The organism is Danxiaibacter flavus (assembly GCF_041060425.1).
In the GTDB taxonomy this organism is placed as follows: domain Bacteria; phylum Bacteroidota; class Bacteroidia; order Chitinophagales; family Chitinophagaceae; genus Danxiaibacter; species Danxiaibacter flavus.
Genome location: NZ_JAULBC010000002.1, coordinates 624,373 through 682,043, shown reverse-complemented (window position 1 = coordinate 682,043; position 57,671 = coordinate 624,373). Strand labels below are relative to the sequence as shown.

Below are 57,671 nucleotides of genomic sequence, written 5' to 3'. Positions count from 1 at the left end.
ACAGTGAAGCAATGGCCGTAACGTTTACGGGAATATTAACCATAGGTATTTCAATTCTCATCGCAATTGCCAGCTTCCGTTTTCTTGAAATGCCATTCTTAAAGTTGAAGAAATATTTTGCCTATAAATAGTGTGGTTGTGCGAATGTGCCCATGTGCAAATATGAAAATGAAGGATGCCGCCCGGGCGTTGCGAATTTGAAAATGTGTACATGGAAAAGACAGATTGCATAGTTACCGGAGAGTCTTCTTCTTGTATTCGTTTTCAATTGTTAACTTTCAATTTTAAACTTATTTAGTCGTTAAGCAATGATGTTATAAGATTATAAAAATCAATGGAAAAATGTCTAGAAATCAATAGATTAAAATTAAACATAAACATCTCCTTTTTTTTGCATAATTTATTTTTTTGTTTATTTTTGTTTTAACAGTTCGTACTAGTAATATTGGGTGTTTCTTTAATAATTTCCTTTATTGTATCGTACTGCAGGTTACCTAGTCCTGTCCTTTTATCCTATCAATCCCATTTCAATTACTATGTAAAAATCGAAGGAAGTAGTGTCAATCATATCTGTAAATTGATATGGTAACAATAGCCGGTTCTAGCGGTTCTAAAGCTAAGTTTCCAATATTCATCAGGTTTGTCCGTGTATGTTTCGAGAGAAATCGTGTATCCCTTCTGAAGGCTTTTGTGATTAATTAAACTGCGTAAAATGAAAGGATTGATTGAAAATTTGAAAACATGGCTATCAAGAGCATTTAATACTTCTGTTTTGGTTAAAAGCAGAATGGAGTGGGTTGACTATCTTAAAGGAATTATTATCATTCTGGTAGTAAACAAACATGTTTATGCCGGACTTGAAGTTTCTGGCATACCGGTTCCTGAAATGATAAAAAAAGCAAACATGGTGTTTTTCAGTTTTAGAATGCCATTGTTTTTTATTCTTTCAGGTTTGTTTGTATCATCAAGCTTTGGAAAAAGAGGGATGAACAAATTTCTGTCCATCAAATTCGAGAACCTTATTTATCCTTACTTAATATGGTCCGTTATTGAAATAACCCTGCAGGTAATGTTTTCGGGCGTTGCGAATGCACACAGATCATACAAAGATTATCTCCACATTTTATACAACCCGCATGTTTTAGATCATTTCTGGTATTTGCCTGCACTATTTAATACAACTATTATTTACATTTTGCTGAAAACCAAACTCCATCTTAAAACCTGGATGCAGTTGGCGCTGGGCTTTGTTCTTTATTTTAGTGCGCAATACGTTGAAGATATTTCAATTTTATCCGATTGGATGACCTATTACCTGTGTTTTGCAATAGGTGATGCCTGTTCAACACTTTTCTTTCAGGAATCAACTCAGCGTTTGCTCAAAAAGCCAGCTGTTTTGTTGGGAATAATTACATTGTTTGTTTTCACCCAGATATATTATCTCAATCATCCGGAGACGTTTCATCTGCTTGGAGCAGTAACCAATCTTGGCAAGTTGCAGTTGGTTGGAATTGCGCTTGTAGGGTCTCTGGGCATGTTCGCGCTTGCTTTTCAATTGCAGGAGCGAAAAATTTTCCGGTTTTTAAGAGTAATCGGATTTCATTCACTTTACATTTATGTAATGCACGTGATGGTTGCTGCTGCAACAAGAATAGCGCTGGCGCGAATATTTGGAATCGAAAATGCTTATCTGCTGCTTGTTGTTGGTACGATAACCGGCGTTACTATACCGATAATCGCCTATAATCTCCTGATTAAAGATAATGTGTTGTCGTTTTTATTCTCGTATAGTAAAAATAAAACTATGCGACTTAAGGCTGAACCAGCTATAAATCCAGAGGTGAGTACTGTAAAAAAGATTTCAATGAACCCAGTGAACGATGTAAAAAATATTTGTGAATAACGCAAAAAGGGCTATCTTGCGGTAGTCTAAGAAATCCAGGTTCCCCCGAAGCCTTTAAACTCATCCTCTGAATATCCGTATTTTTTTTCTCCAATCTCCTTTAGTGCTTTTTAGTCGTGAAGAAATTCACCTGTAAGTTGTTCCTTAATTCCAATGCCTTTGATTAGTTAGTTGCTTGTGCGTGATAAACGGTTATCATAATAAAACTTAACTACTAGCATATATATGGTGCAATTTTACAAACCTTTTAATATGAAAACTAAAAGCAGGAACATACTTGCCTTGCTGCTGCTTGCATTTTCCTATTTTATACCAGGAACTGCATTATCGCAAACAGGTGTACTGGACCCCACTGACCCGATTGTAATTTACGATCCCGGTAACCCTCCTACTATTCCCGCCAATGGTACATTGGTGAAATGGGTTAAGACCAACCGTCTTAAATGGAATACCACTTCTTTTAAATGTTACTTCTATAACGGAGTGGCGTTCAGATTAAAATTCCCCAAGACATATCAGGCAGGGGTAAATGACGGAAAGAAATATCCTGTTTTTGTGTTTTACCATGGTCTTGGCGAAAAAGGTACCATCTATGATAATGAGCTTCAGCTTTATCATGGCGGGCAATTGCATATGAATGCAGTTGATAATGGCCAGTTTGATGGCTTTTTGCTTTATCCGCAAAGCCAGGAAAATAACTGGTACGGCCAGTTGGCAGTAATGAATGATTTCATCAATAAATATCTTGTTCCGCAAGCTAAAGCAGATCCCTGGAGAGTTTATGCAGATGGCTTATCTGCAGGTGGACGTGCAACATGGCTGTTCATGGAACTGTTTCCAAAAACGGTTGCAGCAGGTTTACCAATTAGCGCTACTGTAACCGGTTCTGAAGTAGCCAACTATACTAAGAGCTTTAAATTCATTCCTATCTGGCAATTCCAGGGCGGATTGGATTCAGATCCGCTTCCGGAGGTTTCTCAGGCAATGGGACAACGCATTCTTGACAGCGGTGGCAACTATAAACTAACTATTTATCCAAACGATGGCCATGGCTGTTGGTACGATGCATGGGGCGAGCCGGATTATTTTCCGTTTATGCTCAGGCAGTACAAATCTAATCCGTGGGTGCTGGGCGGCAGAACTGAGTTTTGTCCTACAGACACTATCAGCGCGACTATGGGTGTAACCGCAGGTTTCGACGGTTACCAATGGCGCCTTAACGGAAATCCGATACAAGGTGCAACCAGTAACACGTATACTGCAACAACCTTAGGTACGTATGATTGTAGAATACTTAATGGTAACAACTGGTCCGACTGGTCGCCAACGCCGGTAGTTATTAAGATCAAAACTACTACCATACCTCCGGTTATCATGGCAAGCGCAAACAGCAGCGCAGTACTTCCTGTTCTTGACGGTAGTGCAGGAGTGAGAATTGAAGTTCCTGCCGGTTATGTTTCTTATGCCTGGACGAAAGACTCTTCAACAACTGTGCTAAGCACAACCAGGAATCTTACGGCAACTACTCCCGGGCAATACCGTGTGAAGGTTACTGAGAAATTTGGTTGTTCGAGCAGTTTTTCCGATCCTTTCACAGTTATAGATGGCAATGCAGCTAATGGACCAGATGCACCAACAGGTATTAATGCATCTGCCTTAAGCAAAACCTCAGTTCAACTAACCTGGAACCAGACAGCAGCTCCAGCCTATAATGAAACCGGTTTTGAAATTTACAGGGCGACCAGTGCCGGCGGACCGTATACGCTAGCGCAAATTGCACCAACAGACGCAACCGGCGCGCTTATTAGTCAACTCAATCCGGGAACTAAATATTTCTTTATGTTGAGGGCGATTAATAACAACGCCGCTTCTCAGCCTACTATTGCCGTAAGTACAACCACGTTGCGTGATACAACAGCTCCAACGGTGCCAGGTGATTTTATGGTAACAGCAGCCTCTCAAAATGAGATTGATGTTATCTGGAATTCATCTACCGATGATGTAGGCGTTGTTGCGTATGATATTTATATCAATGGCATAAAATCATATACATCAAAAGATACCTCCTACAAAATCTTCGGCCTTTCTTCATTTAATACATACAATATTTACGTTAAGGCTAGAGATTTTGCAGGAAACGTTTCTATCCCCAGTAACCAGGCGACAGCTTCAACAAGCCTTAGAGGATTGAACTACAAATTCTATATGGGCCAGTGGAGTGCTCTTCCTGATTTTAACGCAATGACTCCGGATGATCGGGGAGTTGTGCACAACGTCGATATTTCAGGAAGTACTGAGGCTATTAACTTTGGTTATTTGTTCCAGGGTTATTTAAAAATCCCGGCAGCAGGTTCTTATACATTCAGACTGAGTTCTGATGACGGTAGCAAATTATTTGTAGATACGCCTTATACACAAACAGGGCCTTCAACAATTAACTACGATGGAATACATAGTGCCGGAACCAAAGATGCAACTAAAACGCTGACGGCTGGCATTCATAACATCGCTATTGCGTATTTCCAGCAGGGTGGGGGTGCAAGCTGCAGTTTGTTATGGAAAGTACCCGGAAGTTCAACATTTGTACCGGTGCCAGATAGCGCCTTCACAGATGGCTATGTACCAGCGGGAACAGCGCCTGCAGGACCGTCAGGGCTAACCGCAACAGGAGTCGCTTATAACCAGATCAATCTGGCGTGGACCGATAACAGCAACAACGAAAATGGCTTTGAGATCTATCGTTCAACTTCCGGTACCGGGCCGTTCTTTAAAGTGGGTGTGGCACCTGCTAACGCAACGTCGTATAAGGATAGTGCAGATCTTGCCCCAACTACTCAATATTTCTACAGAATTAAAGCTGTAGGTCCTTATGGAGAATCTGCATTCAACGATGATGCTACTTTTACCTTAAAATATAATTACTACACAGGTAGCTTTAATGTGATCTCAGATTTTGCAAACAGTACACCGGTAAGTAGCGGCACTATAGAAAACTTTTTACTGAGTGTTAGTCCGCTGCAGACAAACTATGGCATTAGATACGACGGTGTGATTAATATTAAAACAGCTGGTGCTTATACATTCTACACAACAAGTGACGACGGAAGCTCTTTGTATATAGATGGAAACCTCGTTGTGAATAATGATGGTGCGCATGGTGCACAAGAAAAAAGCGGTAACGTTACTTTAACTGCAGGGGTACACAGCATCCGCACTTACTATTTCCAGAAAACAGGCGGAGCATCTCTGACTGTATCCTACAAAGGCCCGAACATTGCTAAGGCTCCAATACCTGATGCAGTATTGCGGGTAGACCCAGTTAATGCTACCACAACAGCATTACCGGGTGCGCCGCAGGCTCCAACCAATCTTGTAGCAACAGCAACGAGCCCTTCGGTTGCTGCGTTAACCTGGGCGCCGGCTGATAATTTGGCAAGCAACTTCGAAGTATATCGTTCAACTAACGATAATACAACTTACGCATTGATTAAGGTAGTAAAAGGCAGTCAGGCTGCCGCATACAACGATTCTTCTGTAACTGCAAATACTACTTATTTCTATAAGGTGCGTGCGATGAATGTAACCGGACCTTCTCCATATAGCAATGAGGCTACAACCACAACGCTTAATAACAAACCGGTTATTTCGCATATCAACAATGTTAACATGAACTGGGGCGTTCAAACTTCTGTTAATATCAATGCAACTGATATCGACGATGAAAACCTCAGCATTACGTTTGGCCAGCTACCTTCATTTGCTGCATACACAGCAACAGGTAACGGGCAGGGACAATTAATCTTGACTCCAGATGCATCAGATGCGGGCACGAGCAATTCTGTAAAAGTATATGTAATGGATGAGCATGGCGGCGAGGACTCTACTACATTCACCATTAATGTAAGCAATACGCAGCCACCATCCCTGGATTCTATTCCTGATGTTACATTAACAGAAGGTACATCTACTACCGTTAATCTGAGTGGGTCACTGCATACCGGCGATGTAGTAACCGGTGTTAATTTGCCATCATTTGCAACGTTGATAGATAATGGCAATAACTCATATTCTATCTTTATTTCACCAGCAGTGTCTCAATCCGGTACTTACAATAATATCGGTATTATGGCAACCAACAGCACCGGTGCTTCGGCTACCAAGTTGTTTAACCTGGTTGTAACTCAGAAAGCGTTGACTGGCATCTACATCAACTTCAACCCTGCCACAGGAGGCCAACCAACGGCGCCATGGAACAATACCAAAGGTGTAATTGCTGCAGGTAGTGTGGTAAGCAATCTGAAAGATGAGAACAACGTATCTACAGGTATCAATATGACACTTGTTGATGCGTGGGATGGCTCAAATACAAACGGTGCGATACCTAATGGTTTAGGTATTTATCCGGACAATGTAATCAGAACACAGTATTATAGCGCAGCAAGCTCAAGGTTGATCACTTTTAGCAATATTCCGGCTGGTAATAAATACAATGTAATATTCTTCTCAAGCCGCGCAGGTAGCCCAACCGCTAGCGATAACAGGATCATGAAATATACTATCGGCGGTCAAACTGTTCAGTTGGCGATTGCACAAAACATTAGTAAAACTGCTCAGATCAATAATGTAGCTGGCGACGCGAATGGACAAATACAAGCAACACTTGCAAAAGACGCTGGTGCGTTATCTACCATTATCGACGCAATGGTTCTGCAATCAATTCCGGCAGATACTACAACAACGGTAGCTCCTCCAACTAATGTAGCTGCTACAGGTGTGGCAAATGATAAAATTACACTTACATGGAACGCAGCTTCCGGAACTGAAACAGGATTTGAAATATGGAGATCTCCTTCAGCTAATGGTGCATATAACAAGAAAGGAACTGTAGCTGGTAATGTACTTACTTATACAGATACTGCATTAGCATCAGGAGTAACTTACTACTACATTGTAAAAGCTGTTGTTAATAATAATTCTTCTGCATTTGGAAATCCTGTTAATGCGACAACGCTTACTGACGCTCCGTTGATTCCTGGTAACATTACAGCAACTGGTATCGGTCTGGATAAAATAAAACTTACCTGGACTGGTAATGGTAAAGAAACCGGATTTGAGATCTGGCGTTCTACAGCATCAAATGGTTCATTCAACAAAGTAGGAACTGTTCCCGGTACTACACTTACATTTACTGACGGTGGATTGGCATCTAACACAACTTATTACTATCAGTTGAGATCTTCAATAGATGCTGCTTATTCAGGCTTCTCTGCTTCAGTAAGTGGCACTACGCTTAACCCATATATTCCGTCAGTATACATCAACTTCGCTGCTCCTACAGGTGCAGGTGCGCCATTGCCATGGAATAATACTGCCGGTAACATAGCCGCGGGTTACACATTACCTCTTGTTGACTCTACAGGCTCAGCAACCGGCATGAGTATGAAGCTGGTTGATTCATGGTTGGTAGCAAATACAGTAGGTGTAACAACCAACAGTAATACAGGTGTTTATCCTGACAATGTAATGAAGACAATCTATTATGACTCATCTGCTAACGGACGTCATATTCAATTGTCTGGTTTACAATCTTCACGTAAGTATGATGTAATATTCTTTACTGGGCGTGCAGGTAACCCAACCACAGGCGACACAAGAATTGTTAACTATTCTATCAACGGTCGTTCAGTTTCATTGGCTGCGTCACCATCTAATACAACCAAGACCGTTCAGTTAAATGGTATTTCTCCTGATGCATCAGGTAACATTAACATAACCATCATCAGAGATGCCGGTGCTGTTTACCAAACAATCAACGCAATGGTAGTTCAACAGCATGTGTTTGATGGTATTCCGTATGCACCTGCTCAGTTAGCAGCAGCAAGCACTGCTTCGGATAAGATCAGGCTTGACTGGCAGCTGCTTTCCCTGGATGCTGATACAACAGAAGTTTGGAGATCAACATCTGCAAACGGTACTTATACGAAAATAGGCATCGCTGCGCCATATGCAACAACGTATACGGATGCTGGTCTTGCTACAAACACTGTGTACTACTATAAGGTTAGAGCAAAGGATCCTGTTAATGGTTTCTCTCCCTACAGCAACATTGCGGCAGCTGGAACCAGGGCATTCAATCTGAACATCAACTTTAACGACGGATCAACAGGCGGGCCCGCACAAGCTGGATGGAACAACACAAATACGCCTCCTGAGCCTGACCTGACACTTGAAAATTTGGTTAACGATAAAGGATTAAGCACCGGAATAACCATGACCATTATAGATAACTTCAGCGGTTCTAACCTGCTAGGTGCTACAACCGGTAATAACTCAGGTATTTATCCTGATAATGTACTGAAGAGTTTCTATTACTTAGACTATAAGGATACAGCCATTATGCAGTTCTCAGGATTGAACCAGAGCATGGTGTACACCTTTGTATTCGTGCCAAGCACAACTTATAACTCAAATACAAATACGGTTTATAAGATTGGTAATCAACTGGTGCAGCTAAGCGGCTGGAAAAACACTGCAAATTCAGTACAGATAAGCAATGTGGCACCGGATGCTTCAGGCAACATTAATGTGACTGTTTATTCAACAACCGGCTATGGTTATCTGAATGGAATGTCTATACAAGGTGCTCCGGCTCCGGCAGGACTTAATAACAGAATAGCAAATACCACAGGCAGATCTGCAGGTGACATTAAACCAGTAATACCTGCTGATAATGATGAAGTTAAAGTGAAAGCCTATCCGAATCCGTTTACAGATGACGTTACAATCAAGATGAATTTAGGCAAAAACGCAAGTAAAGTGGCTATTTCTGTAACAGATGTTAGCGGAAATATCATCTATCTGCGTGAAGTAGGAAGCGTTTCTAAAGGATTATGGCAACAAAATCTCGGATTAAATGGAAGATTGTTAAAGAGCGGCGTGTATTTTGTAAGGGTAATGGGACTTCCTGGAAATACCACCAGGGTGATTAAGATTGTTAAGTAGTTTTATATACAGGAAACCGGCTGGTTTCTACCTGCCAGTTTCTTTTTGAACATAAAAACATAAAAGCAAAACCATGGAACTAATCTATTTACTTAATGCACTTCTGCGAAAGAAGTGGATTATCATCGGCTGTTTCCTGGTCGCGGTCGTCACGGCATTTTTGTTTACAATGAACTTAAAAACGCTGTACAAATCCTCGGCCCAGATAGCAACCGGCTTTACCGCCAGCGAGCAGATCAAGCTCGAAAATGAAAACTTCAACACGGCACAAATTGATGTTAAGTTTAATAACATCATTGAGAACCTTACATCTCCCAAGGTAGTTCAGTTATTGTCTTATGATCTTATTCTGCATGATCTGAGCAGCAAGTCACCCTTCATTTATTTGTCGGAGAAACAAAAAAGCCAGGATGATTACAAGGCTGTAAATATTCCTACAGCAATCAAAGTTTTTACCCAGAAGCTGGATGACATGGAAGTGTTGGATGCAGACGTGCCTGAGGACATGAAACTGATCAACTTTCTTACTTTGTATGGCTATGATGTAGAAACCCTAACGGGGAATATAAGCGTAAGCCGTATAAACAGAACAGACTACATTGGGATTGATGTACTATCTGAAAGCCCTGATCTGTCTGCGTTTGCTGTTAATACACTTGTTCAGGAATTAAACAGGTATTACAGCCAGACAAAGAAAAGCAGCACCGATGTTTCTATTGCATCATTAGATTCTGCTGTTCAGGCAAAGAAGACAATACTGGATGAAAAACTTACTGCAAAAAGCGCCTATCTATCTTCACATGGAATTGTAGATGTGAATATGGAAAGCGGCAATAAATTATCGCAGGTTAGTTCATATCAATCACAGCTGGCCGACGAAAAAAGTAAACTGCAGAACCTGAATTACAGGATAGGTGAATATAACAGGTTAATTGAGACGGCCAAAACAACAGGTCAGAAAACAGTTTCCGGTTCTACAGTCATTAATGCCAATAATGATGAATATATAAGACTGAGAAAACAGTATAATGAGCTGAATGCACAATACATCCAGAAAGGGTCAACAGATATTGACATGAAAAGAAAGCTGGACGATCTTTCTGCGCAGATGAAGGCACTTAATTTTACTAGTGAATCCAAGCAGTCAATTGAAGGTGCTACAGTTTCCGTTGACGAATTAGTACAAAAGAAACTGGATGCGGAAGGTGACCTGAAAGCTACAAGAGAAAAGATTGGTATTCTTGAATCGAACCTGAGCAACTTAAACGGCGGATTGAATGGTATGGCAGCCTCAGGCGCGGAAATTGAAAAATTAACAACTGAAATAACTATCGCTCAAACTGAATACAGCAACGCAAAAGACAAGCTGAATTCTGTAGCTAATTATAAAGACACCTACGCAGGTTTTAAGCAAACCATTTACGGTCAGCCCGCTCTTATACCCGAACCTTCAAAGCGTTGGTTAATCGTGGCACTGGCCGGTGCGGCAGCTTTGTTCTTTAGTGTTATAGTTATTATATTAATAGAATATTTTGATCAGTCCATCAAATCTCCGGCTCAATTTAACAGGCTTACACAACTTCCATTGATCGGGTCTATTAACTACATAGACAAGTTTGATGGTGACATATTTGCCAAAGTAAATAATTTAAGCAAAGACGAAGGACGAAACAATGTATTTAAAGAGTTGTTGAGAAAGCTCCGTTATGAAATTGAAAGCAGTGGAAAACGGATCTTTTTATTTACCAGTACTGAACCTCAGCAAGGTAAAACAACACTTATCCAGGCCTTGTCTTACAGCCTTAGCCTTGGCAAAAAGAAAGTGCTGATCATCGATACCAATTTTTGTAACAATGATCTAACGAATGTTCTTCATGCAAGGCCTTCACTGGAAAAGTTCTATGTAAACGGCAAGCCGTTCAATATAGAAGATGTGAAAGCATTGGTAACACCTACTTCTGTTGAAGGCGTTGAAACCATTGGTTGTGGTGCAGGTGATTACACTCCTTCGGAGATACTGCCCAAGAACCACTTGTTAAACTATTTACATGAACTATTAACGGTATATGACTATATATTCCTGGAAGGTGCGCCGTTAAACAGTTTCACAGATACCAAGGAGTTGATTAATTATAGTGATGGAATGATCGCGGTATTTGCTTCTGATAAATCCCTTTCTGAAACAGATAAAGAATCTATTGAGTATCTGCGCCAGCACAGCGAAAAGTTTATTGGCGCCATTTTAAACAAAGTTCAAGTTGAAAATTTAGACATGTAAATTATTACGGTATAAGGATTGCTTTCCATTATGCTATGTAGATGAGGCTTTTTGTTTTATGTTCAGGATCGAGGTTATACCTGGGGTTCTATGCAGATAGAACCCTGGTTGACCTCACCGAAAAAGACAAAAGCAACGTGCTAAATTTAAATTTTAAAGCTATGTCAAAAGTGAGCGAACAAAATAAACAAACATCCAACGATTTATTTAGCAAACCTGTGCATGAGTTTCTTGTACTGCTTGCTGTTGGACTTATCCTTGTGTTTCTGTGTACGAAAATTTTATTTTTCTAACCAAAAAATAATTTTGTGAAAGGGATACTATTATACAGAAATAAGCCGGGGCGATCCATATTGGTATTGACACTTCTTTTACTGACTGTGGTAGGGCTTTCTTATGTAATTGCTTCACAGGGTGTAATCGGGGGAGGGCTTATTACCGCCGGCTTAATTGGTGCAGCATTTGTTGTCTGTGCTTTCAATAATCCTTATTTCGGTTTCTACATTACGACCATTGTATCTTTCTTTCTGTTTTTTATTCAACGTATGTTGTTCATTGACGGTAACGCGTTTCTTGTTGATGGACTAATATATATAACGTTTGTAGGCGTACTTTTTCAAAAGTATTTTAAGAAAGATGCTCTGTGGGAAACCAGGACTCACAAAATCTCCATTCTGTTACTATTGTATTTTGTTTTCATTTTGTTGGAATTTCTTAATCCGAATGCCCATTCGTTGGCTGGAAATATGGTCTACACAAGAGATTTCATGAGACAGTTGCTTACATACTTCATTACGTTCAATTTGTTTAGCAGCTATAAGAGTATAAGAAACTACTTCATCTTATGGATGGTATTAATGGCTATATGCGGCGCTTACGGTTGTTTTCAACAATGGCATGGATTGTCTGCCAATGAATTGAGATCAATCTTAATTGACGATATGACTGCGCAGTTGTATCGCCTTGCAGACGGAGGATGGAGAAAATTCTCAACCTTTGCGGATCCTACTACATTTGGGATTTCCAGCGCTGTAACAGCTTTGTTTATCCTGGTAAAAATGTTGAAGCAGAAAGATATCCGGCTGAAAGCACTTTACTTTGTAACGGTAGTAATATTACTGCTGGCAATGACTTATACAGGGACCAGAACGGCAACATTTTTGTTTATTGCCGGTGTTTGTCTGTACGTTCTTATGACGATGAATGACAAACGGACGCTGTTGTTCTTTTGTATAGCTGCAATGATATTCGCAGTTTTGATATTTGGTCCTTTTTATGGTAGCACTTCACTCAACCGCCTGCGTTCAGCTTTCAACAAAGAAGATGTTTCTTTAAACGTAAGAGATGTAAACCGGGCAAGAATCCAGCCTTACATATATAGTCATCCATTTGGAGGAGGATTAACGGTAACAAACGCAATTGGTGCAAAGTACAATCCCGGGCATCCACTTGCTAATTTTCCTCCGGATAGCGGTTTGCTGAAGTATGCTTTGGAAACCGGGCCAATAGGATTACTATTCATCGTTATAATTTACTTTGTTGTATTGCAAACGGGTATAAGTACTTATTTCCGAACCAATGATCAAACGGCAAAAAGAATGTTGCTGCCGCTTATAGTTGCAGTATTCGGCTTTATGGTTGCGCAGTATTCTCAGGTTGCCATCAACCAGATTCCTGGTGTGTTCTTTTTCTGTGGCGCTTTTGCTGCCATAGCAAGAATTGCCCAAAGGGCAAACGATTATGATAACAGTTTAAAAACCTAACAACGTAAAACAATATGAAAAAAGCGATTCTGAACATATTAGCTTTGTTTCTTTTTCTCACTGGCTTTAGTCAAACTACTTCCGAGATACTTAAATATAAAACTCCGAAACTGGCTGTAGATAGCATTGCTGATGCTTTAGCTGAACTAGCCGCAGATAACCCTCAAATAAAGGGGGCCGCCTACGAAGCAAAAAGTGCCGAATATACCTGGAAAGCTTCCCGTTATGCATGGAGTAATGCAATATTTGCTGCAGGTAACGTAAATGAGTATACACTGAACAAGAAAAAATCACAGGAGCAGGGAATTACAACGTTGTATCCCAGGTATAACTTCGGAGTAAGAATTACCTTATCAGATTTCCTTGTAAATCCGAAGACCGCTAAAGCAAATTACTACAGGCTGCAAAGTGAGAATCAAAAACTAAAACAAACGGCCGCCGAAATAAAAAAGCAGGTGATCATTGCTTACCAGGAATACGCATTAGCGCAAAAACTGCAGGCATTACAACAGGAAGTGATGCAGGATGAGCTTGTATCATTCACAAAGAGTGAAGAACGTTTTAAGAACGGTGAAATTTCTTTGGAAGCGTATACTGCCGCTATTAAGATGTATAACGAAGATGAAGTAAAGAACGAAACGCTTAAGAAAGATTTGAGAGTGAAACAAGCTACGCTTGAGTCATACTTAGGAATGAATATAGAAGATGCCTTTATACACATAGGCGCCCTTATGGCTCAAAGGGCGCCCGTTACACAATCTCAGAATAGTGGAGCTACTATTACCAAATAGTTATTTGAACATGTTGCATTAATGTGAAGGTTTTACATAAACCTCAATTGTTCCCAAAGCAGGAGGGAGGCGTGGTGCATCAAAAGAATCAATCAACTGATAATTGGCGCGCAACGCATCCCTTACAGCAAACGGATAAAAATTGTTCAGGTTGGGAATGTATTCGTACAACACCACGTCGTAGTAGTGCTGAGCGATCTTGTTACAATACATATCCTTCTGTTTATTGTACATACCAACACCAAGATGATACCAGAGTGGGTATTCCGATCCTCTTTCAGTTCCAAATCCCATTGCATAGGAAAGAGGAGTCAACTCGGTCATATTTAAAATGCGGTTGTTAGGTATTTTAGATAAGATTTCAGGGTTGTGCATCAGGCGGTCAATTCCCTCGACAGTACTTGCAGGCATAGAAATTTTCCTGAAAACAGGTACTGAAGAAAATGTCCAGCCAGATTGGTACTTCTTATAATTGAACGTATCTGCATTTAATCTGTAGGTATGCTCATTGATAATGTTTTCTCCGGTTGGGCTTATAGTAGCCGTTGAAGGAGGAAATGCTCTTTGAATTTTCGGATCAATATATTTCCAGAATGCGGCTGACCACCAGAGTAACACAGCCGCAAGTGCCAGGACAAACTGTTTACCGTTATTGATAAGCAGTATATCCTTTTCATTCAGCAGCATAAGAATAAATGCGAATGCAAAAGCGTGAAAAAAGATGTTGTTGTTAGCTGGCACGTAACTGGTAAATTGAAAAATAGCGGCTTCAGTAAGAATGCCGAATGTTAACAATGCAAAAAGCATTAATCTCTCGTTCCTTAAGAAACTCACACCGCTTTTGAAATAAGGTATTAATAATAATACGCACAAAAGCACATAAAATTTTATATCCTCTGATTTTGCAAACACTCTGTTGAAAAGATCATACAGTGAAAGCCGGGTTGAATGGGGCGGCTGTCCGTGATTGAACCAATATCCGAAACCATATTTTAATAGTGGTATAATTATAATACCGGCAAATACAGCGTACGATGCAATGAAAATGAGCAATGGCTTTACTTTCTTGTGCAATATGCAATGATAGATAAGTAATGCGATGCATAGCATCAGGGCCAGACCTCCGCCGTCCTGCTTGGTGAAGAATGACAAGAATGTGAAGACTGCAGCGAGTATTAGCCAGTAGTTCTTAGGCTCAGCACCATCTTTGGGCAAAAGATATTTGAACAAAAATGCCAGGCCTATAATCTCATAAATGATCACAGTGTTATTATACCACGGCCAGAAATTCAGCATTGAATAAGAAACAATGTATACAAGCAAAACGAGTATACGGGAATAAGGGGGAATACGAAAGCTCTTTAAAATACTTAGAAAAGCAAAGCCTGAAATGATGTTGATGAAAGATTGTGCTTTTACAAGGGTAATCATTGCGGGACCGAAGATCTTCATGAAAAATGCGGGGATGATCCAATAGCCAAAGCCAAGCGGCATTCCAAAATCCTTAAACGGAATTTGTCCATGGCTCATGCGGTAAGCGCCGTCCCAGGATAAAAAAATGTTGATGCGGAAAGGGTAAGAACCAAAAAGGGGGAGTAGAGCGAAAACGATGATGAGTAAAAATTCAGCATAAGATACGATTCGGGTGCTTCGTCCTAAGGTTGTCATGTAAAAGAGGATTTATTGAACAATATAAAAAACAAAATCAAAATAAAACTGTAATTCGATGATTGAGTACGTAAAACTAATGCGAATCAAAGAATGGGTAAAGAATCTCTTTATTTTTATTCCTGTTTTTTTCGGCGGACAAATTTTTAAAGAAAAGAATTTTGGAGCACTCTGTTTGGGCTTTCTTGCCTTTGGTCTTGTAGCAAGTAGTATTTACATTATTAATGATTACAGGGACAGAGAGGCCGATCGCCTGCACCCAGTAAAGTGTAAAAGACCATTGGCTGCAGGTAAAATTGCTCCTGCTACTGCAATCATTATTTGCATACTTAGTGTTGTTAGCGGTCTGTTGATGGCTTACCAGCTAAAGTTTATGTTCTTCGTTATCCTGTCGGCATACTTTCTAATGAACCTTGGTTACAGCTTCGGATTAAAGAACATCTCCATTCTTGATATTAATATTATTGCGATTGGATTTGTAATGCGCATTAAAGCCGGCGGGGTTTTAGCATCAATTGGTATTACCAGTTGGCTAACCATTATGGTGTTTCTTTTAGCATTGTTCCTTGCCATCACAAAACGCAGGGATGATCTTTATCTCAAGCAAAGTTCAGGCGTTGATATGCGCAAAGCAATTAAAGGTTACAGTCTTGAAATGCTGAACATATTACTGGCAATGGTATCTGCGGTTATTATCATGGCATATATAATGTATGCAATAGACCCTTCAACAATGGCAAAAACAGGCACATACAGGTTGTATTATACTTCAATATTTGTAATTGCCGGATTGTTCCGTTACCTGCAGGTAACATATATCAGCAAATCATCAGAGTCACCCACTAAAACCTTATATAAAGACAGGTTCATTCAGGTTGTACTGGTATTGTGGATATTGAGTTTTTATATCATTATCTATCTGCCAGACAGGCATTGGTTCTTATAATGGGTAAATATTTATTCATGTAAAAAGTGTACAGATGCAAAAAAAAGCTATCACCAATTGGGGAAATTATCCCGTGATCGATGCAACCGAAAGCAGTTTTCAAACAGTTGATCAGTTAAGGGTTCAGTTGTACAGGAACAAAGCTAGCATTGCCCGTGGTATGGGCAGATGCTATGGAGATGCGGCGTTAAGCGAGCACATTATCTCCACACTTGATTGTAATAATTTTATTTCTTTTGATACAGCAAATGGCATTATTGATTGCCAGGCCGGCGTTACATTAGACAACATATTACAGGTTGTTGTACCTGAAGGTTGGTTTTTACCGGTAACTCCTGGAACGCGCTATATTACAGTTGGTGGGGCTGTAGCCTCAGACGTGCATGGAAAAAATCACCACGTTGATGGAACATTTGGCGAGCACGTGATAGATATGGATGTAATGATTGGTGATGGCTCATTAATAACCTGTTCTTCAACTGAACATTCTGACCTGTTTCAGGCAACATGCGGTGGTATGGGGTTAACAGGTATTATAACACGTGTGAAGTTTGCACTTAAACCTGTAGAGAGCTGTTATATAAATGAGAAGAAAATAAAGGCAAAGAACCTTGATGAAATATTTGATCTCTTTCAGCAATACAAGCACGTTACTTATTCTGTGGCATGGATAGATTGTTTGAAAGGAGGATCAAATTTTGGCCGCAGTATCTTAATGCTTGGAGAGCACGCAAAAAAAAGCGAATTACCTGCGAAGCTGGCTGCTGCGCCTCTCCGGTTACCTCAACAAGCCAACCTTAATTTTCCTTTTTACTTACCCGGATTTGTTTTAAATAAACTAAGCATAAAAGCTTTCAACGAAGTATTCTATAGAAAGCAGATAGCAAAAGAAAAACAATCCATTATTCCTTATACACCATTTTTTTATCCCCTGGATGCCGTTCAAAACTGGAACCGCATGTATGGCCGCCGTGGATTTGTACAGTACCAGATGGCGTTCCCTTTGTCAGTAAGTAAAGAAGCATTGATAAAATTACTGGATAAGATCAGGCGCAAAGGTTTTGGATCTTTCCTGGCAGTATTAAAGCTTTTCGGTGAGCAGGATAGCCTGATCTCATTCCCGATGGAAGGATATACACTTGCGTTGGATTTTCCGGTAAGAAACGGTTTGTTTGAGTTCCTTGATGAACTGGATAAACTGGTAGATGAATACGGTGGAAGAATATACATGTCGAAAGATGCCCGCATGAGCAAAGAACTGCTGCATAAATCTTACCCGCATATAGATACGTTTTGGAGTATTGTTGAAAAATATAATCCGGATAACAAATTAGCATCATTACAATCAGCCAGACTATTCACTCATAAAATAAAAAGCAATCAACCATGCCAGATATATTAATACTTGGGGCCAGCTCAGGCATTGCCGCAGCATGCGCACATAAATATGCCGCAAACGGATACACGGTTTGGCTGGCAGGAAGAAACAGGGCTTTATTGCAAACACAGGCTTCAGACCTTGCGATAAGATACAAAGCACAGGCGCATGTATTGTTTTTTGATGCGGTTGATTATGAGTCACACAAAGCGTTTGTGGATTCACTGTCTTTTGTTCCGGATGTGGTGTTGCTTGCGTTTGGTTATCTTGGTGATCAGACGCTTGCAGAAAGAGATTGGCAAGAATCGGAACGGATCATCGGCAGTAACTATACCGGTGCTGTCAGCATTGTTAACCAACTCGCAATCTTGTTGGAGAAGAACAATAAAGGTGTTATTGCTGGTATTAGCTCTGTAGCCGGACTAAGAGGAAAAAAGAACAATTACATTTACGGTAGTGCCAAGGCCGGTTTTACAACATATCTTTCAGGCCTCAGAAATAAGCTGGCAAAAACAGGTGTTCATGTACTTACTATACTTCCGGGCTTTGTAGATACCAAGATGACTGAGGGTATGAAATTATCAAAGCCATTAACTGCACAACCGGAAGCTGTGGCTGATGATATTTACAATGCTATCTCGAAAAAGAAGAACGTTATTTATACGAAGAGTTTGTGGAGATACATCATGTTTGTTATTTCAAATATTCCCGAACCAATCTATAAAAAATTAAGCCTTGGATAAGAAGACGCTGGTATTATTTGACTTTGATGGAACCATAACAGAAAAAGACACACTGCTGGAAATAATAAAATATCAGCAGGGATCTTCAAGGTATTACCGTGGAATGTTGAAGATGATGCCGAAACTGCTGATGTTTAAGGCAGGGCTGGTCGCTAATCAGGATATGAAAGAGGCCGTGATGACCTATTTCTGGAAAGGATTGGATGAAAAACAATTTGAAGAAGCATGCAAAAAATTTGCTTCAACAATGCTGCCGCGTATGTTGCGCGACAAGGCTATTGAGCAATTGAAAAAGCACGTGGAGAATGGGGATGAGGTTACCGTCGTTTCTGCATCTGCCGAAGACTGGGTGCTTCCTTTTTGCCAGGCACAGGGAATAAAATGCATTGCTAGTAAAATGCAGAAGGTCAACAACAGGCTCACCGGAAAACTAAACGGTTTAAATTGTAACGGCGAAGAAAAAGTGAACAGGATTAAAAAAGTTTACAACCTGGAAGAATATGACACGATTATTGCTTACGGAGACAGCAGTGGAGACAGGCAAATGCTGGGCATTGCAACAAATGCTAACTATAAGCCTTTTCGTAATTAATGATAAGTCAAAATTTAAAAGTAAAAAGTCATAAAATAAGAATAATGCTACAGAAAATTATGACAGGAGGTGAAACCAATGTTTAAAAAAGCCTGGAATTCACCTACTATAACAACCTGGATGAGCTATTCATCCCAGGCGCTTTCATTACTTGGCCTGATACCGCTGATACTCAAAAAATTCACGCCGGGTGATGTGGCTTTGTGGTATTTATTTTCAACAATTATTGCCTTGCAATCAATTGCTGACTTTGGCTTCCGTCAAACCTTTACACGTCTCATTTCATTTGCTTACGGAGGAGCGAGGGATATCGACACATTCTCGCCTGATAATAAAAACAAGGTGACTTCAACGGAATCAACCGGGCCGAATATTCCGTTGATGCATAGCATTGTTTCTACAATGAAGCATATTTATAAAAGGCTAACAGTTGTACTGTTTTTTCTGTTATTAATTTTCGGGACATGGTCAATGGTAAAGCCGATCCGTTCTGCTTCTCATCCTGATCAGGCCTGGATAGCATGGACAGTTATTCTTCTGGTTTCATGTGTAAACTTTTACGGAAAAATTTACCTGAATTATCTTGAAGGACTGTTTAAAATAGCGATGGTAAGAAGAGTGGAGACGTTACGTGCCTTCGCTAATATAATGACCTGTATCGGTGTGCTTTATTTCTCGCCCTCGTTGCTCAACCTGGTTATTGTAAATCAGTTCTGGGCATTGACGATCATACTGCGTGACATTACATTATGTAAAAGGGTAGAAGATGGGTTATACACACGGATTGCAAGACAACTGGCATTTAATAAACAGGTTTTTCTAAAAATATGGCAGCCGGCATGGCGCTCCGGAATATCAGGTTTTATGTCCGTTGGGCTTTACAACTTAACAGGCGTTGTGTATGCTCAAATAGGATCTTCTCCTGCTGTAGCATCATATTTGCTGGTAATGCGTATTATCAGCCAGATCAGGGATATTTCAATGGCGCCTTTTTATAGTAAAATTCCGTTGATGGCAAGATTGCGTGTTCAGCATGACATTAAAGGGCTGGTTAAACTTGTTCAACGCGGCATGTTGTTAAGTCATTTGGTATTTGTAGTTGGTTTTGTAACTGTAGGGCTTTTTGCAAATCAATTATTAACGCTTATACATAGCAAAGTGGAGTTTGTAGATCAAACAATGTGGTTGCTGATGGGCGTTGCGTTCTTTATACACAGGTTTGGTGCCATGCACATGCAGGTTTATCTGTCTACCAATCACGTTATATCGCATATTGCAGATGGCATTTCAGGTATTCTGTACATTGTATCTACATTAATGCTGGCCCGTTATATTGGTATTTACGCAATTCCAATTGGTATGCTTATTGGATATTTAGGATTTTACGCATGGTATGCAGCTAAGTTTTCGTATAAATCGTTACAGGTTAATTTTTTAAACTTTGAGAAATTAACCTCGTTTGTTCCTTTGGTTATATTGATGGTTTATACGATATTTGAATTGCTACTGAAATAAAGTCCTTTACCTATTGTATCACTCCTTGCCATAGAAATTGACATTAGCAGAATATGGCCAACCATTCCCCTGCACTGAGAACATAAAACATTTAGAACAATAGCTGTAAAATATGGACAATACTTTTTTAGAAGACTCGCCTATTTTAAATACACCCGCAAAGCTTAATCCGTATAAGGAAGCGCGGTGGTTATTTGTCAATCGCTTTAAATGGGATTTAAGACCTGTAGCCTGGGCTTCACGAAAGAAGCTGAGAAAATTGCAGGATAAATATGCCGGCAAAAAAGCAGTGATCATGTGTAATGGTCCTTCTCTGAATAAAGTAGATTATGACAAGCTAAAAAATGTGTTCACGTTTGGATTAAATAAGATCAATCTGTTGTTTAACCGGACAGATTTTCGTCCATCGGCAATAGCTGTTGTTAACGGACATGTAATGGAACAAAACGCAGCTTTTTATAATGAGACTGATATACCCCTTTTTCTGGATACATGTGGTTTGAAATATGTAAGATTCCGCGAAAATGTACATTTCATGCATGCCACCGATACGGCAAAATTCAGCCGGGATATCAGCGGTAGCATATGGAAAGGTGGAACCGTAACATTTGCTGCCATGCAGCTGGCGTACCATATGGGTTTTACAAAGGTAGCGCTTGTTGGCTGCGACCACTATTTTAATGCTGTAGGTGCAGCTAACCAGTTGGCGGTAAGTAACGGTAAAGATGACTCTCATTTCGATCCTAATTATTTTTCCGGCGGAATGAAATGGCAGTTGCCCGATATTGCAGCAAGTGAATACTCTTACTCGCTGGCAAGAGAGATGTATACAGCTTCTGACAGGCTTTTATTGAATGCTACAGAAGGAGGTCATTTAACGCTGTTGCCACGCATCGATCTCGACACTTTTCTTGATGATAAGTTCTAGGAATTGAAGTGGAAATTGAATGTGTTATAATTGCACATTGATTGCCCGAATGGACAATTTTTTAAAATCGTTTTTGTAAGACTTTTATTGATTTACGTCGATAAAGATTTGCAAAAACGATTTTTATTTAATACCCTCCAAAGAAATACCGAGCCTTTTTTGATTTAACTTTTCGCCAATGTTTGTACTTTTACCCACTCCTGTCCTTGATGAGGAATTTAAACCGGTTGCAAAGGCCAAATCCCCCTGGCCAGTTAACGTTCATATCGTGCTAACAGATCCTTTCCAAACACCCCTGGCAAGTTTAAAGTGTTCACATTTTTAATTTTAACAATATGTAATCATAAAAGACATATTATGTAACATTATTGTTAGAACTGTGCAGTATTACCGTGCAATTTTATACCCGATATTGATATGCAATTACTTTTTTATATATAACAAGCATTCTTGGCAAAAAATTTGTTTTTGAAGGACATGCATCAATTTAGTAATCCACCACCTGCGAGAAAAGAGACATTGTACGGAATGATTTATGGTCTTTTACCGAAACATGACATTGACAGTAATAATCTTACCTCCAAATAACGTTCTCATGGCAAAGATTTACTCAGTTTTAAAAAGTAATTATCGGAAGAATTTTACATTTTTATTTTTACTGCTCGCGTTCTCATCACAATTGTTTTCGCAAACGCACACGCCCATAACTGTGAAGATCACGAATCGTATCGGCGGTTACTGGGAGTATTTGCCTGCGGATTATAACACGTCCGGAAAGAAATATCCGCTGATCCTGTTCTTTCATGGTTCGGGTGAGTTGGGTTCGGGTTCACAGGCTGATCTGAAAAAGGTTTTGAAATGGGGACCCACTAAGCTTATTGCGAACGGTTCCTGGCCGAAGACATTTACTGTAAATGGCGAGTCCTTTACTCCGATCGTAATTTCCCCGCAGTACAGAAACACATCACGAAGCCTTGATGACTACAAGGCTTTAATGGCTTATGTATTGAAAAAATATAGGATTGATGAATCCCGTATATACATGACAGGTCTGAGTCACGGTGGCGGTACCGCTATCTATTATCCAAGCATTTCAGACGATGGAGCAAACAAGGTTGCCGCGGTGGTAACGTCTGCAGAAAGCGTGTACGGTAATGCTGCCGGCATCGCGCGTTTTGCAAAAGTAGACATGCCATTGTGGATGTGTAGCAACCGGAACGATCCAAAAGTTCCTATCAGGTATTCACTGAGCTGGTATGATGGTCTCAAGGACTATTCACCAAGGGTTTCTCCACAGCCTTTGATGGATATCTTTGATCAGAAAGGTCATGATTCATGGTCTAAAATGTATGATCCCAACTATCGTCCGAGAGGATTGAATGTTTACGAATGGATGTTCCAGTTTAAAAGGGGCAAATCAGATGACAATAATTATCCGTCTTCAGTTACTGCTAAAATTGTGGCTCCGGAAACTGTTGATCTCCCCAAAGCTTCAATCAGCCTGGATGGTTCCCAGTCCACTACATCAACCGGAACTTCAATTAAATCTTATTCGTGGAAATGTGTATCAGGCCCGGCGGGATATAAAATTAATAACGCGTCGTCAGCAAAATCAACTTTAACCAACTTAAGTGCAGGTAAGTACCAGGTAGAATTGTCTGTGACTAACTCTGCCGGTGTAACTGATAATGCAAGCGCAACAATTTTGGTGGTAGCCAACAAACCGCCGGTAGCTGTGATGAAAGATGTGGCAAGTATAACACTTCCTGTTGATGCGGTTGTGCTTAATGGAGGTTCGTCCTATGATCCTGATGGCGTTATTAAATCTTACAAATGGTCTTACGTTTCTGGTGCTAAAGGGTACAAAATTTCCAGCCCGTCAACGGCGGTAACAACACTTAGCAACTTAGGCATAGGAACGTACAGGTTTATGCTGACCGTAAAAGATGAAAAAGGTTCTTCTAATTCAGTTGCCAAATCATTCACCGTGTATGCTTCCTCCGAGCCCCCGAAAGCCCTCATTAAAGGCCCTTCGGTTGTTAATGGCAGCTCTGTAACGCTTGATGGCTCAGGTTCTAAAGCCGCAAGCGGAAGAAAGATTGTTAAGTACAACTGGAAACAAATTGCCGGTCCTGAGGGGTTCAGCGTAAACAGTATTGCGAAATCAAAAATAGTCGCATGGAATCTGAAACCTGGTAGCTACATAAGCCAGTTAACTGTAACAGATGACAAAGGCAAAAGCAGTTCAGCAAGAATTGCACTGGTTGTATATTCTTCCAAAAAGAATGAAAGGACTTCGATAGCGGATACCGGAAAGCTGGCTTTATCTGCTAATGAAACTTTTGAAACTGCAACCATTGACCAGCTTGGTGCAGTGGAAACAGCTGTTGGAGAATCGACTTTCTCTTCAAAATCGTCCGTTGCTAAAGGGCCTACTGCTGTTGTGAAGGGACCAACGACTGTAAAAACAACAACTATTACGCTGGATGGTACAAGCTCTTATGCAACATCAGGCAGGCGTATTACCAAATATAAATGGAAACAAATTTCAGGTCCCAAAGGATATACTGTAAACAATGCCTACCGGTCTACGATAACCGGCAAAAATTTAAAGCCGGGAAAATATGTAAGTCAGCTTACTGTTAGAGACAACACCGGAGCCGGAAGTACAGTTCAGATAGCGTTTGAGGTGGTTGCTCCATCTACGCAGCTGGATGCGCCGGTGGCGGTTATTACAGGTGCGTCTAAAATTACATTGCCGGATAATTCCTTAAAACTCACTGGCAGGGAGTCTTATGCACATTCCAATTCAACCGTTAAGAATAAAATTAAATCTTACGCGTGGTCACAAACATCCGGTCCTGCATACGAAGCTACAGGTGTGTATGATTCAACTATGAGTATTTCCGGTTTGAAAGCGGGAGCTTATTCAACTAAGCTCACTGTTACTGATGAACAGGGTAAAACGGGTACTACTACATTCAGCTTCCAGGTTACTCAACAGTCAACTACAGACAATTGCGGTTGTGATGTTACGCTGGAGAAAAATTCAGATGGAAGCGTTCAGGCTACCAATGTAACAGACAGGGCCCCTGTAAATAAACCAGGTACCGTTGTAAGAGAAGTAAGTGTGAAACCAGGCAATACAGTATGTATAAAAGGTGGCATTTACAACAGGATAAGATTGATAGGGTTCAACGGAACAGCAACCAGTCCCATCAAGTTTAAGAACTGCGGTGGACAGGTTGTAATTAACGGTGCAACGCCCTGGAACATTTTTATTACAAACAGTAGTTACTTCCAGTTCTCTGGCACAGGAAGTGCAGATAAATACGGGTTTAAAATCACCACACCAGGTAAAAGTATTTATGGTGGTTTAGGTATTAAGGTATCAACGGAGTCCACCGATTTTGAATTTAATAATATTGAAATCAACAGGGCTTCTATTGGCTTGATGATTAAAACTGATCCTACCTGTGATCCAATTACCTGGCAGCAGAACGGTGCGCTGAGAAATGTAAAACTGCATGACCTGTATGTACACGATGTATTAAACGAGGCCTTCTATGTTGGTTATTCTTTCCCGTATGCAACGCTTAACTGCAGTGGTGTCACCAAAAATATATATCCACAGTTATTTTATAATTTAAAGATATACAACAATGTTGTTGATAGTTCCGGTTGGGATGGGATCCAGGTTGCAAGTGCACCTGAAGGAACAGAAGTATATAACAACACCGTTTCCAATTTTGGTGTAGGTATGAAAGCCGGACAAATGTCCGGGATCTTAATCTCTCCGGGTGCTACAGCTTCCGTGTATAATAACAAAGTTTCAAACGGTCCGGGTGCAGGTATCATGATAATGGGACAAAGCAAAAACTACATTTACAATAACCTCGTAGTAAATGTTGGGGATGATAAAAATCCGTTGTCATTTGGTCAGAGCGGCATCTTTATCGACGATCGTCCACGTACCGGAGCGCCCGCATTGACAGTGTTTGTTTCCAACAACACAATTGTTAGTCCTAAGAGATTCGGTGTGTATCAGCTTAACTCTTACGGCAATGTTGGAAGTGATAACTACTTCTACAACAACTTCTTTATCATGACAGGAATACAGAGCTACAACATGGGTAAACCTATTGTGTCGGTTGTAAAGAACAAGCAATCCAATAACATAACAGTGTATAAATTAGCCGCCGCTAAGTTTATAGATGCAGCGGGCAATAATTATGGATTGACCTCCTCATCACCAGCCAGAGGCAAGGCGCTGAACATCTTAAGTCTGTTGAGCGGTCTTAAAACTGATATTGTTGGCGTGCAGCGATTGCTTACATGGGATGCAGGTTCATATCAATATTCTACAGGAGCAACCACGGCATCAAGAACAGCAACAGATTCAGCGATTGTAGCACTCGAAAGACCGACAGCGATAGTTAACAATACCATTGATGTTGATCTTACGTCCTCTCAAAAATCTGTAACACTTGATGGTAGTAAATCAGTTGCGAACGCTGGTGCCGTATTGAAAAATTACCAATGGAGATATATTTCTGGACCTTCACAATTCAGTCTTGGTGATCAGGCGCTTTCACAAGCGAAATTGTCTGATCTGAACGAGGGTGTTTATACATTCGAACTAAAGGTTACAGACAATAACAATATGAGTGATTCCGCACTGGTGAAAGTATCGGTATCCAACAAACTGAAAATTGACAACACATTGGGTGCAACGGTTCTAAAAATGGCTCCTGTTCCCGCAATAGATTATCTGAACCTTTCTCTGAACAACAATACAATGGGCAAGGTAACGATAAGGGTTTCTGATATGAATGGAAGAATGTTGGTTCTGCAGAATGGCAATGCTAAAGAAATGGCGTACTGGCAGGATAGGGTAGATGTTAGTAAACTATCTTCCGGAATGTACTTTGCAGAAGTAATGATAGGAAACCAGAAATTTACAGGCAAGTTTGTAAAAGCAGGTAAATAGTAATGCCATAAAAAATAAAGGGAGGCAAGGTCTATACTTGCCTCCCTTTATTTTTCTAAAGCGATGCCCTTATTGGTGATTGGAATTAATGCCTTTTGTTTAATATGTAATAGCAAGCACTTACCGAAAGAATTATAGGCCGAACGCTCATGTTTCTGCCAAAATTATTTTTCTAATAGAAAAAATAATTTAGATTTGCTACAGATGTTTAGTAATTAAACTATTAGATATTTTAAGATTGCTTAAAATTGTGATAATCAGTTTAATTATTGTACTAACTAAACCTATGAAATTCCACGGATATCAGCAATTGTAACTTTTAGCAGACCCTGCCCAGGTTTGAGTAAACAAATCAAAAAATTGCCGGATATTTGTCATAGTCTGAAAGAGTATCTGGTTGTATTCACATATCCTTTTTGAAAGTCATAACGTATACTTATCCTATAGATTGTTAGCCAACATTTATACAAGGTTTAATAAAATACATTATGGTTTTTAATTCAGTGGCGTTTTTCATTTTTTTGCCGATATTTTTTATCATCTACTTTATGTTGATGAAAAACTTAAAGCTGCAAAATATTTTCATCCTTATATCGAGTTTTTTCTTTTATGCCTACTGGGATGTTCGTTTTCTTTTTTTATTGATCCTTACAACTGTTCTCGATTATTTCTTTGCATTAAGAATACATAGCGAGCAGAGCCAGCAAAAACGAAAGATGTTGCTGGTTACAATTATCTGTATCAACCTTGGTTTCCTGGCCTTCTTTAAATACACCAACTTCTTTTTAAACTCGTTTAATGATTTTTTTACGGCTTCCGGTATTCCGCTGCAGATCCATTTGCTGAATATCATTCTGCCGGCCGGGATCTCATTTTATACATTTCACTCTCTTTCTTATACTATAGACGTTTATCACCGAAAGGTAGAGCCTACACGTAACTACGTTGCGTATGCATCATTCGTAGCTTTCTTTCCTCAACTGGTTGCCGGTCCAATTTCCAGGGCAAGAGATATGTTGCCAAAATTGTTGACACAACGTTATATAGATAAGGACAGAATGATAATGGGCATGTCTCAGATTGTGGTCGGATTTTTCAAAAAAGTGGCAATTGCAGATACGCTTGCGGTAATGGTTGATTTTACATATTCCAATCTTTATGTTGTATCACCATTCCAGATTTTGTTTTCCCTCTTCCTTTACTCTGTACAGATTTACTGTGACTTCTCGGGTTATACTGATATAGCGCTGGGTCTTGGTAAAATTTTCGGAATAGAATTAAAGATCAACTTCAATCGTCCATATTTTGCTAAAAACTTCAGCGACTTCTGGGAAAGATGGCACATTTCCCTGTCATCATGGCTAAGAGACTACCTGTATATACCAATGGGTGGTAACCGCAAGGGTAAATTCAGGATGAATCAGAACCTGATGGTAACCATGCTTCTTGGTGGTTTATGGCATGGAGCAAGTTACAATTTCATCATCTGGGGCGGTTTACATGGGTTATTCCTGATATTGCAACGCTACATTAAAATTCGCGTTCCAAATATTATTGCGATTCTTGTAACGTTTACATTAACAACTTTAACGTGGGTATTCTTCAGATCACATTCATTGGCTGATTCTATGTATATTCTGAAAAGTATTTTCCACGTGCATAATTTTGCCGTAGCAGATACATTCCTGTCTGTAAAAGCGTTGTACCTGGCATTTGTGCTTTTCATTTTCGATTTATTCTTCTACAGGTATTTCGAAAAGAAAGGCAAGTACACTACTCTTTTAATTGATTTGATATTAGTGTTACACATTATACTGTTTGGAACTTTTACAGGCGGAGGATTTATTTATTTTCAATTCTAGTTTTTATGAAACAATTCTTATTGCGTATTTTTTATTTGTTCTTGGCTGTGTGGGTTTGTCAGTATCTGCTTTTTATCGCATTCAAGCATACATTGGATAATCATTCTCAATTCAGATACAGCCGTTTCTTCAGGCAACCTGAGCATAAATATTTTGTTCTTGGAAACTCAAGGGCAATGAACACAGTTAATGAAAAACTGGCTCGTGAAACACTGGGACTGGATCTGATCAATCTTGGATTTAACGGTATGACCGCTAATTATATATTTCCTGTAATTGACGAGATTAACAAACATAATAAGGGTTCCGAAATATTTATTGAGATAACCGCTTTTGATGCACCAAAGGATGATGACCAGGATTATTCTTTCTTTATTTCAAATTCGGAGTCATTTAAAAAAATTATTCCTTCAAAAAAGTATGATGTATTGCCTTTGTTAAGGCTTAATTCTATTTTCTTTTTAAGAAGCATGTATTTCTATAACAAGCCTGATGATCATTCTATCAGCTCACGCATTATCTCAAGCGAAACAGGTAAAAAAGTTGCGAGCGGTGGCGTAATGCCAATGATTACGGATAAGAAGGCTTTTGAACAGATGATAGATTCTATACAGCAGTTGTGTAGTTCTCATGGCAATACAGCTCATTTCTTCCTTGCTCCTTATTATCCGCCATCATTAAAGAGATTTAATGATTACAACGAAATAACTGCTTTCTTTGATCAGAAGAAGTATGTGTTTACAGATCTAAACAAAAGTGAACTGGATAACAACATGTTTGCCGATCGTGTACACACCAACATATCCGGTGCAAATGCAATGACAACAGTTATGTTTCAAAGGCCGAGCACGAATTAATTGACAATTGAAAGGTGATAATGGACAATGGCTGTAGTGAGTGGTGAATAGTCAATAGTGAATGGTGAATAGTGAAACATTCAGTCTGTGATTATTCTAGCTGAGACGGTATTATTTCAAGGCATTTTATAAAATGAAAAGGGCAGATCATCTGCCCTTTTTGCGTATTAAGATATAGAGAAACAAATTTTTTTAGTATTCATCATTGTCGTTGCCGTGTTGCGTGGCCTTGGTTCGTGTCTCACGAACCAAAAAACATGTTCATTTAGTAACAAATTAGATTGTTCAAATTTGACATTGTTTTGTATGTGTTTCGTGAGCACGAACCACGGCGCAAAAATCAATTTGATATTAAGCAGCCACCATTTTCAATTGTCAGCTTTCAACTCTCAACTAAAATAAACCTGTAACACCTTTCACTACTCACTCTTCACCATTCCCCAAAAAAAAAGAGGCAGATAATCTGCCCCTTTGTCTATTTGGAGAATAGGAAACCAATTTGATGTTAATCAACCGCCATTTTCAATTTTCAACTGTCAATTTTCAATTAACCTGTTGCACTTTTCACCATTGACTATTCACCATTCACCTTCACTAGTCTTTCGGCGCATGATACTTCACATGCGTATGGAAATAAATAGAGAAACGTTTCACTTCGCGAAGTATTCTTTTCTTCAGAGCATTGCTAAGGCTGCCATCTTTCTGTAGCGTTCTTGGGCCTGTCCATACGCGGCTTTTGTTTGATCGTACCTGTTTAATTTTCCCGTATGCCATCAGATCGTAAGCAAGGCGGCCATCATTACCCCTGAAATTGTTGTTAACGAAGCCCGCTTCAAGACCATATTTTTTTACATAACCCATGCTAAGGCCATACGTATTCAGGTAAGGTCTTTTTATCTGGCGGACTTCTGCAATTATATCTTTAAAAGTTTCCAGTATAGACAGCTGCCAGCGTGGAAATCCGGGTTCGCTTATGAATGAATATCTGCCGTAAACGGCAACTACACCGGGCTTAACAAGAACGTTCACCATTTCATCAAGCCAGCAGTCCGGGTAAAGGCAATCTGCATCAGCAAGTAAAATATATTCACCCAACGCTTTTTCCTGTCCCATCTGCCTTGCCGGACCCCAGCCTTGTTTACCCTGGAAAAAGTTCTTTACATGAAGCCGGTCCATTGTATCCTGCGTTCTGTCGCTGGAGTTGTTATTGATAAGAATAATTTCGAAAGGGATTTTAGTTTTTAGTTTAGACAAGCTGCCAACAGAGCGTATAATGTTCGTTTCCTCATTCCATGCAGTGATAATAATGCTCACCTTTGGCGTAGGGGATTGTATTTTATCCAGCCCCTCATTAATCTCGTCAAAAACCTTTTGGGGAATCTGATCGAAACTCTCGTATGGATACTCAAACTCTTTTATCCAATCAGGGTTTTTAAAGATGCGCATATTTATTTTTTTAAATCCCGTTTAAACTTTAGCTTCTGCAGCCAGGATAATTCTAATATAATAACTTATCAATTTTTATGCAAGATATCGTCAATAAAAACGGCTTTATAATTATCTGTCTGTAAAAAAGAACGGTTTGCTTTTTTTATATTGAAAAGTGCTTTAACCTGTCTTGAAATAAACAAGGGAATCTTGAACACGGTATTAATACTTTCTTTTGCACTAAGTAGCTTGTTCTTAAAGATTACGATATATAAGAAACTTAACAGGTAAGCCCCGAGTATTATTGCCACATACGGTACCATCTTCGGAAAGAACAATACGTTAATCAGCAATATTACCAGGGCAAGGAACAACTGGATAAAAAGGGGCGGACGCATATTGGTATAGCCGGCAAACATAACCCTGAAATTTCCTTTGAATAAGCCCGCAAAGAAGACTTTTCCCGCTTCTTTAAAATACCTGAAGTAGGCATTTATCCAACGGGTGCGTTGCTTTTGCATGCTGTTGCCGTCACTTACTTTTTCGTCGTAAAGAATTGCATCAGATGCATAGCCAATGGTTGTTTGTTTGGCCAGTTCGCATTGTAATTTTTTATCGAAACCACCAAACAGGCTATTGTAAGAAACAGATTTATACATCTTGATATCCACCACTGTACCGCGGCCGGAAATGTTCGCATTCAGACCCAGTTTTGAAGGAACACGCCTGTCAATAAAATTGTAGTACTGGTCATTGATGGTATCAAGTCTGGCAAATGTAGTGTCTATGTTTTTTGGGGCAAGGGTGCTTTGCACTGCCTTAAAGCCTTTGTTGTAGTATGCATTCATCACCTTAAAAAAGTCCGGATGCACCAGGTTGTCGGCATCAAGAATGGCCAGGGCGTCAAACTTGTCTTCGGGGATGTGCTGCAAGGCCAGCTGTATGGACTTGATTTTTGAATGAAGCGCTACCGGCGGATGGAAGATCTGAATCCTTTCATCCGCATAAGGCAGATTAATGGCCGGGCAATCGTCGGCAATAACAAAGAAAGAAATGTTATTGTAGGATTGTTTTAATAACGAATCGAGGATCGGTTCCAAAAAATCAATATTCTGGTGGAGCGGAACCAACACGGCAAAAGAATAGTTCTTTAGCTGTGGATTCTGATATGATATGCGTTTGGCAAACCTTACATTTAAAAGATCGAGCAATACGAATAAAGTCACTATAACAAAATAGCTCATTATCCATATTTCAAACGCATAAAAAATATACAACGCAATTTTTTCCGCTAATTCCATAATTATTGTTTAAGGCGGCCGTCGATACTGAAAATACTTGTTTCTGTTTGGTTTGCTATTGCAGTAACAAAAACAAGTAATTTTTTCATTGCTTTTAAAAGCAGCAAACTTCTTCATCACTCACAAAGAAGAAGTTTGCTACAACCACATTGTCAGATTTGCAAAAGAATATTAACTTCCAAAAACCAATAGCAGGTTATTAAACCAGCTCAGTTTCAGTAACCGGTTTTTCTACTATAACGGCCCATCCGTCAGGTAACTTTTCAGTTATTTCAATATTGCCGAATTCTTTACTCTTACGAGCGCCAACCACTTTGGCCCAGGCTGCCATGCGGGCAATACCTTCTTTTAAAGTGATGTTAGTGCCTTCTCCAAATACTTTGTGGGCTTTTGTATGATCTGAGTAAGCATGCAATACTTCATTACGTGCGCTAAGGTATTTGATGTCCGGAGTAGTATTAAAACATTCACCTACTACACCTGCCAGTTCGTTTACAGAGTAAGGTTTATCTGCACCTATGTTAAACACTTCGTTGTATGCTTCAGGTATAGTAACGCTTTTTGCAATAGGAATAGCAACATCATCAATGTAGCTGAATGCTCTTGTTTGTGTACCATCGCCAAATACTGTAAGCTGCTGACCTTGCATGATCTGGTTCATGAAGATGCCGATAACGTTGCGGTATTTGTCGCCAATGTTCTGATTTTCGCCATAAACGTTGTGCGGACGGAACACCACGTAGTTTAAGCCGAACATTTCGTGCGCAGCTTTAAGATCCATTTCAACAGCATATTTAGAAACACCATATGGATCCTCAGGCTGAGGAACCATTGCTTCCGTCATAGGTAGCTGGCCGGCGCCGTATACTGCGATAGAAGAAGTGAATACAAAACACTCAACTTTATGCTTAACCGATTCATTGATCAGGTTAATACTTCCGATCAGGTTTACGTTGTAGTTAAATCTGCGGATAAAGTGAGAAAGGCCTTCTGCAGCATAAGCAGCCAGGTGATATACGTAGTTGAACTTGTATTCCTCAAAAAGTTTTGTAACAAGTGCAGCATCGGTAACAGAGCCCTGCACAAATGTAACACCCTCAGGCAGATGGTCTTCAAAACCACCGCTAAGATCGTCTAATACAACCACTTTCTGTCCCATCGCAAGGCAATGCTTCGCAACGTGCGATCCGATAAATCCGGCCCCGCCGGTAACTAAGCTTGTTTTTGTTTGCATAAATGTTCAGGTTTATTGCGGAGAAATAGTTGAAGTCTGAAAATTCCACGCAATTCCTCTAAAAAAGGAGCGCAGGTGTTCAAACTGCTTTTTGATTAAAAAATTCAAAGTCGTTTTAGGCACTGTTGCTAAAGTAAAAAATGCGTAAAAAGTAACCAATTGGCTCTTCTTCGCATTCCTGCGCATATAATAGATTCTATTGCGCGTATGGTAGTACACTTTTATGGCGCTTTGCTTACCCATGGTTATGGATTCCTTATGATAGATGGTTGCATAACCCTGGTAAATAATTTTGTATCCGGCACGTATAATACGTGTGCTCCAGTCTACTTCTTCGTAGTAAATAAAAAAGTTCTCAGCAAACATGCCAACCTTTTCTATCACCTCTCTTTTTACCAGCATTGCAGCACCGTGTGCACAATGGGTGGTAGACATAAAGTCAAACTGTCCTTTGTCTTCTTGTTTATTACCAACTGTAGAATTTTGGCAGGTAAACATGTTCATACCGGTAAATCCGGCGTATTGAATAACATTGGGATGGTGGAAGAATTTGATTTTGGGACTAACCACACCAACTGCTTCATCAAAAGCAAAAGGTTCGAGTAATTTATCCAGCAAATCAGGGGTTACTTCGGTATCATTGTTTACAATAAATACATAGTCGCCCTTACTGGCCTTTATACCTACATTATTTCCGCCTGTAAAACCAAGATTTTCTTCACAGCGTATTACCTGTACATTAGGATAACCACCGCTTAAAAAGCGTTCTGTCGGATCTTCCTTAGATGCATTGTCAATTACAATGGTCTCAAAATTCTTGTAATTGAGTCTCTTGGTTGATTCCAAAAATTCGCACGTCACATCTGTCTGATTATAGTTCAGTGTGATGATGGAAATTAAGGGTTGCTTCATGTTTTACGTTTATTTTATAACTCTTTAGTTCTTAAACATTCGATTTCTGCAGCATGGCGAATGGCGTTTTTACCATTATCCACAGATCTACAAAAAGGGAATTGTTTTTCGCATAGGCGATATCCAATTCAATTCTTTCTTCAATTGACATCTCTTCTTCGCCGCGTTTCATTATCTGCCAAAGACCTGTAATACCGGCCGGTGCGTCAAAACGGTTGGCCCAATGGTCATTGGTAAGTGTTGCGGCTTCATACAAGGGTAATGGACGATTACCGACAAGAGACATGTGGCCCAGTAATACATTCAGCAACTGGGGCAACTCATCGATGCTTGTGTTTCTTAAGAAGGAGCCAATTTTTGTAACCCTTGGATCATCTTTTATCTTAAGGAATTTTGGAGTCTTGTCATCTTTCTCTTTACCGTTATACTGGTTCAAATGAGACAGATCCTGAAGCTTTTTGTCTGCATTCACAACCATTGTACGAAACTTGTAAAACTTGAAAATCTTGTAACGTCTGCCTGCTCTTTTTGAGATGTAAAAAATAGGTCCCCTGGATTCTATTTTAATAGCCAGGGCCACTACAATAAAAAGAGGCAACAACATCAGCAGCAGGGCAGAGGATACAAGAATATCCAGTGTTCTGCGCAAAAAGTGACTTACACTTCTGTTCAGATGTTTTGCGTGGTTTGGAATAACAATTTTTGAAGAAACCAGTTTTTTGTACCGGCTAAGAAAATTGATTTTAAATTCAAGATCATCAACGTCATCCAAAGAACTGATGGCGTCGTCTATAACACGGTATTTTTTAATCTCAGCGATAATTGCTTCTGAAACCTCTTGTGTATAAAGAATAACAGGAACCGCGGTATGAAGTTTTAATTTTCTTATCGCATCAATTTGCCTGGATTGCAAACCCTGTTCGTCATTTTTAATAAGAATGGCTGCTATTTCCCTTGCAGGCAACATTCTCATTTGTTCAATGGTCAGTAGATCACTTGCAAAAGGCAATTGGTACAAAGGATAGCCATGAGAAAACAGGCGCTGAGCTTCTTCTTTCTCAAAAGGACCAATTAACAATAGTAGTTTACTTTTAGTCGTCGCGCCATTTTCAGAAATCAGCAGTACCTTGTTAACCGATGGAATAGCATTTAATTGTGTGTTGTCACATTCTTGCAAAGGAACCATAGGTGTCTTTTTAAAAAAATAAATTATTCTTTTACTGGTACAGCAGACAAATAGTTAGAGGTTTTTAGTACGCCTGATAAGTGTTGTAACAGGTTAACAGGCTCAAATGGCTTTTTGATACATCCATGTATCAAGTCCTTATCGGTTGCTAAAGCAACATCTTCCAGTTGGCTGGATGATAATACTACGATAGGGATGTTTTTATATAAAATGCTTTTCTTTAAATAAACTATAAGTTCCCAACCATTAATGGAAGGCATATTTATATCAGTTAGTATTAAGTCAGGCACAAATCCTTGAGAAAGTAACATCATCGCTGTCAACCCATCATCCGCCGAACGCACATTGTATGACTTCTTAAGAATAGTTTCTAACAAATATCTCATCGGGACGTTATCTTCTACAATTAATATCTTTTTCATAATCTCATTTATTTCTGCGCCAAACGGCAGTTAATCAATTTAATAGCTACCAACATAACATACACATGCAAGCAAATGGTAACGATTAATCACAGGAAGTGGAGCAGATAATGAGTAATTCTTAAAGTGGATATTCAGGATAGAAACCGGAAATTTCAAAGGAGGATAAACGGTAGCGGAATTTCCAGGATTGGATGGATTGCTTTTGTTTATGCTAAAATAGTAAACTTCCACAAAGAAGCAAAAAAAAAGTGAAAAACTCTTTTAAAAAAATAATTTATTAATAGTCTCTAATACATTTTAATAATGCTGATATTTTAAAAAGCACTTTAGGATTACACAAAATATGTTTTTACCAGGAAAGATTTACTTCAAAAAACTTGCCATTAATTCATCTCTGGTAAGATATACAACTTCACACACTTTTGTTACCAGTGCAGGCACTGTGTGCAGCTCAATATTTTGTTTGGTTCTTGATTCAATTTGCAAAATATCGTCCCGAATGCTCTCAATACGCATTGTATCAATAGAAGGTTTAAGCTTGTGGGCTAACTGACTAACAGCCTGCCAGTTACTTTCGTCGCAGGCAATCTGCATTTCATCGGCCATCGGAGGAATAGTTTCACAGAAAACTCCCGCGAGCTCTTTTACGAAATTGATATCATTATTGGTTAATTCCAGAAGATGTTCAATATTGAAATATGAATTTGTCATGGTATAAGCAGCATATCCCGGTTTTGAAATTGGCGCAGGGCGGTTAACTGTAATTTCGCAGAAAATAAATAGTATAATTAATTTTGATATTTGGAAACTACCAGCTCATTATTCTTGATCATGCGATAAATAGTAGATTTACCAATATCTAATTTTTCAGCCACCTTTAACACATCGTACTGGTAGACTTCAAGATAATGTTGAATTAGCCGCGTGGTAAAATCCCTGAGCGTGACGTCTTCACCATTCATTTTTTCGATATAGCTGTTGCTTGAAATATTGATATGCGGGGCGTCTATTTCATTTTCATCACTCATTACACAAGCCAGTTCTACAATTGATTTCAGCTCGCGGATATTGCCCGGAAAATTATACAGCATCAGCTTTTTCTTAGCTTCAACGGTAAGCGTTTTTGACTGCAGACTGTTTTCCCTGCAAAACTGGTCAATGAAAAAACGTGCAATAAGTATAATGTCATTTCCCCTTTCTCTAAGGGGTGGAACAACTATTGGCAAACCCAGAAGCCGGTAATACAGATCTTCTCTGAACCGGCCATTTTTAACTTCATGCAGCAGGTTTTTGTGTGTGGCCACAATTATCCGGACGTCTATAGGGATCAGTTGATTGCTTCCTACACGTGTAATTTCTTTTTCCTGAAGAACCCGTAATAGCTTTGCCTGAAGGCTTAGATCCATTTCGCCAATCTCATCAAGAAATAGAGTTCCTTTATGTGCTTCCTCAAATTTTCCGATGCGCCTTCCGGCGGCACCCGTAAAAGCACCTTTTTCGTGGCCAAATAATTCGCTTTCCAACAACTCTTTGGGTATTGCTGCAACATTTACGGCTACAAAAGGCTGTTTTTTACGAAATGAATTAAAATGTATTGACTTTGCTACCAATTCCTTACCGGTACCTGTCTCTCCATTAATAGAAACTGTGATATTTGTTTTTGAAGCCTTGTCTATCCATTGAAACACCTGGCGTATCGGATCGCTGTTACCGATCATCACTTTCTGGAAATCATATTTTTTGGCCACTTCATTTCTCAGGCTGTCGAGCTCTTTCTTCAATTCTATTGTTTCCCGTAAATGTTCAACAGCTATCCAAAGACGTTCCTTCGTGTCGTCATCTTTTACAATGTAATCGTGAACGCCTTTCTTTAAAAGATCTATCGCAATCTTAATGTCATTCTGGCCGGAGATAAAAATGATCTTGGTGTCCGGGCTTAATTCCTTTACCTGAGACAGAAGTTGGTCGCCCGTTCCATCGGGGAGTGAATAGTCAAGCGTAACTATATCGGGCTTTTCATGGAGGGCATCTAGAAACGCCCTTGCAGAAGTAAATTTCTTTACATGGTGCTCCGGGTTTAGCGAAAGATGATGTGCTAACAATGAGCAATAAAAGGCATCATCCTCTACAATATGTATTAAGATAGGCGTTGGTTTCATAAAATATTAAACATTCCTTTGAGAGATGTAAATATCGTTGTTTCTTTTAAACCGTCATAAAAGACTTAATGTAGATAAGCATTTCTTAAGCCAGTTTTACAATGAATATAGCCCTAAAAACGCAGTTAATAGCCGCTTCTATAAAAATTTCCGTTTTCTAGAAACGAACGGTTATTTTTGTTAGAGATGAGTTTTTAAACTCATGAATGCCAAACATTATACTTTAAAGGGCAAAATGTTTGGTTAGTAAAAGTTTTAAAGTAAGCAGATGAAAGTTACAGACGAATTAATTGACAACCTGGCGCATTTATCCAGACTGCATTTTAGTGAAAGTGAGAAAACCGCGTTGAAAGGCGATTTTGAAAGGATTCTGAACTTTGTTGAACAATTAAGTGAAATTGATACAACAGGTGTTGAACCCTTACTTCATATGGGCGATGCGATCAACGTGTTGAGAGAAGACGAGGTAAAAGGCTCTGTTACAAGGCAGGAAGCTTTGCTGAACGCCCCGTTGCATGATGATGTTTTTTTCAAGGTACCTAAAGTGATTAAAAATCCATCAGCATAATTTTCTTAAAACAATACAGGAAGCAACATGCAATCCATCATTCATCTTGAACAGATCCGGAAGTCGTATTTCATGGGCTCGCAGTCCATTGAAGTTCTGAGAGGCATTTCGCTTGATATATTTAAGAATGAATATGTGGCGCTGATGGGCCCCAGTGGTAGTGGAAAAAGTACATTGATGAATATTCTGGGCTGCCTGGATACGCCAACCGGAGGAACCTATGTGCTCAATGGTAAAGACGTAAGCAAGATGACGGATGATGACCTGGCAGATGTGCGCAACCATGAAATAGGATTCGTGTTTCAGCAATTCAATCTTTTGCCAAGACTTACAGCTGCCGAAAACGTTGCCCTGCCACTTGTTTATGCGGGTGTTAGTAAGAAAGAAAGAATGGAGAGAGCCCTTGATTCACTTAAAAAAGTTGGGCTGGAAACCAGGAGTCATCATAAGCCAAATGAAATGAGCGGCGGACAGATTCAACGTGTAGCAATAGCGAGGGCGCTGGTAAACAATCCATCAATATTGCTTGCGGATGAGCCAACCGGTAACCTCGATTCCAAGACTTCTGTGGAAGTGATGGAGATCTTCGGACAAATCCAGGCCGCAGGAAACACTGTAGTATTGGTTACACACGAAGAAGATATTGCTGCTTATGCAAAAAGGGTAATTCGCCTGCGTGACGGAGTGATTGAAAGCGATCATCCAAAAGCACATGAACTGTCGGCTGTACACCATAATGAGCTGTGAGCTATCAGCAATCAGCTCTTAGCTGAAGGCATAAGGCTTCATAATTCTATTTCTGTAGTATACTCATCGTGCATTCACATCTAAAATCGTACATCTTACATCTTACATAGCATGGCTTTAAAGATCTATACCAGGACAGGCGATAAAGGAAAAACCTCACTTATCGGTGGAACCAAAGTCCCCAAAAGTCATATCCGCATTGAAAGTTACGGTACAGTTGATGAATTGAATTCTTATATAGGATTGCTGAATGATCATTTGAATGATAGCCATACAAAAGATGTTTTAAAAGAAGTACAGGACAGGCTTTTTACCATTGGTTCATCGCTGGCATGTGACCCGGAAAAGGAACCGTTGATGAAGATTCCGGATCTTAAAGAAGAGGATATTACTTTTCTTGAGAAAGAGATCGATAAAATGAACGAAGTATTACCGGCAATGAAATATTTTATCCTTCCCGGCGGTCATGTTGCGGTTTCAACGGCTCACGTTACCCGGTGTGTTTGCCGCAGGGCCGAACGCATCTGTGTACAGATGCAGGAGGAAGGCATGTTTGTAGAACCTATAGTAATTAAATACATCAACCGTTTGAGCGATTATCTTTTTGTCGTGGCAAGATATGCCGCGCATTTGTTTAAGGTAGAAGAAGTGGCCTGGAAACCGAGAGTGTAAAGCTGTCAGCTATCAGCTCTGAGCTATCAGCTATTTTGTCTAACCGCTTGTTTCTACACATATAGCACTTTTCGCAGACCGCACATTTGCATTCGCGCGTACATATTTCATGTTAGCTCAGCATTGTCAATTTTCAATCATTATTGTCCGACTAAATTTCAACAACTTAAGTGGCGATCCTTGTTAGGTTAAAGGTTACAGACGAACTTCAGTGAAGCGAATCCCTTCGGGCAATGTCATTAAGTTAAGAGTTTTCATATCAAACGCTTATAAAATATCACCATCAGTTCTATATTCGGGAGACCTCTCCTGTCGTCGAGGTGACGTTGAGGTTGCAGACTTGCTCATTATTCTGTACTTGGTATTGATGCTGTTGTGATTACTTTTTCTGATAAGCCAGGATCGTCATATCGACGATAGGAGATATCTCCCAAAGTTGAAGATGTCTGTGCTTAACTTAATGACATAACGTTAGTTAGTTTCTGAAGAGCGCAGATGGGACGCTAACAGCTGTCTTCCTTCACAATGAGTGTTCTGTAAATAATTTTTTCAACTGCTTGCATTCTTTCTTTTATTGTAGTACTTTATAGAGAATATATTTTAAGAAAAACACAAAGTAAGGTCCCCAAAATCTTTGATTTTTTGCGATTATAGGTAGGTGATGATTTCTAACATTCCAACTGATTCGCATGAAAAAAACACCCGTACTCCCGAAACGGTTAACAACACTTCTATTTGTTGTACTTCATTTTTTTGTTGCTTCTGTATCATTCAGCCAGGCCATTAAAGGAACAGTTGTTGATTCGGTTAGTAAACCGATGCCCCGTGCAAACGTATTGTTGTTGAAAGCAAAGGACTCTTCGTTGGTGAAAGCAATTATGTGTGATGAGAAAGGAACTTATTTTTTTGAAAATATTGCCGAAGGAAATTACCTGATCGTTTCCAATTTCGTGAACTACAAGGAAGCTTATAGTCATCCGTTTGTTGTTAATAAAACCAATCCAAAAATTTCGGTTCTTCCAATTATTCTGAAGGAGCAGACCACTGCTTTAAAAGAGGTTGCTGTTTCCGTTAAAAAGCCGCTATTGGAACAGAAGATAGACCGGCTCGTTATTAATGTAGCAAGCAGCATTACATCTGCAGGCAACACTGCACTGGAAGTGCTTGAGCGTTCCCCGGGTGTTATTGTCGATCATCAGAACAATAGTATTGCGATGAATGGCAAAAGCGGTGTTGTATTAATGATCAACGGAAAAATAAGCAGGGCGCCGGTTTCCGCAGTGATGCAATTACTCGAATCAATGCCATCGGGCAATATCGAGAAAATAGAATTGATCACTACCCCACCTGCCAACCTTGATGCGGAGGGCAACGCAGGATACATAAACATTGTGTTGAAAGAAAATAATAATGTGGGTACTAACGGTTCTTTTTCCGGAACGATTGGCTATGGCAAGGGGCTGGTGACACAAGCAGCCGTTAATGTAAACCACCGCAAGGGGAAAATAAATTTGTACGGAGATCTTTCGTATTCACGGGTTCGTAAGCCTCTGCCGATAGATGCTTATAGTATTATTTCAAATGGCGGCATTGAAACGAAAACCACTTTTACTACCGATAGAATGGAAACAATCCCGAATGTGAATGGAAGGGCAGGTATCGATATTGAGCTTTCTAAAAAAACAATGCTGGGCATCTTATTTTCCGGATATAACAATAAGTACCAACAAACAGAACATAACATTAGTTCTATTACTAAGAATGGCGCATTGGATACAACGATACATCACTATAATAATGAAATTAATCACTGGTATAGTTTGACCGGAAACATTAACCTGCAACATAATTTTAATGAAACTGACAAACTGGTTTTCAACGTGGATTATATGTACTACAAGAATAATCAACCGGTGAATTACCAAAGTGTTTATTATGATGGGAATAGCCATTATGTGTATGAAGAATACTTCAGGAGTGGAAAAAAAACGCCTATGTCTTTTTGGATTTTCGCGGTTGATTATTCTAAAAAAATAGGCAAGAAGCTTAGTTTGGATGCAGGTTTGAAAGAAACCATTTCGATGTTTGATAACGATATTAGTTTCGATCGGTTAATACAGAATGAGTGGGTGAGGGATGATTCATTATCTGCAAAATATACGCTGAAGGAAAATTACAGTGCCGCCTATACGTCTTTAAACGCAAAGCTCGGTAAACGTACAGAAGCTAAGCTGGGATTGCGTTATGAGTACACCAACTCGAACCTGGGAACTGTTGAACAAAAAGACATTGTTGACAGGCACTATGGCAATCTTTTTCCGAGTTTTTTTATTACACATAAAATCAACGACAACAACTCTGTCGATTTTTCTTATAGCCGTCGCATAACCCGGCCGACTTTTGCCGACCTGGCTCCATTTACTTATTATGCAAACGCCAACACACTAATAACAGGTAATCCGGCTTTGCAGCCTGCCATTTCCGATAACTTTAAAGCAGGATACACGTTTAAGAGTTATCTGCTTTCTGTTTCGTATTCTAAAGAAGACAATTCCATTGCAAGGTTTCAGCCACATTCAGATTCTTCGACCAACAAATTGATATTGTCTGCCGAAAATCTTAACAACGAAAAAACGGTTTCGGTCATTCTTTCTTTGCCATTTAACGTAACCAAATGGTGGGTGATGCAGATGAGTATAACAGGCTTGTGGCAGCAGGTAAATGCAACGTATAAAGGCAGTCCTGTTTCTGTAAAGCAGATGAATTATAATATCAACGGAAGCCAGCGATTTACATTGCCAAAGGATTTTTCTATAGAATTATCCGGTTATTATCAGTCGAAATTTTTAGCTGGTATTTATGAAGTAAGTGGTTTGGGATCGCTGGACGTTGGTATAAAGAAAAAACTGCGCGGGAGAGGAGGAGCCTTTACATTGAATGCGATGAATATTTTGAACACATCCCGCTTTAAAGCACAGGTAAATATTCCGGAGCACAACCTTGTTACAGCGTTTAAAATAAACTTTTCACAGCCTACCCTAAAACTTACCTACACACGAAATTTTGGCAACGAGAAACTAAAGGCGACCAGAAATTATTCAACCAGTGCGGAAGAGGTAAATCAAAGAACGCAAAGAAACTGACGATTAAGTTTTGAGTTTTACCGGAAGAATACTTCTCTACAACTAGTGAATAGTGAATGGTCAATGGTGAAGGGCGCAAACCGGTTGAATAAATGCATGCGGCTCTAGTCAGTATTGGCCGGTGTGTAAGGCCTTATATTCCTTTACATGCCTTCTCTACAACTAGTGAATAGTGAATGGTCAATGGTGAAGGGCGCAAGCCGGTTGAATAAATGCATGCGGCTCTAGTCAGTATTGGCCGGTGTGTAAGGTTTTATATTCCTTTACATGCCTTCTATACAACTAGTGAATAGTGAATGGTCAATGGTGAAGGGCGCAAACCGGTTGAGTAGGTATAAACGGTTCTAGTCAGTATTGGCCGGTGTGTAAGACCTTATATTCCCTTACATGCCTCATATGGTTTAAAAAAATTCGCTTCGGTCAGCTTTCAGCTTTGCGCTTTAGGCTTTAAGCTTTGTCAGTTGTTTACAAAGAAATGTTGGCGCGGCCGACATCTTACTTCTATGCACTCAATTAATAATTTTTCCATCCTTCATGTGTAATATCCTGTCGCTCATATCAGCTAATTCTTCGTTATGTGTAACGATCAGAAAGGTTTGTTTGAATTCATTGCGGAGCTGAACAAAAAGATCGTGCAGATCATTTGCGTTTTTGCTGTCCAGATTTCCCGTTGGTTCATCGGCAAACACAATAGAAGGCTTGTTGATCAGGGCGCGCGCCACAGCTACTCTCTGTTGCTCGCCGCCACTCAGCTGCTGCGGTTTATTGTCGAACCGCTGACCAAGGCCGAGAATTTCCAGGAGATGCATGGCTTGATCATACACATCTTTTCGCTTTCTTCCGGCAATCCATCCAGGAATACAAATATTTTCTACAGCGGTAAATTCGGGAAGCAGGTGGTGAAACTGGAAAACAAAGCCGATATTGGCGTTCCTGAAATTAGCCAGCTTCTTGCCTGTGTAAGTATGCAGCGGTGTGTTGTTAAGAAATATTTTGCCGCTATCCGCGGAATCCAGCGTTCCGAGGATGTGTAGCAAGGTACTTTTTCCGGCACCCGAGGAACCCACAATAGAAACAATTTCGCCCTGGTTTATCTCAATATCAACGCCCTTCAACACTTCCAATTGCCCGTATTTTTTATGAATGCCTTCAGCTTTAAGCATAAAATTGAATTTCTGGATAACAGCAAACCTACCCACAATAAAGAAAGAAAAAGCAGTTATCCCGAAATTTTTATTAATATTTACTTACTTAAGCAACCGTACATTTGGTTATTTCGTTACAAAACTTACATTTGCGCAAAAATTAAAAGGCTTACTATGTTCTGGACACTAGAATTAGCCAGTTATCTTGAAGATGCTCCCTGGCCTGCAACCAAAGATGAATTAATCGATTATGCCATCCGTTCCGGTGCTCCTATTGAGGTAGTGGAAAACCTTCAGGAGTTGGAAGACGAAGGTGAGGTCTATGAGAGTATAGAAGATATCTGGCCGGATTACCCGAGCCAGGAAGATTTCCTGTTTAACGAAGACGAGTATTAAGGTACTCCTATATAGCTAATCAAGGGATAAACCACCGGGTTGCCTGTTTTAAAAGCACTTTATGGTTTATCCCTTTAAACAAAACAACGTTCACAAAGAACGATAGACAGCTAAATATGTATTTGCTGCAACCCTTAAGCCTGCCTGAAAAATTTCTTCTTTTCCAATTTATAGCGCCAACCCGGTCGGGTTTATTTTTAAGTCAGTCACTTAAGCTCAAATACCTGCCTTATTTTTTTGATAGAACGTATCATGCTGTAAACGGCAGTCTCAAACATATCCTCGCCATAAAGCTTGCCGCACAATAACTGACTGTTGTTCGTATTGATTGTAGCTGCTACAACTATTTTTTATATAGCTTGTATTGCTTAACTTGTATGCCGCCGGAAAAGCAGTAGAGACAAATGCCGGATGTAACGAAGAAGTGTGTACTTAATTTTTCACTCCTTGACTGGTTAAAAAACGGTAACATTAAGATAAAAAACAGGAATCAAAAACACCTTAAAAAGAATTTCTTTGAAAGCTAAAGTTTTCTTTCGAAGTAATTTTAATACGATGCACAAACCATATGAATATGTCAAAAAATAAATACCTCTTTCCGCTAATCCTAGTAACATCTCTGTTTTTTTTGTGGGGCTTTGCTTATGGGCTTTTAGACGTACTGAATAAGCATTTTCAGGAAGCGCTGAACATTACAAAAAGACGGTCAACGCTTTTGCAGGGCGCCTATTTTGGTGCCTATTTTTTGATCGCGCTGCCTGCAGGTATCATGATGAATAAGTATGGCTATAAGAGAGGTATTATCACCGGACTTTTGTGTTATGCAGTAGGTGCGTTTTTGTTTTATCCGGCGGCACAAATGGCCAGTTTTAACTTCTTTTTACTGGCGTTGTTTATTCTTGCAGCAGGGTTAACCTGTCTTGAAACGGCTGCCAACCCTTATGTAACGGTGCTGGGTGACCCGGTAACGTCAGAAACAAGATTGAACCTTTCGCAATGCTTTAATGGTCTCGGTGCTTTTCTTGGACCTGTTATCGCCGCAGATTTGTTCTTTGGAAGCAGCGATAAAGGAAACCTGGATTCAGTAAAAATGATCTACATTATTATTGGTGTAGTAGTGCTGGTTGTTGCCGGACTGTTTGTACGCACCAGGCTTCCGGAAATAAAGGAAAGCGAGCAGGTTTCTTCGGCAAGTCTTGATAAAAAGCCTTTGTTTAGTCATAGCAACTTTACAGGCGGAGTAATTGCTCAATTTTTTTATGTAGCTGCCCAGGTGGGTATTGCTGCGTTGTTCATTAACTATTGTACTGAAAGCGGTAACGGAATTGACAATTCAAAGGCTTCGCATTTGTTATCTGTAAGTTTGTTATTGTTTACTATTGGCCGGTTTGTTGGTACAGCACTTATGCGTAAGGTTGCACCAAATAAGCTGCTTACGGTTTATGCAGTTATCAATATTGTTTTATGTGCGCTGATAATGATGAATAAGGGATGGATGTCCATTTATTCTTTAATGATCGTGTTCTTCTTTGAATCAATTATGTTCCCCACCATTTTTGCATTAGGTGTAAAAGATCTTGGCCATCACACAAAAAAAGGATCGTCTTTTATTATCATGTCCATCGTGGGTGGTGCGTTGGTTCCTTATGTAATGGGTGTTTTGGCTGATAACCGTTCAACAGCCTTCGCATATATAGTACCGTTAGTGTGCTTTATCATTGTAGCATGGTATGGCTGGAAAGGATATAAAGTGAAAGGTGGCGTGCAGTCTTCGGAAGAAGTGAAGGTGGCGTTCAGGCATTAATTGTGAATGGTGAATGGTAGTACAGCGTGACGGTCATTTGGTCAATAGTGAATGGTGAATAGTGAAAGGTGTTACAGCGTGACGTAATTTACACGGATGATAGTGTTAGAGAGTTGTTTGAGAATTGAAGCGTGTAGCATCCCAGGTACTTCATAGTTCGTACTTCGTACTTGCAAATCATGTTGTAAAAAGAAAAGAAACGCTGATTCACCTAACGTACTTCGTACTTGCAAATCATGTTGTAAAAAGAAAAGAAACGCTGATTCACCTAACGTACTTCGTACTTCGTAATTCGTACTTGTTATGTGTATCTAAGAATAAATAAAATTTGTCAAAAGAATGAAAAGATATTGCCTCGCATTAGATCTGGTAGATGATGAAAAAATGATAGCTGAGTATGAAGATTATCACACTCGTGTTGCACCTGAAATTAAGGAAAGCATTACGGGTGCAGGAATAACAGTAATGGATATTTATCGCGCAGGCAACCGGTTGTTTATGATTATGGAAACAACCGATGATTTTTCTTTTGAAGAGAAAGACAAAATGGACGCTGCTAATCCAAAAGTACAGGTGTGGGAGCAGTTGATGTGGAAATATCAACAGGCACTGCCTTTTGCAAAGCCCGGTGAAAAATGGGTGATCATGAAGCAGATATTTGCTTTGTAAAAACAGCAACCAATAATCCAATCGAACAGGCAATTACTAAAACGATTTTTAAATAAAACATTAAAAGACCAGCATATGTTCAGTTTACAGGATAAGCATGCTGTAGTAACAGGCGGGGGAAGCGGTATAGGAAAAGCAGTATGCCTGTTGTTCGCGCAACAGGGGGCAACAGTGCATATTATTGATATCGGAGAGGAAGCTTCAAGTGCCACAGCGAATGAGATCAGGCAGAACGGAGGAAAAGCGGAAGCACATGTATGTGATGTTACCAATCAACAACAAGTGACCGATATTTTCGGATCAATAAAAACTATAGACATTCTTGTTAACAGTGCCGGTGTATCTCATATCGGCAAAGCTGATACGACCAGTGAAGCTGATTTTGACCGCATTTTTAATGTCAATGTTAAAGGCGTATACAACTGTCTTTATGCAGCAATACCACTTATGAAACAAAAAGGCGGCGGCGTTATACTCAATATGAGCTCCGTTGCAGCAGTTGTCGGGTTGGTTGATCGTTTTGCTTATTCAATGAGTAAGGGCGCAGTTGCTGCCATGACATTATCTGTTGCCAAAGATTACCTGGCCGACAACATCCGTTGTAATTCAATTTCTCCGGGACGCGTACACACGCCATTTGTGGATGGTTTTCTTAAAAAGACATATCCTGGTAAAGAAGCTGAAATGTTTGAAAAATTGTCTAAAACACAACCGATCGGGCGTATGGGTAAACCTAGCGAAATTGCGGGATTGATCCTTTACCTGTGCAGCGAAGAAGCATCTTTTATTACCGGTACAGATTACCCGATTGATGGCGGATTTATTAAATTAAATACTTAAAATAATGGAGAATGGATAATTGACAATTGAAAATGCCAGAAGCAATTTGGCGCTCATTGTCAATTGTCAATTTTCAATTGTCAATTAAATAAACAAATTATGAAACTGATCAGATTTGGTGAGGCTAATAAAGAAAAAACAGGAATAATCATTGGAGATGTGAAGTATGATACTTCTGCATTTGGTGAAGATTACAATGAGCAATTTTTTGAGCACGATGGCTTAAACAGATTGCAAAAGTTTTTGGATGAAAATCAATCCAATCTTCCTGAAGTGCCCGCTGATGTGCGCCTGGGAAGCCCTGTGGCACGCCCTTCTAAAATCATCTGCATTGGCTTAAATTATGCGGATCATGCGAAAGAAACAGGTGCAGCAACACCTTCTGAACCGGTGATTTTCTTTAAGTCCACAACCTCTCTGACAGGTCCGAACGACCCGATCATGATTCCTAAAGATTCTGTAAAAACAGACTGGGAAGTAGAGCTGGCAATCGTTATTTCAAAGAAAGCAAGTTACGTGGAAGAAAGCGAAGCGTTAGATCATGTTGCAGGTTACGTTTTGCACAATGATGTAAGTGAAAGAGAATTTCAATTAGAAAGAAATGGTACATGGGATAAGGGTAAAGGCTGCGACACTTTTGCACCACTCGGGCCATTCCTTGCAACACCAGATGAAATTGATGATATCAATAACATGCGTCTTTGGCTGACTGTAAATGGCACAAAAATGCAGGATGGTACTACTGCAAATCTTATTTTCAAAATACCGTTCATCATCTCTTACGTAAGTAAATTTATGACGCTACTGCCTGGCGATGTAATTTCTACAGGAACGCCGGCAGGTGTAGGATTGGGTATGAACCCACAGGTATTTTTAAAAGCAGGTGATGTTGTAGAACTGGGCATTGACGGTTTAGGTTCATCTAAACAGCAGCTTATAGCTTATGCAAAAAATTGATGCACATCAGCATTTTTGGCAGTACGATCCGGTTGCGCATAGCTGGATTCCGGATGAATCTATAAAGAAAGATTTTATGCCGGAGGACCTCTATCCTGTATTACAACGGAATGGTCTTGACGGATGCGTGTTGGTGCAGGTAGACCAGACTGAAGCAGAGAATGATTTTCAGTTGCAGAATGCCGAAAAGTTTGATTTTATTAAAGGCTATGTGGGCTGGGTTGATCTGCAGTCTGAAGATATTGCAGAAAGGCTCTCATACTATAAAAGCTTTGATAAAGTAAAAGGGTTCAGGCACATTCTCCAGGGAGAAGCAGACAGAGCTTTAATGCTGAAACCAGCCTTCACTAACGGTATTGGCTTGTTGAAGCAGTTTGGCTTTACTTACGATATTCTTATCTTTCCTGATCAGTTGAAATATGCAGCTGACCTCGTAAAGCAGTTTCCCGATCAGCCTTTTGTAATTGATCATATCGCCAAACCATATATCAAAGATGGTTTGATTGATGAATGGAAGACGGATATAGAAACCATTGCACAGAATGAAAATGTGTTTTGTAAAATATCCGGAATGGTAACAGAAGCCGATCATAAAAACTGGAAGAAAGAACAATTCACTCCTTACCTGGATGTAGTGGTGAATGCATTCGGCCCATATCGCATTATGTACGGTTCGGATTGGCCGGTGTGCCTTGCAGCCGGTTCTTATGAAGCGATGAAAGAAATAGCAGAAGACTATTTTTCTTCCTTCACTCAGTCCGAGCAAAATGCTTTTTGGGGTGGCAATGCAATAAAATTTTATGGGTTGGAGGAATAAGCAATAACAATCCTGTTCGTACATACACCAAATTAAAAGTTAATCAACCAGCTCAGGCAAAAAGCTCACTGCTGATTGCTGAAAGCTGACAGCTAATAAATTAATCAACCGGCCGGAGCAACAGCTGATAGCTGATTGCTGAAAGCTGACAGCTAAAATAACTATGGACTTACAATTAAAAGATAAGATCATCATTGTAACAGGCGGTGCAAAAGGTATTGGCGAAGGCATTGTAAAAGTGCTTGCATCAGAAGGTGCTATACCTGTTATCGTGGGAAGAAATGAAGAAGACAATACCAAAACCTTGCAGGAAGTAGAAGCTGCAGGCGGCAAGGCTTTTCAGGTCGTAGCGGAACTCACAAAACCTGAAGAGTGTGAGAAAGCTGTAAAGACGATTCTTGAAAAAGCAGGCCGCATTGATGGCCTCGTAAATAACGCTGGTGTAAACGACGGTGTTAACCTGGAAAATGGCAATTATGAAGCCTTTATGGCGTCGCTCCATAAAAACCTGGTACACTATTATCTGATGGCACAGTATGCACTTCCTGAGCTTAAGAAAAGCAAAGGAGCCATCGTGAACATCACTTCTAAAACAGCAGAAACAGGACAGGGCGGAACATCTGCATATGCGGCAGCAAATGGTGGCAGAAATGCACTTACACGCGAGTGGGCTGTTGAGTTGCTGAAATACGGCATTCGTGTGAATGCAATTGTTGTTGCTGAATGCTGGACGCCTTTGTATGAAAACTGGATTAAGACTTTGCCCAATCCGGATGAAAAATTAAAACAGATCGTTGCAAAAATTCCGTTGGAAAACAGAATGACAACATCTGAAGAAATTGCGAATACAACGGCATTTTTGTTGTCAGAAAGATCCAGCCATACAACCGGCCAATTGATTCATGTGGATGGGGGATATGTGCACCTGGATAGGGCGATTGAAAATTAAATTAGGTATCAGGTACCAGGTTTCAGGTATCAGGTATAAGGCGTAAGGTATAAGGTATCCACTTAAGGTCATCTACCTTATGACTCATACCTCAAGCCTCAAACCTCAAACCTCAAACCTCAAACCTCAAACCTGATACCTAAAATCAACCAAACTGCTTTATATGAAAAAACGACTCATTGCCTTATTAACCCTGGTAACGTGTGTAATCGCTACACATGCACAGGACCGTTATCAGGCTACCTGGGAATCCTTAAAAAAATACCAGACACCCGATTGGTTTAAAGATGCAAAGTTTGGAATATTCATTCACTGGGGAGTTTACTCCGTTCCTGCATTTAACAGTGAATGGTATCCAAGAAATATGTATCAACAAGGTTCAGATGAGTTCAAGCATCATGTAGCAACATATGGTCCGCAAAGTAAATTTGGATATAAAGATTTTATTCCGCAGTTTAAAGCAGAGAAATTTAATGCAGATGAGTGGGCGGATCTTTTTGTAAAATCCGGTGCAAAATATGTAGTGCCTGTGGCAGAACATCATGATGGATTTGCAATGTACAAGACGACTTTATCCAAATGGAACGCGGCGGAAATGGGACCAAAGCGGGATATAATTGGTGAATTGAGCCAGGCGATCAAGAAAAAAAATATTGTATTTGGATTGTCTTCTCATCGCATCGAGCACTGGTTTTTTATGAATGGAGGCAGGAAGTTTGATTCTGATGTGAATGATCCTAAATACGCTGACTTTTATGGTCCGGCAAGAGAAGAAAATGAGACCATGTCTCCGGAATACATGAATGATTGGTTATTGAGATGTACGGAGTTGGTGGACAAATATCAACCGCAGTTATTCTGGTTCGACTGGTGGATAGAACAACCGGCTTTGGATGCATATAAAAAATCATTTGCATCTTACTATTACAACAAAGGCCTGGAGTGGAACAAAGGTGTGGTGATCAACTACAAATATGAGGGCTTTAAAGAAGGTACTGCCGTACTGGATATAGAGCGCGGAAAACTTACTGGCATCAGGGATTTATATTGGCAAACAGATGACGCAGTTGGATTTAAATCCTGGGGTTATATTCCCGACGAAAGCTTTAAATCCCCCAAATACCTGATCACGAATTTGGTTGACATCGTTAGCAAAAACGGAAATCTTTTATTGAATATCGGTCCCAAACCGGATGGAACAATTCCCCAGGAACAACAGGATCTTTTACTTGCAATTGGCAAATGGCTTGGTGTAAACGGCGAAGCAATCTACGGTACAAGACCATGGAAGACATTCGGTGAAGGCCCTACCGAAGTTGTTGGCGGCGCTTTTGGTGATAGTAAAATGAAACCTTTCACAGCTCAGGATATTCGGTTCACAACAAAAGGAGATGCATTGTACGCTATCGCGCTTGATGTGCCAAAAACTGCTATTACCGTTAGATCGCTTGCAGCCGGCACCGGGAAAGATGGGGTTGCTTCGGTTGAGCTGGTCGGAAGCAGTGAAAAAGTTAGCTGGTCGCAAAAGAGTGATGGACTTGTAATTCAGCCTCTAAAAAATTATCCCTCAGAAAACGCTGTGACTTATAAAATTTTGTTGAAGAAATAAATAAAAATGAAAACACTGGTTTGTTCACAACCCGGATTGTTGGAATACAAAGAGATGGCAGCGCCCGTTATGGAAAAAGGTCGTGCCATCTTAAAAATAAAAAGAATAGGAATCTGTGGTACTGATCTTCATGCGTTCGAAGGCACGCAGCCTTATTTTAACTATCCGCGCATATTAGGACACGAACTTGCAGCAGAACTGGTGGATAAAGATGGTAATGACGGATTTTCTGCAAATGAAATCGTTACAATCATTCCTTACTTCAACTGCGGTACCTGTATAGCCTGCCGGAATGGGAAGCCAAATTGCTGTGCTTCTATACAGGTTAGTGGCGTACATGTAGATGGTGGTATGACGGAATATTTATCAGTGCCTTCTTATTCACTCGTTCACGGAGGTGGATTGACGACGGATGAACTTGCTTTGGTGGAGCCACTGTCAATCGGGGCTCACGGCGTAAGAAGGGCGGGTGTTCAAAAAGATGAATTTGTATTGGTGATAGGCGCAGGACCTATTGGGTTGGGAACAATGGAATTTGCACGCATCGCGGGAGCAAATGTCATTGCAATGGATATGAACGAACAACGGCTTGCTTTTTGCAAGGAAGCGCTCAGCATTCAACACACAATTAATCCGGCAAAAGAAGACGCGTTGAACAGGTTACGTGAGATTACAAACGGTGATATGCCAACGGTGGTTATTGATGCCACCGGAAGTGTACGCGCAATAAACAATGCCTTTCAATACATGGCGCATGGCGCCAGATATGTGCTCATCGGTTTGCAGAAAGACAACATCTCATTCAGTCATCCTGAATTTCACAAGAGGGAAGCAACGTTAATGAGTAGCCGTAATGCAACAAGAACAGATTTTGAGCATGTTATGTATTGCATGAAACAAAAGCTGGTTCAGCCTTCTAACTATATAACACACCGCTGTAGCGCTGATGAAATTAAGGAGCAGTTCGAAAGCTGGCTTGACCCGAAGAATGGAGTGATAAAGGTGATGACCGAATGGGGCTGATAGCGATCAGGTTTCAGGTTTCAGGTGTGAGGCGTGAGGTGAGGTATCGCACTAATATAAGGGATAAAGCTCCCAGCATCAAACCTGATACCTTACGCCTGATACCTTATACCTCCCTCTGATAAAAACCAACAAGAATTAAGCAAAAGGCAATAGCAAGCCTTATTAGAATTATATTTTATTTCGTATACTGAAAAGCCAGTGTACCGGTCGATGAATAAAAATTTACAGATGCAACTTTCAAAACATATTGTTCCAAAAAAGGAGCTGCCGGAAAAAGTTCTGCAATTCGGTACTGGTGTTTTACTGCGTGGATTGTGTGATTATTTTATTGATAAAGCAAACAAGCAGGGAATATTTAACGGCAGCGTAGTTGTTGTCAAATCCACCAGCAGCGGAGGAGCAGATGAATTTGCAAGCCAGGATGGATTATACACCCATTTTGTCCGCGGAATTGAGAACGGTGTTACTAAGGACGAATCTATAGTAAATGAAAGCATCAGCCGTGTTGTGTCGGCGAACGATCAATGGCAGGACGTGTTAAAATGCGCAGTAAATCCTGACATACAACTAATCATTTCCAATACAACGGAAGTGGGTATCACGTACCATGAAGAGAATATTTTTGAAGGAGTACCAGCCTCATTTCCCGGAAAATTATTGGCCTTCCTTCACGAGAGATATAAAGCTTTTAATGGATCTGATGAAGCAGGGATGGTAATTATTCCAACCGAGCTGATAACAGAAAATGCCACCAAATTGAAAGCTATTCTGTTACAGTTGGCTGCATTTAATCATTTGAATGACGGCTTCGTTAAATGGCTTGAAAATGCCAACCATTTCTGTAACTCACTTGTTGATAGAATAGTACCTGGAAAACTTTCAGGCGGAGAAAAAACGGCTGCTCAACAGTCACTGGGATATACTGACGACCTGATGATAATGAGCGAAGTGTACAGGTTATGGGCAATAGAAACCAGCTCCGAAAAAGTGAAAAATGTGCTATCCTTCAGCCAGGCAGATGACGGCGTTGTACTTGCTCCGGACATTTACAAATTCAGGGAATTAAAGTTGAGATTGCTGAACGGAACGCATACTTATTTGTGCGGGCTTGCAGTGCTGGCTGGTTTTGAAACAGTGCGGGACGCGATGCAAAAAACATATTTCAAAAGCTTTGTGACGGAACTAATGCTCAATGAAATCTGTAATGCGATCACGGATGACAGCATTTCATATGATGAAGCTAAAACGTTTTCTTTGAAAGTAATTGATCGTTTTAGTAATCCTTACATTGAACACAAATGGCTGAGCATTGCATTGCAATACACTTCAAAAATGCTGTTACGCAATGTGCCGGTGCTGTTGAAATATTATGAAAGGCGTCATGAAGTTCCTTATTTCATGGCAACAGGGTTCGCAGCTTACCTGCTGTTTATGAAAAATTGCAAAACAAGTGACGGTGAAGGTCAGACTGGTGAGTACCTGATCAAAGATGATAAGGCAGAAATATTGAAGAAATATTGGGCGGAAGCAGCAGATGCAGATGATCTTGTTGATCGTGCATTAGCCGATCAAACATTGTGGCAGACAGATCTTACAAAGCCCGAAGGATTTGCCCGCGCAGTAAAAGAAAGTATTCAGAATCTTACACATAAAGGAATAGAAACAACCTTACAAAACCTATCGTATCTAAACATTGCATAACTATGAAGCATGTAATAACAAAAGTGCATCCAAAGGATAATGTGATTGTAGCCCTTCAGAATTTAAAAAAAGGTGAGACTCTACAATATAACGGTGAGGACTTCGTGTTGGAAGAAGACATCGCAGCCAAACATAAATTTACCACTGTGGCGCTGCAGCAAGGTGAAGCCGTGTATATGTATGGTGTTTTAGTGGGCAAAGCAAAAGCTCCGATAAAAAAAGGAGCAGCGATAACAACAGAGAATCTGCAGCATGCTGCGGATCCATACACGTTGGGGAAACGCAAAACGGACTGGCACAAACCGGATGTAAACAAATGGAAAGAGGCAACCTTCAATGGTTTTCATCGTCCGGATGGCAGTGTAGGTACTGCCAATTATTGGTTGATAGTGCCGCTGGTTTTTTGTGAAAACAGAAATGTAGAAGTTATCAAAGAAGTGTTGATTGAAAAACTGGGTTATGGCAGAAAAAGCAAGTATGACAATTTCGCTAACCAGATGATCGAGTTATATAAATCCGGCAGAAGTTTAGATGATATGCCGGTTGATATCGCTTTGGAAAATGATCAGCAGCAACGCTTGTTTAAAAATGTGGACGGAATAAAATTTCTTACACACGATGGTGGTTGCGGTGGCACGCGTCAGGATGCGCAGGCATTGTGTGGTTTATTGGCGGGATACATAACACATAGCAATGTTGCAGGTGCAACAGTTTTGAGTCTTGGTTGCCAGCACTCGCAGGTATCCATTCTGAAGGACGAGATAGCAAAACGCGATCCTAATTTCAGCAAGCCGCTATACGTTATTGAACAACAAAGGATCGGTCTTGAAAAAGACGTAATGGCTGAGGCGATCAGCAAAACATTTAAAGGACTGATTGATGCAAATAAGATTGAAAGAAAGCCAGCTCCGTTAAGTAAGTTGTGTATTGGGCTTGAGTGCGGTGGTTCTGATGGCTTTAGCGGAATTTCAGCAAATCCTGCGATAGGGTTCACTTCCGATCTGGTGGTTTCTTTAGGGGGCTCTGTTATTCTTTCCGAGTTTCCCGAACTGAATGGTGTGGAACAGGAAATGAGCGACAGATGTGTAACTGATGAGGTTGCTACCAGGTTTAATAGCCTGATGACACTGTATAATGACCGTGCAAAGGCTGTCGGCAGCGGGTTTGATGCGAATCCTTCTCCCGGTAATATCAGAGACGGATTAATTACAGATGCTATCAAATCTGCAGGTGCTGCAAAAAAAGGCGGAAGCTCCCCTGTTACTGATGTGCTTGATTATCCTGAAAAAGTAACAAAGCCAGGTCTGAATCTTTTGTGTACTCCCGGTAATGACGTGGAATCAACTACTGCAGAAGTAGGTAGCGGCGCTAATATCGTGCTGTTCACAACCGGTCTTGGTACGCCTACCGGTAATCCGATTGCACCCGTTGTAAAGCTTTCTACCAACACCGCTTTATATAAAAAGATGCCTGATATCATTGATATAAATACCGGTAGCATCATAGATGGTGAAGAAACTATCGAACAAGCGGGTGAACGCATCCTTGATTATCTTATTAAGGTTGCTAGCGGAGAAGAAAAAGTGGCTGCTGTAAGACATGGACAGGATGATTTTATTTTATGGAAGAGAGGCGTGTCTTTGTAGTGAATGGTGAATGGTCAATAGTGAAAAGTTAAGCAACAGATATTTTCTTTTTGCTGTTAAATAGTTAGGTGCTGTTATATCCTGTAAAGGAAGTAGCAGCACTTCTTTTTTGTAAGTTGTTTTAATGTAGCTATTAGCTGTCAGCTATTAGCTATGAGGTGTCAGGTACCAGGTTTCACGTGTGGAGGCGTGAGGCGTAATGTATGAGGGCCGATCACTCAACTAATAAAGCATTTTCTTGTTTTAGGTGTGCCCTCATTTTCAATTCTCCATTAAAGAATGCATTTCTTTCTGCGGTAAGTGCATCAAAAAGTTGTCCTACACTTTCAAAGTGTAGGACAACTTTTTGCAAATTAGGTGCTGTTATATCTTTTATAGGAAGTGACACCGCTTTTGTTTGATAAGTTGTCTAAATGCAAATAATAAATTCTGCACCCACCACCTTAAAATTTGCGACGGCTATTGACAAAGCTTTTTTTGTCGTTTAATTTTGTCGATTGACCGGCTTAAAAGAGATCTTAAACCAGACTTTTCAAAGGTTGCTTGTAATTGTGAAAGCCGGTGTACCAGCTGTGCGATGTCCGCGCAGTTACTTCCAATACCATGACATAAAGGGCAAGTTGCTATTAGATCATCGTCTCGTTACGCGAATGATTTGATTGTGGTTGTGTTTTACGTTGCCCGAAGCAAAGACAATTGTTCGTACCCGCATTAAAACTGAAAAAATATTCCCGCAAGGGAAACGGCATCGTATTGCCTATAAACAAGCTTTATAACAAAAAAATTATCTCAAAACCACAAACCATTTATCATGAAAAGAATAACCCGTGCTGCCACGGTAATTTGCTCCGTGTTCCTGTTGTATTTTTTGCCGGGGTGCAAAAAAGCTTCCGGTTGGCTCGAAGATGTCCAGCAAAATGCGCTGAGTCATTACAAGATCAATACGATTCAGTTTGTTCGCGATGACAATCAATGGGTAATGGGTGCCAGGTTCAATTACGATGCAAAGGGCAACCCCGTTAAGATCACCATGCTAGGTAATGCTGATCTTTATTATCCAAACTATAATCTGTCGTATGATGATCACAACCGCCTTAAATCATACAAAGTCTTTCTTGACC

The 57,671-nt window shown here is 40.1% G+C and carries 42 protein-coding genes (2 of these 42 only partly in view); 31 read left to right on the top strand and 11 right to left on the bottom strand.

Annotation, left to right across the window (positions count from 1 at the left end):
* The 6 genes from QTN47_RS08490 to QTN47_RS08465 form a co-directional block, all read left to right on the top strand.
* Window positions 1-131 carry the end of an acyltransferase family protein gene (locus tag QTN47_RS08490; RefSeq protein WP_369328920.1) on the top strand. 1,012 nt of this gene lie to the left of the window's left edge, so the window shows 131 of its 1,143 coding nt (coding positions 1,013-1,143); the start codon falls outside the window, past its left edge; its stop codon occupies window positions 129-131.
* Window positions 132-712: 581 nt separating this feature from the next.
* Entirely contained in the window at window positions 713-1,903 is a 1,191-nt protein-coding gene (locus QTN47_RS08485) for an acyltransferase family protein (protein WP_369328919.1), read from the top strand.
* A gap of 252 nt (window positions 1,904-2,155) precedes the next feature.
* Window positions 2,156-8,905 carry a fibronectin type III domain-containing protein gene (locus tag QTN47_RS08480; protein WP_369328918.1) on the top strand — a complete coding sequence of 2,250 codons (6,750 nt, stop codon included), beginning with the start codon at window positions 2,156-2,158 and terminating at the stop codon, window positions 8,903-8,905.
* Window positions 8,906-8,978: 73 nt separating this feature from the next.
* Window positions 8,979-11,183 (top strand): GumC family protein, encoded by a 2,205-nt coding sequence (locus QTN47_RS08475; protein ID WP_369328917.1) that lies wholly within the window; start codon window positions 8,979-8,981, stop codon window positions 11,181-11,183.
* A 308-nt stretch (window positions 11,184-11,491) separates the two neighbouring features.
* Window positions 11,492-12,946, top strand: coding sequence for an O-antigen ligase family protein (locus QTN47_RS08470; protein ID WP_369328916.1), 1,455 nt, complete (start codon window positions 11,492-11,494; stop codon window positions 12,944-12,946).
* A gap of 14 nt (window positions 12,947-12,960) precedes the next feature.
* On the top strand, window positions 12,961-13,737 hold the full coding sequence (locus QTN47_RS08465; RefSeq protein ID WP_369328915.1) for a TolC family protein: 777 nt from the start codon (window positions 12,961-12,963) through the stop codon (window positions 13,735-13,737).
* A gap of 18 nt (window positions 13,738-13,755) precedes the next feature.
* Here QTN47_RS08465 and QTN47_RS08460 read toward each other — a convergent pair whose 3' ends face one another.
* Complete coding sequence (locus tag QTN47_RS08460) at window positions 13,756-15,405, bottom strand: hypothetical protein (protein ID WP_369328914.1); 1,650 nt, start codon at window positions 15,403-15,405, stop codon at window positions 13,756-13,758.
* Window positions 15,406-15,463: 58 nt separating this feature from the next.
* Here QTN47_RS08460 and QTN47_RS08455 point away from each other — a divergent pair, with 58 nt between their 5' ends.
* The 9 genes from QTN47_RS08455 to QTN47_RS08415 all read left to right on the top strand — a co-directional run bounded on the left by QTN47_RS08455 (window position 15,464) and on the right by QTN47_RS08415 (window position 29,216).
* Window positions 15,464-16,351, top strand: coding sequence for a decaprenyl-phosphate phosphoribosyltransferase (locus QTN47_RS08455; protein WP_369328913.1), 888 nt, complete (start codon window positions 15,464-15,466; stop codon window positions 16,349-16,351).
* A 34-nt stretch (window positions 16,352-16,385) separates the two neighbouring features.
* The gene (locus QTN47_RS08450; protein WP_369328912.1) at window positions 16,386-17,753 is read left to right on the top strand and encodes an FAD-binding oxidoreductase; all 1,368 of its coding nucleotides are present in this window, start codon (window positions 16,386-16,388) and stop codon (window positions 17,751-17,753) included.
* The gene (locus QTN47_RS08445; RefSeq protein WP_369328911.1) at window positions 17,738-18,472 is read left to right on the top strand and encodes an SDR family oxidoreductase; all 735 of its coding nucleotides are present in this window, start codon (window positions 17,738-17,740) and stop codon (window positions 18,470-18,472) included. The genes QTN47_RS08450 and QTN47_RS08445 overlap by 16 nt, the downstream gene beginning before the upstream one ends.
* Entirely contained in the window at window positions 18,465-19,064 is a 600-nt protein-coding gene (locus tag QTN47_RS08440; protein WP_369328910.1) for an HAD family hydrolase, read from the top strand. The genes QTN47_RS08445 and QTN47_RS08440 overlap by 8 nt, the downstream gene beginning before the upstream one ends.
* Before the next feature lie 78 nt (window positions 19,065-19,142).
* Window positions 19,143-20,579: a hypothetical protein gene (locus QTN47_RS08435; RefSeq protein WP_369328909.1), complete on the top strand. Its 1,437-nt coding sequence runs from the start codon at window positions 19,143-19,145 to the stop codon at window positions 20,577-20,579.
* Between the two features lie 112 nt (window positions 20,580-20,691).
* The gene (locus tag QTN47_RS08430) at window positions 20,692-21,507 is read left to right on the top strand and encodes a 6-hydroxymethylpterin diphosphokinase MptE-like protein (RefSeq protein WP_369328908.1); all 816 of its coding nucleotides are present in this window, start codon (window positions 20,692-20,694) and stop codon (window positions 21,505-21,507) included.
* Between the two features lie 595 nt (window positions 21,508-22,102).
* A complete protein-coding gene (locus QTN47_RS08425) occupies window positions 22,103-26,497 on the top strand; it encodes a PKD domain-containing protein (protein ID WP_369328907.1) in 4,395 nt (1,464 codons plus the stop codon).
* Between the two features lie 554 nt (window positions 26,498-27,051).
* A complete protein-coding gene (locus QTN47_RS08420; protein ID WP_369328906.1) occupies window positions 27,052-28,359 on the top strand; it encodes an MBOAT family O-acyltransferase in 1,308 nt (435 codons plus the stop codon).
* Between the two features lie 176 nt (window positions 28,360-28,535).
* The gene (locus QTN47_RS08415; RefSeq protein WP_369328905.1) at window positions 28,536-29,216 is read left to right on the top strand and encodes a hypothetical protein; all 681 of its coding nucleotides are present in this window, start codon (window positions 28,536-28,538) and stop codon (window positions 29,214-29,216) included.
* Between the two features lie 594 nt (window positions 29,217-29,810).
* On the opposite strand, the gene QTN47_RS08410 is transcribed toward QTN47_RS08415, so the two are convergent.
* From QTN47_RS08410 to QTN47_RS08375, 8 genes are all read right to left on the bottom strand, one after another.
* Window positions 29,811-30,662: a glycosyltransferase family 2 protein gene (locus QTN47_RS08410; RefSeq protein ID WP_369328904.1), complete on the bottom strand. Its 852-nt coding sequence runs from the start codon at window positions 30,660-30,662 to the stop codon at window positions 29,811-29,813.
* A gap of 68 nt (window positions 30,663-30,730) precedes the next feature.
* On the bottom strand, window positions 30,731-31,945 hold the full coding sequence (locus QTN47_RS08405) for a glycosyltransferase family 2 protein (RefSeq protein ID WP_369328903.1): 1,215 nt from the start codon (window positions 31,943-31,945) through the stop codon (window positions 30,731-30,733).
* Window positions 31,946-32,144: 199 nt separating this feature from the next.
* Entirely contained in the window at window positions 32,145-33,179 is a 1,035-nt protein-coding gene (locus QTN47_RS08400) for an NAD-dependent epimerase/dehydratase family protein (RefSeq protein WP_369328902.1), read from the bottom strand.
* A gap of 12 nt (window positions 33,180-33,191) precedes the next feature.
* Window positions 33,192-34,091: a glycosyltransferase family 2 protein gene (locus QTN47_RS08395; protein WP_369328901.1), complete on the bottom strand. Its 900-nt coding sequence runs from the start codon at window positions 34,089-34,091 to the stop codon at window positions 33,192-33,194.
* Window positions 34,092-34,122: 31 nt separating this feature from the next.
* On the bottom strand, window positions 34,123-35,277 hold the full coding sequence (locus QTN47_RS08390; protein WP_369328900.1) for a sugar transferase: 1,155 nt from the start codon (window positions 35,275-35,277) through the stop codon (window positions 34,123-34,125).
* A gap of 23 nt (window positions 35,278-35,300) precedes the next feature.
* Window positions 35,301-35,699: a response regulator gene (locus QTN47_RS08385; RefSeq protein ID WP_369328899.1), complete on the bottom strand. Its 399-nt coding sequence runs from the start codon at window positions 35,697-35,699 to the stop codon at window positions 35,301-35,303.
* 366 nt (window positions 35,700-36,065) lie between these two features.
* Window positions 36,066-36,413 (bottom strand): Hpt domain-containing protein, encoded by a 348-nt coding sequence (locus QTN47_RS08380; protein WP_369328898.1) that lies wholly within the window; start codon window positions 36,411-36,413, stop codon window positions 36,066-36,068.
* 77 nt (window positions 36,414-36,490) lie between these two features.
* Window positions 36,491-37,861 carry a sigma-54-dependent transcriptional regulator gene (locus QTN47_RS08375; protein WP_369328897.1) on the bottom strand — a complete coding sequence of 457 codons (1,371 nt, stop codon included), beginning with the start codon at window positions 37,859-37,861 and terminating at the stop codon, window positions 36,491-36,493.
* A gap of 268 nt (window positions 37,862-38,129) precedes the next feature.
* On the opposite strand from QTN47_RS08375, the gene gatC reads away from it, so the two are divergent.
* From gatC to QTN47_RS08355, 4 genes are all read left to right on the top strand, one after another.
* A complete protein-coding gene (gene gatC, locus QTN47_RS08370) occupies window positions 38,130-38,429 on the top strand; it encodes an Asp-tRNA(Asn)/Glu-tRNA(Gln) amidotransferase subunit GatC (protein ID WP_369328896.1) in 300 nt (99 codons plus the stop codon).
* Window positions 38,430-38,456: 27 nt separating this feature from the next.
* A complete protein-coding gene (locus tag QTN47_RS08365; RefSeq protein WP_369328895.1) occupies window positions 38,457-39,176 on the top strand; it encodes an ABC transporter ATP-binding protein in 720 nt (239 codons plus the stop codon).
* A 111-nt stretch (window positions 39,177-39,287) separates the two neighbouring features.
* Entirely contained in the window at window positions 39,288-39,848 is a 561-nt protein-coding gene (locus tag QTN47_RS08360) for a cob(I)yrinic acid a,c-diamide adenosyltransferase (protein ID WP_369328894.1), read from the top strand.
* A gap of 689 nt (window positions 39,849-40,537) precedes the next feature.
* On the top strand, window positions 40,538-42,991 hold the full coding sequence (locus QTN47_RS08355) for an outer membrane beta-barrel family protein (protein WP_369328893.1): 2,454 nt from the start codon (window positions 40,538-40,540) through the stop codon (window positions 42,989-42,991).
* A 509-nt stretch (window positions 42,992-43,500) separates the two neighbouring features.
* Here the strand turns inward: QTN47_RS08355 and QTN47_RS08350 are convergent.
* Window positions 43,501-44,154: an ABC transporter ATP-binding protein gene (locus QTN47_RS08350; RefSeq protein ID WP_369328892.1), complete on the bottom strand. Its 654-nt coding sequence runs from the start codon at window positions 44,152-44,154 to the stop codon at window positions 43,501-43,503.
* A 156-nt stretch (window positions 44,155-44,310) separates the two neighbouring features.
* Here QTN47_RS08350 and QTN47_RS08345 point away from each other — a divergent pair, with 156 nt between their 5' ends.
* From QTN47_RS08345 to QTN47_RS08295, 11 genes are all read left to right on the top strand, one after another.
* Window positions 44,311-44,532 (top strand): DUF2795 domain-containing protein, encoded by a 222-nt coding sequence (locus QTN47_RS08345; RefSeq protein WP_090660403.1) that lies wholly within the window; start codon window positions 44,311-44,313, stop codon window positions 44,530-44,532.
* Window positions 44,533-45,106: 574 nt separating this feature from the next.
* Window positions 45,107-46,336 carry an L-fucose:H+ symporter permease gene (fucP, locus tag QTN47_RS08340; RefSeq protein WP_369328891.1) on the top strand — a complete coding sequence of 410 codons (1,230 nt, stop codon included), beginning with the start codon at window positions 45,107-45,109 and terminating at the stop codon, window positions 46,334-46,336.
* A gap of 339 nt (window positions 46,337-46,675) precedes the next feature.
* A complete protein-coding gene (locus QTN47_RS08335; RefSeq protein ID WP_369328890.1) occupies window positions 46,676-47,005 on the top strand; it encodes an L-rhamnose mutarotase in 330 nt (109 codons plus the stop codon).
* Between the two features lie 75 nt (window positions 47,006-47,080).
* Window positions 47,081-47,845, top strand: coding sequence for an SDR family NAD(P)-dependent oxidoreductase (locus QTN47_RS08330; RefSeq protein ID WP_369328889.1), 765 nt, complete (start codon window positions 47,081-47,083; stop codon window positions 47,843-47,845).
* Window positions 47,846-47,944: 99 nt separating this feature from the next.
* Complete coding sequence (locus tag QTN47_RS08325; protein WP_369328888.1) at window positions 47,945-48,802, top strand: fumarylacetoacetate hydrolase family protein; 858 nt, start codon at window positions 47,945-47,947, stop codon at window positions 48,800-48,802.
* The gene (locus QTN47_RS08320; RefSeq protein ID WP_369328887.1) at window positions 48,789-49,619 is read left to right on the top strand and encodes an amidohydrolase family protein; all 831 of its coding nucleotides are present in this window, start codon (window positions 48,789-48,791) and stop codon (window positions 49,617-49,619) included. Before QTN47_RS08325 ends, QTN47_RS08320 begins: the two co-directional genes overlap by 14 nt.
* A 163-nt stretch (window positions 49,620-49,782) precedes the next feature.
* Window positions 49,783-50,568 carry an SDR family oxidoreductase gene (locus QTN47_RS08315; RefSeq protein ID WP_369328886.1) on the top strand — a complete coding sequence of 262 codons (786 nt, stop codon included), beginning with the start codon at window positions 49,783-49,785 and terminating at the stop codon, window positions 50,566-50,568.
* 163 nt (window positions 50,569-50,731) lie between these two features.
* Window positions 50,732-52,177, top strand: coding sequence for an alpha-L-fucosidase (locus QTN47_RS08310; RefSeq protein ID WP_369328885.1), 1,446 nt, complete (start codon window positions 50,732-50,734; stop codon window positions 52,175-52,177).
* A 6-nt stretch (window positions 52,178-52,183) separates the two neighbouring features.
* Window positions 52,184-53,200 carry a zinc-binding alcohol dehydrogenase family protein gene (locus QTN47_RS08305; protein ID WP_369328884.1) on the top strand — a complete coding sequence of 339 codons (1,017 nt, stop codon included), beginning with the start codon at window positions 52,184-52,186 and terminating at the stop codon, window positions 53,198-53,200.
* A gap of 231 nt (window positions 53,201-53,431) precedes the next feature.
* A complete protein-coding gene (locus QTN47_RS08300) occupies window positions 53,432-54,904 on the top strand; it encodes a tagaturonate reductase (protein WP_369328883.1) in 1,473 nt (490 codons plus the stop codon).
* A gap of 2 nt (window positions 54,905-54,906) precedes the next feature.
* Window positions 54,907-56,550 (top strand): UxaA family hydrolase, encoded by a 1,644-nt coding sequence (locus tag QTN47_RS08295; protein ID WP_369328882.1) that lies wholly within the window; start codon window positions 54,907-54,909, stop codon window positions 56,548-56,550.
* Between the two features lie 214 nt (window positions 56,551-56,764).
* Here QTN47_RS08295 and QTN47_RS08290 read toward each other — a convergent pair whose 3' ends face one another.
* Window positions 56,765-56,938 (bottom strand): hypothetical protein, encoded by a 174-nt coding sequence (locus tag QTN47_RS08290; protein WP_369328881.1) that lies wholly within the window; start codon window positions 56,936-56,938, stop codon window positions 56,765-56,767.
* Window positions 56,939-57,361: 423 nt separating this feature from the next.
* Between QTN47_RS08290 and QTN47_RS08285 the strand changes: the two genes are divergently transcribed.
* Window positions 57,362-57,671, top strand: the 5' portion of a protein-coding gene (locus QTN47_RS08285; protein WP_369328880.1) for a hypothetical protein. The gene runs 413 nt beyond the window's last position; only the first 310 of its 723 coding nucleotides appear in the window; its start codon is at window positions 57,362-57,364; its stop codon lies beyond the right edge, outside the window.

Bases quoted from the DNA above. Each gene is read 5' to 3' on its own strand.
- QTN47_RS08485 (WP_369328919.1), top strand. From the start codon at position 713: ATGAAAGGATTGATTGAAAATTTGAAAACATGGCTATCAAGAGCATTT.
- QTN47_RS08480 (WP_369328918.1), top strand. From the start codon at position 2,156: ATGAAAACTAAAAGCAGGAACATACTTGCCTTGCTGCTGCTTGCATTT.
- QTN47_RS08475 (WP_369328917.1), top strand. From the start codon at position 8,979: ATGGAACTAATCTATTTACTTAATGCACTTCTGCGAAAGAAGTGGATT.
- QTN47_RS08465 (WP_369328915.1), top strand. From the start codon at position 12,961: ATGAAAAAAGCGATTCTGAACATATTAGCTTTGTTTCTTTTTCTCACT.
- QTN47_RS08460 (WP_369328914.1), bottom strand. From the start codon at position 15,405: ATGACAACCTTAGGACGAAGCACCCGAATCGTATCTTATGCTGAATTT.
- QTN47_RS08455 (WP_369328913.1), top strand. From the start codon at position 15,464: ATGATTGAGTACGTAAAACTAATGCGAATCAAAGAATGGGTAAAGAAT.
- QTN47_RS08450 (WP_369328912.1), top strand. From the start codon at position 16,386: ATGCAAAAAAAAGCTATCACCAATTGGGGAAATTATCCCGTGATCGAT.
- QTN47_RS08445 (WP_369328911.1), top strand. From the start codon at position 17,738: ATGCCAGATATATTAATACTTGGGGCCAGCTCAGGCATTGCCGCAGCA.
- QTN47_RS08435 (WP_369328909.1), top strand. From the start codon at position 19,143: ATGTTTAAAAAAGCCTGGAATTCACCTACTATAACAACCTGGATGAGC.
- QTN47_RS08430 (WP_369328908.1), top strand. From the start codon at position 20,692: ATGGACAATACTTTTTTAGAAGACTCGCCTATTTTAAATACACCCGCA.
- QTN47_RS08425 (WP_369328907.1), top strand. From the start codon at position 22,103: ATGGCAAAGATTTACTCAGTTTTAAAAAGTAATTATCGGAAGAATTTT.
- QTN47_RS08420 (WP_369328906.1), top strand. From the start codon at position 27,052: ATGAAAAACTTAAAGCTGCAAAATATTTTCATCCTTATATCGAGTTTT.
- QTN47_RS08415 (WP_369328905.1), top strand. From the start codon at position 28,536: ATGAACACAGTTAATGAAAAACTGGCTCGTGAAACACTGGGACTGGAT.
- QTN47_RS08410 (WP_369328904.1), bottom strand. From the start codon at position 30,662: ATGCGCATCTTTAAAAACCCTGATTGGATAAAAGAGTTTGAGTATCCA.
- QTN47_RS08405 (WP_369328903.1), bottom strand. From the start codon at position 31,945: ATGGAATTAGCGGAAAAAATTGCGTTGTATATTTTTTATGCGTTTGAA.
- QTN47_RS08400 (WP_369328902.1), bottom strand. From the start codon at position 33,179: ATGCAAACAAAAACAAGCTTAGTTACCGGCGGGGCCGGATTTATCGGA.
- QTN47_RS08395 (WP_369328901.1), bottom strand. From the start codon at position 34,091: ATGAAGCAACCCTTAATTTCCATCATCACACTGAACTATAATCAGACA.
- QTN47_RS08390 (WP_369328900.1), bottom strand. From the start codon at position 35,277: ATGGTTCCTTTGCAAGAATGTGACAACACACAATTAAATGCTATTCCA.
- QTN47_RS08385 (WP_369328899.1), bottom strand. From the start codon at position 35,699: ATGAAAAAGATATTAATTGTAGAAGATAACGTCCCGATGAGATATTTG.
- QTN47_RS08380 (WP_369328898.1), bottom strand. From the start codon at position 36,413: ATGACAAATTCATATTTCAATATTGAACATCTTCTGGAATTAACCAAT.
- QTN47_RS08375 (WP_369328897.1), bottom strand. From the start codon at position 37,861: ATGAAACCAACGCCTATCTTAATACATATTGTAGAGGATGATGCCTTT.
- gatC (WP_369328896.1), top strand. From the start codon at position 38,130: ATGAAAGTTACAGACGAATTAATTGACAACCTGGCGCATTTATCCAGA.
- QTN47_RS08365 (WP_369328895.1), top strand. From the start codon at position 38,457: ATGCAATCCATCATTCATCTTGAACAGATCCGGAAGTCGTATTTCATG.
- QTN47_RS08360 (WP_369328894.1), top strand. From the start codon at position 39,288: ATGGCTTTAAAGATCTATACCAGGACAGGCGATAAAGGAAAAACCTCA.
- QTN47_RS08355 (WP_369328893.1), top strand. From the start codon at position 40,538: ATGAAAAAAACACCCGTACTCCCGAAACGGTTAACAACACTTCTATTT.
- QTN47_RS08350 (WP_369328892.1), bottom strand. From the start codon at position 44,154: ATGCTTAAAGCTGAAGGCATTCATAAAAAATACGGGCAATTGGAAGTG.
- QTN47_RS08345 (WP_090660403.1), top strand. From the start codon at position 44,311: ATGTTCTGGACACTAGAATTAGCCAGTTATCTTGAAGATGCTCCCTGG.
- fucP (WP_369328891.1), top strand. From the start codon at position 45,107: ATGTCAAAAAATAAATACCTCTTTCCGCTAATCCTAGTAACATCTCTG.
- QTN47_RS08335 (WP_369328890.1), top strand. From the start codon at position 46,676: ATGAAAAGATATTGCCTCGCATTAGATCTGGTAGATGATGAAAAAATG.
- QTN47_RS08330 (WP_369328889.1), top strand. From the start codon at position 47,081: ATGTTCAGTTTACAGGATAAGCATGCTGTAGTAACAGGCGGGGGAAGC.
- QTN47_RS08325 (WP_369328888.1), top strand. From the start codon at position 47,945: ATGAAACTGATCAGATTTGGTGAGGCTAATAAAGAAAAAACAGGAATA.
- QTN47_RS08320 (WP_369328887.1), top strand. From the start codon at position 48,789: ATGCAAAAAATTGATGCACATCAGCATTTTTGGCAGTACGATCCGGTT.
- QTN47_RS08315 (WP_369328886.1), top strand. From the start codon at position 49,783: ATGGACTTACAATTAAAAGATAAGATCATCATTGTAACAGGCGGTGCA.
- QTN47_RS08310 (WP_369328885.1), top strand. From the start codon at position 50,732: ATGAAAAAACGACTCATTGCCTTATTAACCCTGGTAACGTGTGTAATC.
- QTN47_RS08305 (WP_369328884.1), top strand. From the start codon at position 52,184: ATGAAAACACTGGTTTGTTCACAACCCGGATTGTTGGAATACAAAGAG.
- QTN47_RS08300 (WP_369328883.1), top strand. From the start codon at position 53,432: ATGCAACTTTCAAAACATATTGTTCCAAAAAAGGAGCTGCCGGAAAAA.
- QTN47_RS08295 (WP_369328882.1), top strand. From the start codon at position 54,907: ATGAAGCATGTAATAACAAAAGTGCATCCAAAGGATAATGTGATTGTA.